A 57,671-nucleotide genomic window follows, 5' to 3' on the forward strand; every position below is an offset into this window, starting at 1 on the left:
ATGTCATCTATATATAATTTTGATGTTATTATAGTTGGTGGAGGACATTCTGGCACAGAAGCAGCTTTAGCTTCTTCTCGAATGGGAAGAAAAACTTTATTGCTGACTCAAAACATAAATACTATTGGCGCTTTATCTTGTAATCCTTCAATTGGAGGAATAGGTAAAAGTCATTTAGTAAAAGAAATTGATGCTTTAGGTGGAGTTATGGCAAAAGCTATTGATAAATCAGGAATTCAGTTTAAAGTACTAAATTCTAGTAAAGGATTTGCTGTACGTTCTACTAGAGCACAAGCAGATAGAAAATTATATAGTCAAATGATAAAAAAAACACTTTTATTACAAAAAAAATTATTAGTTTTACAAGAAGATGTTTGTGATATTATTGTAAAAAAATACAAAGTTATAGGTGTTATAACAAAAAAAAAAATAAATTTTTTTCTAGATCTGTTGTACTAACAGTAGGTACTTTTTTAGATGGCAAAATTTATATAGGAAACAAAATTTTTTCAGGAGGACGTATTGGTGATCATTCTTCTATTAAATTATCAAATCGTCTTAGAGATTTACCGATTAATATTAATAGATTAAAAACTGGAACACCTCCTCGATTAGACAAAAATACTATTGATTTTTCAAAATTAAAAGCTCAGTATAGTGATAATCCTATACCAGTTTTTTCTTTTACGTGTACCCAAAAAGAACATCCCCGACAAATACCGTGTTATATAACTTCAACTAATGAAAAAACACACGAAATTATTTATAAAAATATTAGTAAAAGTCCTATTTATTCGGGTTTAATAAAGGGAATTGGTCCTCGTTATTGTCCATCTATCGAAGATAAAATCATTCGTTTTTCTGATCGTACATCACATCAGGTATTTTTAGAACCGTCTGGGTTATATGATATTGAAATATATCCAAATGGAATTTCAACAAGTTTACCTGAAGATATTCAATTAAAATTTGTTAATTCTATAGAAGGATTAGAAAAAGCTAAAATTATTCAACCTGGTTATGCTGTTGAATATGATTATTGTGATCCTCGTTCTTTAAAACTGACCCTAGAATGTAAATTCATTTCCGGATTATTTTTTGCTGGACAAATTAATGGAACAACAGGTTATGAAGAGGCGGCTGCTCAAGGTATATTAGCAGGTATTAATGCTGCATTATATGCATTTGAGAAAAAAGGTTGGTATCCAAATAGAAATCAAGCTTATTTAGGTGTTTTAATTGATGATTTATGTATTAAAGGAACAAATGAACCTTATCGAATGTTTACAGCTAGGGCAGAGTATCGATTAATATTGCGAGAAGATAATGCAGATTTAAGATTAACAAATATTGCAAAAAATTTTGGTTTGATTGATGATTTAAGATGGAATCGTTACAATCAAAAATTGCTAAATATAAAAAATGAATCTTGTCGTTTAAACAATTTACCAATTAAATCTAAACTATATCAAATCAATACATTGAATAATTTTTTTGGAATTAAAATAAATTCTGAATTTACAGCTAAAAATTTGTTAAAGAGATCGGAAATTAATTATTCTAAACTTGTTTCTTTTGAATATTTTGGTCCAGGAATACAAGATTCAGAGGCTTCTGAACAAATAGAAATTCAAGAAAAATATCATGGCTATATTGTTCGACAAAAAAAAGAAGTGCAACGTCAATTAAATAATGAGCGTACTTTTTTATTAAAGATTAATGATTATAAAAATGTAAAAGGATTATCTAATGAAGTTATTTCAAAATTGAATTTTTATAAACCTCATTCAGTTGGACAAGCATCTCGTATTTCTGGAATTACACCTGCTGCTATTTCTCTTTTGTTAATACATTTAAAGAAAATATCATCTTTGTTGTAATTTTATAAAATATTAAAAATTTTAATTTTTAGATAAATATTAAACATATCATTTATTGTATTTTAATATTATTAATATGTTAATAAAATTAACGTTTAAAGATTTTTTTATGTTTAAAAATTATTTTTTTATTCTTATAAATATGTTTTATAACTTTTTTATTTAACTTTAAATGTTATTTTGTTTCTTTATTTATTACATTTTTAAATGTATTATTTTTTATAATAAATAATTACTATCTAATATTAAAAAGGATAAAATTAAGATGGATTTAAAGAATAACTTTAATTTGCCAAGTTATATTAATCATCACTTGTGTCATTTGAAATTTAATTTGAATAATTTTAGTTTTCTCGATTGTACTGGAAACAATTTTCAAAACTTTTGGATAATTAATTTTGATTCAATGTTTTTTTCATTATTATTAGGAATTGTTTTTTTAACTTTTTTTTTTCAAATATCAAAAAATTTTACTATTTATAAACCTAGTAAAATACAAATTTTTACTGAATTATTAATGAATTTTATTAATCATAATATTAAAGGTATTTACCATGGAAATAATAAGTTAATTGCTCCTTTGTCATTAACTATTTTTTCTTGGATTTTTTTAATGAATTTAATGGATTTGATTCCTATTGATTTTATTCCATTTATTTTGGAATGCTTTTTTGGATCTAAAATTTCAATTCGTGCAGTTCCGACATCTGATATTAATATTACTGCTTCTATGGCTCTAGTTGTATTTATATTAATCATTTTTTATAGTATAAAAATAAACGGTATTAAAGGATTTATAAAGTGTTTTTTTATTTATCCATTTAAACATCCTGTTTTTTTTATTTTAAATTTTATATTAGAAAGTATTAATTTATTGTCGAAACCAATTTCTTTAGGATTAAGATTATTTGGAAATATGTATGCTGGTGAAATGATTTTTATATTAATTGCAGGATTATTACCATGGTGGTTACAATGGATATTGAGTGTGCCATGGGCAATTTTTCATATTTTAGTAATTTCGCTTCAAGCTTTTATTTTTATGGTGTTAACAACTGTATATTTATCTATAGCTTTTGAAAAACACTAATGAAATTAAATAAAAAAAGTTATTTTAATAATTTAAAAAGAGGATAAACATGGATAATGTAAATATAGATATGTTATATATTTCAGTGGCGTTGATTGTAGGTTTAGCAGCTATTGGCGCAGCAATAGGTATTGGTATTTTAGGAAGTAAATTTATGGAAGGTATATCTAGACAACCTGATTTAGTACCTTTATTGAGAACACAATTTTTTGTAATTATGGGTTTAGTTGATGCAATTCCTATGATTGCTGTAGGATTAGGTTTATATATGTTATTTTCAGTTACATAAAATATGTTTATTTTTTTATATTTAAATTTTAAACTAATTATCATTAATATATTTATAAAAAATCTTTACGTTATATCTTGAATAACGTAAAGATATATTACTTTAATTTTTGATATAAGGTAAAATAATATGGATTTTAATGCAACAATTATTGGTCAAGCGTTATCTTTTATTTTATTCATATTTTTTTGTATGAAGTATATTTGGCCTACAATAATTTCTAAAATAGAGATTAGACAGAAAGAAATTCAAGATGAATTATTTTTTGTTCAACAATCAAAAGAAGAGATAAAAAATTATAAAAAAAAAGTAGAATCTGAAATTAAACTTTTGAAGCAAGAAGCTTCTAATATAATTGACTTAGCTGTACAAGAAAAAATAAAAATTTTAGATAAAGCGCGTTTGAATGCAGAAATAGAAAAAAAAATAATTTTAGATCAAGCGTATAAAGATATAGAATTAGAATATCAGAAAGTACGTGATGAATTACGTCAAAGAGTGAGTCAAATAGCTATAGATATTTCAAGAAAAATAATAGATTGTTCTATTCATGAAGTTAAAAAAAATGATACAATTAGTTCGTTGATAGAAAAAATTTAGGAATAATTTAATGTTAAAAACGTATGATATAGCTCAATTATATGCTAAGGCTATTTATAAATGTGCTATAGATAATCTTCATTCGTTAGATTCTTGGAAAACAACATTGCATTTTATGGTAAAAATATTAAATCATAAAAACGTTAGGAATATACTTGCTCAGTTTCATACTTCAAAACAATTCTCATCTTTTTTGATTAGTAGTTTTTATGGTAAAATAAATAAATATGAAAAAAATTTTATTAAAATTATTTCTGAAAACCAACGTTTAATGATATTAGAAATGATATTACAAGAGTTTATAAAACTCTGTCAAGCTCATGAAAAAAAAATTATTGCTAATGTTTTTTCAGCATATTCATTAAATGAGATGCAATCAAATCATATTAAAATAATGTTACAAAAAAAATTTAAACAGAAAAAAATTGATATTAAATATAATATAGAAAAGTCAATGATAGATGGTTTGATTATACGTATTAACGATAAGATAATTAATGCATCAGTTGATTTTAGACTAAGGCAACTTTTAGAATTTTTAAAAAATTAAAAGATAAATATAATATGCAATTAAATTCGAATGAAATTTGTGAACTAATAAGTAAAAGGATTGCTCAGTTTAATATTGTTAGTTCTATGTATAATGAAGGAAAGGTAATTTCGGTTAGTGATGGTATTATACAAATTTATGGATTATCAGATGTTATGCAGGGAGAAATGTTATTGTTATCTAATGGTAAATATGCAATTGCATTAAATTTGGAAAAAAATATAGTTGGAGCAATAGTTATAGGAGAATATCAAGATATTGTTGAAGGTGATTTAGTAAAATGTACAGGTCGTGTTTTTGAAATACCTGTAGGTTCTAAGTTTTTAGGTAGAGTAGTGAATTCGTTGGGTATGCCAATAGATGGAAAAGGACGAATATATGAGGAAAAATATTCACCTATAGAAAGAAACGCACCAGGAGTAATTGATAGGTATGAAATTAATGAGCCATTACAAACTGGATATAAGTCTGTTGATGTCATGGTTCCAATTGGTAAAGGACAACGTGAATTAATTATTGGAGATCGTCAAACAGGAAAAACTTCTTTAGCTATAGATACTATTATTAATCAGAAAAATTCTAATGTAAAATGCATATATGTAGCTATTGGACAAAAACTTTCTACCATAGTCAATTTAGTTAAACAATTAGAAGATAATTATGTATTAAATAATACTATTATAGTTGTAGCTGCAGCTTCTGAGTCTGCATCTTTACAGTATCTAGCTCCATATTCTGGATGTTCTTTAGGAGAATATTTTCGTGATAAAGGAGAAGACGCATTAATAATATATGATGATTTGTCTAAACATGCTATCGCATATAGGCAAATTTCTTTGTTATTAAGGCGTCCGCCGGGTAGGGAAGCATTTCCAGGAGATATTTTTTATTTGCATTCCAGATTACTAGAACGAGCTTGTAAAGTAAATTTTAATTATTTAAAAAATTTTTCTTGTAATGAAAATAAAGATAAAAATATTACTGGTTCTTTAACCGCATTACCTATTATCGAAACACAGAATGGAGATGTATCTTCTTTTATACCGACTAATGTTATTTCTATAACAGATGGTCAAATATTTTTAGAATCTAGTTTATTTAATTCTGGTATTAGACCAGCAATTAATCCAGGTATTTCAGTTTCTCGTGTAGGAGGAGCAGCTCAATGTCAAATTATTCGTAAATTATCTTCTGGTATTAGGACTTCATTAGCACAATATCAAGAGTTAGTTTCTTTTTCTCAGTTTTCTTCAGAATTGGATGTAGTAACTCGTAATCAATTGATTCATGGAAAAAAATTAATTGAAATATTAAAACAAAAACAATATCAACCTATGTCTATATCTGAACAGGTGATTATATTAGTTGCTGCTGAAAATAATTTTTTGATGGATATTCCTATAGAAAAAATTAGTAATTTTGAAAAACTTTTAATAATTTTCTTTAATGAAAATTATAGTGAATTATTTTCTGAAATTAATCATTTTGGAAGATTTGATTCTATAGTTAACCAAAAATTAGTAAGCATTATTAAAGAATTTAAGTTAGTTAAATCTTGGTAATATAAAATATAATAGGCTTTTAGGAGAAGCTTATCTATGACCAGTATTAAAGAAATAAAAAAAAAAATTCATAGTGTTCATAGCACTAAAAAAATAACAAAAGCTATGGAAATGGTCTCAATTGTAAAAATGAAAAAAATGAGAGAACGAATTAATACTAGTCTTTCATATTTTAAGGTAATACAAAATATTATTTCTAATATACAGTTAGGAAGTTTAGAATATAATCATGCTTATTTAAACAGAGAATTTAAAAATAAAGTGGGTTTTATTGTTGTTTCTACCGATAGGGGTTTATGTAGTAATTTAAATACTTTTTTATTTAAGAATGTATTAGAAATGTTAAAAAAAAAAATAATAAAAATATATCTAGTTATTTTTTTATTATAGGTTTAAAAGGATTAATGTTTTTTAAATCTCTTGAATACAATGTATTACATAGTATTATTAATTTAAAAGAGAATTTTGAACTATTAGATTTGGTAGAAATGATTGATGAAGTTTTAGAACAATATTTATCTAAAAAAATAGATAAAGTATTTCTTGTCTATAATAAATTTAATAACACTATTTGTTACACTCCTATAATTACTCAATTGTTACCTATTCATAAATTAGATTTAAATAAAAATAAAAAAAAACAAATATGGGATTATATTTATGAATCTAATTCTAAATTATTGTTGGATACTGTTTTAAATCGTTATATTAAATTTAAAATTTATCAATCTGTTTTAGAAAATTTACTTTGTGAGCAGGCTGCTCGTATGTTGGCAATGAAAAAAGCAACAGATAATAGCACTGATTTAATAAAGGGATTAGAAATGTATTATAATAAAGAACGTCAATCTAGTATTACTCAAGAATTAATTGAAATTGTTTCAGGAGCTTCTGCAGTTTCTTTAAACTAATTCAGTAGCAATTTTCAGAGGTTTTAAATGGTTATTGGGAAAATAGTTCAAATTATTGGAGCTGTAGTTGATGTTGAATTTCCTCAAGAATCAGTTCCTAAAATATTTAGTGCATTAAAGATTGAAAATAAAGGTTCTATTTTAATATTAGAAGTTCAACAGCAATTAGGATCAGGCGTAGTTAGAACTATTGTTATGGGTTCTTCTAATGGATTAAAAAGAGGTATATCTGTTGTAGATTTAGGGCATAAAATAAGAGTTCCAGTAGGAACAGCTACATTAGGAAGAATCATAAATGTATTAGGTCAACCTATAGATATGAAAGGAGAATTGAAAAATAGTGATGGTACTGATCCTGAATATTGGGAAATTCATCGTTCATCACCAAAGTATGATGAGTTAGTAAATTCTTACACGGTATTAGAAACTGGTATTAAAGTTATTGATTTAATTTGTCCATTTTCGAAAGGAGGAAAAATTGGTTTGTTTGGTGGTGCAGGTGTTGGTAAAACAGTTAATATGATGGAATTAATTAGAAATATAGCTGTAGAACATTCGGGATATTCGGTATTTACTGGAGTAGGTGAACGTACTAGAGAAGGTAGTGATTTTTATAATGAAATGCGTGTTTCGTCTGTTTTAGATAAGGTTGCATTGGTTTATGGTCAAATGAATGAACCTCCAGGTAATAGATTACGTGTTGCGTTTACTGGTTTGACGCTTGCTGAAAAATTTCGAGATGAAGGAAAAGATGTTTTATTATTTATTGACAATATATATCGTTATACGTTAGCTGGTACAGAAGTATCTGCATTGTTAGGAAGAATTCCTTCCGCTGTAGGTTATCAACCTACTTTATCTGAAGAAATGGGTATATTGCAAGAACGTATTACATCTACTAAAACAGGTTCAATTACTTCCGTACAAGCTATTTATGTTCCTGCTGACGATTTAACTGATCCTTCTCCTGCTACTACTTTTGTTCATTTAGATTCAACTATTACATTAAGTCGTCAGATTGCTTCATTAGGTATTTATCCTGCTATTGATCCGTTAAATTCTACAAGTCGTCAGCTTGATCCTCGTATTATAGGTCAATTACATTATGATATCGCATCTAAAGTTCGTTCTATTTTACAGAGATATGAGGAATTAAAAGATATTATTGCTATATTAGGTATGGATGAATTGTCTGAAGATGATAAATTATTAGTATCTAGAGCAAGAAAAATACAAAAATTTTTATCTCAACCTTTTTTTGTAGCAGAAATTTTTACTGGATTTTTAGGAAAATATGTAAAACTGTCAGATACTATTGATGGTTTTAAAAAAATTATTGAAGGTGATTTAGATCATATACCAGAACAATTTTTTTATATGACTGGATCTATAAATGAAGTTATTAATAAATCAAAGAAATTATAATATGAATTATGATACAGTATGTTTGTTAGATGTTGTAAGTGTTGAAAAAAATATTTTTTCTGGATTAATAAAAAAAATTCAGGTGTCAGGATCAAAAGGTGAATTGGGAATTTATCCTAAGCATTCTCAATTACTATCTTTACTTAATCCTGGAATGTTATTTATCTTAGATAAGAATGATAATCAACATTTTTTTTATATTTCAGGAGGTATTATAGAAGTACAACCTATAAGAATTAGTATTTTAGCTGATATAGCTATCTTAGGAATAGATTTAAATATTGATGAAATTTTAAAAATGAAAAAAAGTATAGAAAATAAGATCAAAAATAACACTTTTAGCCATCGAAAAACAATAATGAAAGATTTGTCTTGCGAATTGGCTAAACTACGTGTAATTGCTATGATGAATAGTAAAAATAATGTAATTTTAAAAGATAGGTAATAAATAATTTTTTGGGATTTTAAATTGTGTTATATTAGTTTAAAGCGGCAGAGAATAGTCGATATTATTGATATTTCTGTCGCATGCTTTTTTATATAAAAAATTATTATTTTTTATATAATATTATTTTTAGTAATTTTATATATCAATGTTATTAGCTTTGAGTGCATGTAGTTCTATAAATAGTTTTCTTGGTTCAACAGCATCTCCCATAAGTGTATTGAATAGTTTATCAGTCGGGTGAAAATTTTTATCAACTGAAACTTTTAACATTCTTCTAGTTTTTGGATTCATAGTTGTTTTCCATAATTGTTCTGGATTCATTTCACCTAAACCTTTATATCTTTGAATGGATGTGTTTTTTAAAGAATCTTGTATTAGTAGTTTTAAACTATTTTTAAAATTAGTGATAGGGTATGTTTTTTTATTTTTTTCAATATATATTTTTTGTTTGATCATTTTTTGTAGTTTTATACTGAAATCACATATTTTGTGATATTCATTACTATTGATAAAAATAGTTTTAAATTTATATTTATTTTTTTGTCCATTTTTTATCATGATTAATGATGGTTCAAAAATTTTTTTAGTAGAATCACATTCAATATTTGATGAATAGCTATAATTTATATTAGATTTTTTTTGTAATTCTAAAGAGAAGTGATTAATCCAATTTTTCACGTGTTTTTTTTCATTTAAATTACTTAGTTTAGGATGATATAGTAATTCTTGAAGGATTTTTAATGGAAAAATTTTTTTAAGTGATAAAAATATTTTTTGAATAGAATAATATTCTAAAATTATTTTTTTAAGATTATATTGTGAGCTTATTGTTTTGTTAATACTCTTACTTTTTAAATAAACGTTTTTTAATGAAATATTTAATTTATAATTATTTATTGAATTTTCATCTTTAATGTATTTTACTGTTTTTTCTTGTGTGATTTTATATAATGGTGGTTGTGCTATGTATAAATATCCTCTGTTAATAATTTCTGGCATGTATCGATAAAAAAAAGTCAAAAGAAGAGTTCGAATATGTGAACCATCAATGTCAGCATCTGTCATGATAATAATTCTGTGATAACGTAGTTTATCAGGATTATATTCATTTTTTCCTATTCCACATCCGAGCGCTGTAATCAATGCTGTTACTTCTTGTGAAGAAAGCATTTTTTCATATTTTGCTTTTTCTACGTTTAATATTTTTCCTTTTAGAGGTAGAATTGCTTGATTTTTTCGATTTCGTGCTTGTTTTGCTGATCCCCCTGCTGAATCTCCTTCTACTAAATAAATTTCTGATAATTTTGGATCTTTTTCTTGACAATCAGATAGTTTTCCAGGTAGTCCAATTAAATCTAGAGTTCCTTTTTTTCTTATTAATTCTCTTGTTCGTCTAGCAGCCAGCCTTATTTTTGAAGATTCAATGATTTTAGAAACAATGTTTTTTGTTTCTTGTGGATTTTCTAGTAAAAATTCCATTAAAAATTCATGTACTAGTGATTCTATAGTTTGTTTTACGTTTGATGAAATTAATTTGTTTTTAGTTTGAGATGAGAATTTTGGATCTTCTAGTTTTATAGATATAATAGCAGTTAAACCTTCTCTTGTATCATCTCCTATGATATTTATTTTGTTTTTTTTAGTATATCCTTCTTTGTCAAGATAATTATTTATAGTTCTTGTTAATGCTGAACGAAAACCAGATAAATGGGTTCCTCCATCTTGTTGTGGAATATTATTAGTATAACAATGTATGTTTTCTTTAAATCCTTCATTCCATTGCATGGATATTTCTACATCAATGTTGTTTTTTTGAGAACGAAAATAAAATATTTTAGAATGTATATGTTTTTTTTTTTTATTTAAAAATGTAATAAATTCAATTAAACCTCCTTGTTGATAAAAATGTTTTTGAATATTTTTTTTTATGTCGTATAGATGAATAGAAATTTTTGAATTTAGAAAAGATAATTCTTGTAATCGTTTATATAAAACGTCCCAATTAAATTTTGTAATATTAGTAAAAATTTTAAGATTAGGCCAAAGTCTTATTTTTGTTCCTGTAATTTTTGTTTTACCTATAATAGATAGTTTGTTATTAGGTTTTCCATCTTTATAACATTGGTAATATATTTTTTTGTTACGGTATATAAATAACTCTAATTTTTTTGATAACGCATTTACAACTGATATCCCAACCCCATGTAAACCACCTGATACTTTATAAGAAATATTGTCGAATTTTCCGCCTGCATGTAATATTGTCATAATAACTTCCGCAGCTGAAATTCCTTCTTCATCGTGAATATCTGTTGGAATTCCTCTTCCATCATCTTGTATAGAAATCGAGTTATCTTCATATATTACTACTGTAATATTTTTACAAAATCCTGCTAAAGCTTCATCAATAGAATTATCAATTACTTCAAACACCATGTGATGTAAGCCAGTTCCATCATCTGTATTTCCAATGTACATTCCGGGACGTTTTTTTACTGCATCTAAACCTTTTAATATTTTGATACTTGATGAATCATAAGATTGTGGCATATTTTTCCTAGTATGAAATTTAATGTGATGAAAAATATAAATTTATTTTATAGTAATTTTTTTATATTTTTAATTTCGTATATAAATTTTTGTTTTAAAAATATAGAGTAATCTTTACAAATATAGATTTTATAGTTGTAGTGGCATTATAATATAAATTGATTGAGATATAGAATTATTGTTGTTAGTTTGAATTTGTATACTTCCTGTAGATTCATTTATTAATAACAGCACTTCGTTTTCTTTTATAATATTTAAAACATCTATTATATAAAAAGCATTTATTGATATTTTTATTTTTATATCAGCATGGATTGTATTTAGTATTTCAAATGCTTCTTCATCATGCTGGTTTCTTGTTGTAATGATTAATTCATTGTAGTTATTATTATATATATTTACTCCTTTAAATTTTTCGTTGGATAGAATAGCTACTCTGGATAATGCTTCTTTGAACAAAATCGAATTTAAAATTATTTTTTTCTTAGGTTCAGTGAGTATAATTGAAGTGTAATTTGGAAATTTTTCTATAATGATCTTACTGGTAAAAATTAGATTATTTATTTTTAATTGAAAATAGTTATTACTTATTTTTATTATTATGTTTTCGCTAGAATAATTTTTTAATAATTTAATAAGTTCTAACGTTCCTTTTCTAGGTAATATTATTGAAAAAGTATCTTTGTTAATAAATTTTTTTATTGGAGTTTTACATATAGCTATTCTATAACCATCTGTAGCTACAGCATATAAGTTTTGATTTTTTATTTCAAGTAATAATCCATTTAAAAAATATCTTACATCTTGAATAGCCATAGAAAAGTATGTTGAATGTAGAATTTCTTGAAAAATTTTTTGAGGTATTGAAAGAGTTATTTGATGTTCGGATATTTTTAAGTTTGGAAAATTTATTGGTGGTAATGTTGTCAGTATATATCGACTGGTATTTATAAGGATTTGTAATTTTTCATTAATAAGTTCAACGTATAAATTACATTTTTTGGATAAACTTTTACAAATATCTAGTATTTTTTTTCCTGAAATTGTTATATTTCCTGGTGTTAATATAGAGATATTTTTTGAAATGCTGATTTTTATTTCTATTTCTGTATTCGTTGATGTTAAAAATAATGTATTGTGATTTGTTTCTAATAGAACATTTTCAAGTATAGGGTGTGTATTATTTCGAGTTAATAAATTATTAACTCTTTTCAGTGCTTCAATAAAATATTTGTTTAGTATTATAAATTTCATAAATTTATGATAATAACATTTTAAGTGATTTTTAGAAATTATTTTTTGTTATATTTAAAAATTTTTATTTTTTTTTGTATCTTTATATTATGATAATTTAATTTTAATTATTAGATTTATATTTAAAATCGAAAAATTTTTATTAATTGGTTTTTTTAATATTATTGTTTGTATTATTTTATTTTAAACAATTAATTAAAAATAATATTTTTATGGTGGATGTAGTTGATAGAGAAAAATAATATTTAAAGACTTTTTTAAAATTTATATTATTGTAATGGATTTTTTTTGTAAATAAAATAGTTCTTGTAAAGTTTTATATACTGAATGTATATTAAGTTTTTTTAAACAAAAATAACAATACAAAATAGTTTTTAGATTTTTAGCAGTGTTATATGTTTAATTTTGTAGTTAGATTTGTTTAGTTGATATTTATAAATTTTTAATGATTTATGTTTGTTGTTATGTCGGTATTAAGTGTTTTATATATTTTTACTATTTTTTAAAAATTATTTTTGTTTAAAATTATTTTTTAAAAAAAATATGTTAGTATTACTAATGCTTTTTATATTAACAAATATTATTTAGTAATTTACTAAAATTTCAATATAGTTATTTTTATTTAATTTTAGTAAAATTTATTAGGTAAATTTATACTTATTATTTTTTAGAGATTTTTTTAATATTGTTTTTATTGTGTATTAAATCTTTCAATAAATAGTTATTTTTTGATTTGACGTTTTTGTTTACATTATAAATAATATTTTTGATGTTAAATGATGAATAGGATTAACTTATTTAAAAATTTTTTATTCAAATTTTTTAATGAGTTATTTATAAATCATGAAATCGATATTTATTTTATAAATTGGTTTTGTTAGGATAAAATCATTTAACTTAGAACATTTATATATCTTTTGATCAAAAATTTTATTTTTAATTATTTCATATTAAGTTTATTAATTAATATTTTATTTTTAGAGGTTATTAGGATTTAAAAAAATGAAGAGAACTTTTCAACCTTCTATATTAAAAAGAAATAGATCTCATGGATTTAGAGCAAGAATGAGAACAAAGAATGGTCGTCATATTTTATCTCGACGACGTTCTAAATTAAGATTAAAATTAACTGTTTCTTCTGATTAAGAACAAAATTTTGGAATATTAGATGTGTTAAATTTTTGTTTTAAAAAAAAAAGTAGATTACTTACTAATTATGATTTTAAATATGTGTTTAAAAATCCTAATGTAATAAAGTGTAGTGAAATAATTATTTTAGCAAGAATGAATTCGTTGTCATATTCGCGTTTAGGAATAAGTATTTCTAAAAAACAGATTAAATATTCATATCAACGTAATAAGATAAAACGTGTAATTCGAGAAATATTCAGAACTATTCAATATCGGTTGATTAATTCAGACTTTGTAGTTATAACAAAATTTAATTTTTTAAAAATGAATTTTAAGTTGTTAGTAAGAAAATTAGAAAATTTATGGTCTTATTATTATCAATAATTTTGTTTTTAATTTTAATAAAATTTTATTCATTTTGTATTAATATTTTATTTTTCTATTTTCGTTTTATTCTACATATTAATATTATACAATAAATTTTTTATGTTATTTAAAATTGATATAAAAATTATGTTTAATAGTAAACCAGATATTGAAATTTTGTCCTTTTCATTTTTTGATTTGGATAATATATTTAAATGAATTAAAGATATAAGAGAATATTAAATATGTATGTCTGGAGAAATTTTTTTGTTGTTTTATTTTTTTTTATTTCGTTTTTATTATGGGAAACATGGAAACAAAAAGATATTTATTTGCATGTGAATAAAACAGTATCATTTCTTAACAATTCTAATTTAATTAATAATTATAGTTTTAAAAATTCAAAATCAAATATTTTGGTAAAAACTGATGTTTTAAAAATTGAAATTAATTTACATGGAGGTGATATAGAAAAAGCTGAATTATTAAATTTTAAAAGTAAATTAAATTCTTCTGAACCGTTAGTGTTGCTAAATACTAAAAAAGATTTTTTATATCAAGTGCAAAGTGGATTGGTAGGAAAAAACGGATTGGAAAAATTAGATAATAATATTCGGCCATTGTATATTTCTGATAATAAGTATTATGAACTGTCTCATAATAAAAAAGAGATTAAAATTCCATTAACATTTGTTTCTTCTAACGGAGTGATTTATAAAAAAATATTCATATTGAAACCTGGTCAGTATGATATTATAGTAAAGTATGAAATCGATAATATCACGAATAAAAATTTAGAATTATCTATGTATGGAAAATTAAAACAAACATTAAATTATCCTAAAACACCTACAACTTATAAAATTAATTTTTCGTCACAGACTTTTCGGGGAGCAGCATATTCTTCGGATAATAACAAATATGTTAAATGTTCATTCGATTCTATTATTAACAAACCACAAGAAAAAATAGTTGTTACACATAGTGGATGGATAGCTATGTTGCAAAAATATTTTGTTACAGCATGGATTCCTGATAATACTCATTTTAACACTTTATATACAAATAATTTAAACAATGATATAGCTGAAATTGGTTATTATTCGAATTTAATAAATATTTCTCCACATAGTAAAGTTATTCTTAGTTCAAAATTGTGGGTTGGACCTGAAATTCAAGATGTAATGGCTAATATTGCACCGCATTTAGATTTAACTGTTGATTATGGATGGTTATGGTTTTTATCTCAACCTTTATTCAAACTTTTAAAATTTTTATATAGTATTTTTGGTAATTGGGGTATTTCTATAATTTTAATTACGTTCATTATTAGAGGTTTGACTTTTCCTTTAACAAAATTTCAGTTTAAAACTATGATTAAATTACGTGATTTGCAACCTAAAATTAATTTTATTAAAGAGAAATTTAAAAATAATAAGCGAAAATTAAGTGAAGAAATAGTTTTGTTGTATAAGAAAAAAAATGTTAATCCATTAGGAGGTTGTTTACCTTTAATTATACAAATGCCAATTTTTTTAGCATTATATTATATGTTAATTGGTTCTGTAGAGTTGCGTCATTCTCCGTTTATATTTTGGATTAAAGATCTTTCTGATCAAGATCCATATTATATTTTACCCGTATTAATGGGTTTAACCATGTTTTTTATTCAACGTATTACTCCAAATAACATATCTGATCCTCTCCAAAAAAATATTATGAACTATATGCCTATATTTTTTACAGTATTTTTTTTGTGGTTTCCATCTGGATTAGTATTATATTATGTAATTAGTAATTTAATAACAATCATTCAGCAGAAATTAATTATTAGAAACTTAAATAAATTTAAACAATGAATTAATTATAAATAATCTTATTTTTTTTATGTTAAAAGATTTTTTATTTATAGATAATGAATAAATAATAGAGAAAATATTATTACAAAACTGATATCTTATTATTTATATCAAAGTTTAGATAAAAGGTTAATTATTAATATATGAATATTTTTAATGATACAATTGTATCGAGAATTACTCCTGAAGGAAGAAGCAGTGTTGGAATTATAAGAATTTCTGGAAAACTAGTTTATAAAGTTATTTTAATAGTATTAAAAAAAAATAAACTTCCTGTTCGAAAAGCTTGTTATTTATCATTTTTCGATATTTTTGGAAAAATTATAGATCAAGGAATTTCTTTGTGGTTTCCAAAACCTTATTCATTTACAGGTGAAGATGTTTTGGAACTTCAAGGACATGGAAATCCAGTTATTATTGATTTAATTATTTCTACTATATTATCTATATCTGGAATTCGTTTAGCAAATCCAGGTGAATTTTCTGAACGTGCTTTTTTAAACGGAAAAATTGATTTAGTGCAAGCTGAATCTGTATCAGATCTAATTAATGCTACTTCTGAACAAGCTGTTAGAGCTTCATTAAGATCTTTACAAGGTATGTTTTCTGTTTATATTAATGATTTGGTAAAAAAATTTGTTAATCTTCGAACAAAGATAGAAACTCAAATTAATTTTTCAGAAGAAGATATTAATTTTAATTATGAAAAGAATAAGATTGATTATGAAATAAATAAAATTATTAATAATATTAAAGATATACAAAATATTGCTGTAAAAGGTAATGTTATAAGGGAAGGAATAAGAGTAGTCATATCAGGAGATCCAAATTCTGGAAAGTCTAGTTTATTAAATGCATTATCTTTTAATGATCGTGCTATAGTCACTCATGTTCCTGGAACTACACGAGATGTTATTTATGAAAATATAATTATTAATGGTATATTGTTTATTTTAATAGATACTGCCGGTTTGCGTTCCACAAAAGATTTTGTGGAAAAAATAGGAATTGAGCGTGCTTGGAAGGAAATTTATTCGGCTGAACATATATTATTTGTTATTGATGGATCATTAAGTGATTTTGATCAATGTAAAAGTTATAATACTTTTATTAATTCTGTATCTAATATTTCTCATATTACTATTGTTTTTAGTAAATTAGATTTAAATGAATTTAAATCAATTTCTAGTATTAAAAATTCTAAATACAAAATTTTATCTGTATCATCTAAAACAGGATTAGGTATTGAAGAATTACGTCAACATTTATATGTTAGTACAAAAAAACTAAACGATACGGTAGACAGTTCAGAAGGTGTAATATTAGCTCGTCGTCGTCATCTTAATATATTATTTTTAATATTAGATAAAATGATTGAGGGGAAAAAGACTTGGATTGAAATGTGTAATTTTGAGTTATTAGCTGAAGATTTACGTTTGTGTCAGAATTATTTAGGTGAAATTACTGGAAAAAATACTTCAGATCAATTATTATCCGATATATTTTCTAAATTTTGTATAGGAAAATAAGTTATTAATTTTAAAATAAGGATTGGATTAAATTAGTTTTTCAATAAAATGTGTATTTTTTGTGAACAAGATTTGTTAATGCGTGCTAAGGCAATATATAGATATACTATAAAAGAAATTTTTATTGCGTTGGATATGACTGTTTCAAAAAATTTGGTTTATAATAAGGGATTTATTGGAAAATTATTGGAATATATTTTAGGTGTTTCTAGTAAAGTAAGAAATAAAAAATGTATTGATTTTCCAAATTTAGAAATAGAATTAAAATCTATACCGGTAAGTAAATTTAATATTCCTTTAGAATCTACTTTTATTTGTAATGCGCCATTGATGGATAATGGAATAGAATATACGTGGAAAAATTCTTATATTTATAATAAAGTTAAAAAAATATTATGGATTCCTATTTATGGGAGTTTAAAAACTTCATTTTTTAATAAGGTTATTGGAAAAGCTTTTATTTGGACAATGAAAAAATCTCAATTAAGTGTTTTAGAAGAAGATTGGAATTTTTTTATGGATTTAATTTCTGTTGGGAAAATAAATAAAATATCATCACGAGATGGGCAATTTCTTCAAGTTAAAAAAAAGTGCAAAAATAATTTTTATGTTTCAAAATATATAGATCACAGAGGCCAATTAAAGAAGATTAACCCTAGGGCATTTTATTTAAAAAAAACTTTTACACAAAAAATATTGAAGAATTTTTAAATAAAATTTTTTGCCTGAAGGTGGAATTGAACCACCGACACGAGGATTTTCAGTCCTCTGCTCTACCAACTGAGCTATCCAGGCAAAAATGTATTTTCTATTTAATCATTAATAATTAGATGTTGTCAATATTTTTTTATATTTATCAATAGTTTTATTGATGCAAAATAAAATATATATATGAGTTTATTTTTTGATTGATAAAAAATTTTTATTTAAAAGTTATAAAATACTAAAAAAATTTTTTTTTTAGACTTGAAAGTTTTAATAATAATCCCTATATCTTAAAATAGATAGATAAATTAATAATTACAATTTATAGAGTAAAAGTGATTGTTTCACTAGGGGATGTGTAGAATGAAAATTCGTCCATTACATGATCGTGTTATTGTTAAAAGAAAAGAAGTAGAATCAAGATCGGCAGGTGGTATAGTATTAACAGGTTCGGCTGCGGGAAAATCTACTCGTGGTACGGTAACTGCTGTGGGAAACGGTCGTATTTTAGATAATGGTAATATAAAATCATTAGATGTTAAAGTTGGAGACACTGTAATTTTTAATGAAGGTTATGGTGCTAAAATAGAAAAAATAGATAATGAAGAATTATTAATTTTAACTGAAAGTGACATATTAGCAATTGTTGAAGAGTAATTTTATTTACTAAATAAACTATATTTAAGTTTAAGGAAAAAATTCAATGGCAGCTAAAGATGTAAAATTTGGAAATGAAGCTCGTGTTAAAATGCTTCGGGGTGTTAATGTATTAGCCGATGCAGTAAAAGTAACTTTAGGACCAAAAGGTAGAAACGTAGTTTTAGATAAATCTTTTGGTGCTCCTAGTATTACTAAAGATGGAGTTTCTGTTGCACGAGAAATAGAATTAGAAGATAAATTTGAGAATATGGGTGCTCAAATGGTAAAGGAAGTAGCTTCTAAAGCTAATGATGCTGCAGGGGATGGAACTACAACTGCTACTTTGTTAGCTCAAGCTATTGTAAATGAAGGTTTAAAGGCCGTTGCCGCTGGAATGAATCCTATGGATTTAAAAAGAGGTATAGATAAAGCTGTTATTTCAGCAGTAGAAGAATTAAGAGTTATGTCTGTTCCATGTTCTGATTCTAAAGCTATTACACAAGTAGGTACTATTTCTGCTAATGCAGATGAAAAGGTAGGTTCCTTAATAGCTGATGCAATGGAAAAAGTTGGTAAAGATGGGGTAATTACTGTTGAAGAAGGTACTGGTTTACAAGATGAATTAGAAGTAGTAAAAGGAATGCAATTCGATCGTGGCTATTTATCTCCTTATTTTATTAATAAGCCAGAGACAGGTATTGTTGAATTAGAAAATCCTTATATTTTAATGGCAGATAAAAAGATATCAAATGTTAGAGAATTGTTACCTGTTTTAGAAGCAGTTGCAAAGTCTGGCAAACCTTTGTTAATTATTTCTGAAGATTTAGAAGGCGAAGCATTAGCTACTTTAGTAGTTAACTCTATGCGAGGTATAGTTAAAGTTTCTGCAGTTAAAGCTCCTGGTTTTGGTGATCGAAGAAAATCTATGTTACAAGATATTGCTATACTTACTTCTGGAACAGTAATATCTGAAGAGTTAGCAATGGAATTAGAAAAATCAACATTAGAAGATCTAGGTCAAGCGAAAAGGGTAGTGATTAATAAAGATACTACTACTATTATTGGTGGTATTGGAGATAAACATAGTATTAGAAGTAGAATTAATCAAATTCGCCAACAAATTCAAGAAGCAACTTCAGACTATGATAAAGAAAAATTAAATGAACGTTTAGCTAAATTATCTGGTGGAGTTGCTGTTCTAAAAGTTGGTGCAGCTACAGAAGTAGAAATGAAAGAAAAAAAAGCTCGAGTTGAAGATGCTTTGCATGCAACTAGAGCTGCTGTAGAAGAAGGAGTAGTTCCTGGAGGAGGTGTTGCATTAGTGAGAGTGGCTGCTAAAATTTCTGATATAGAAGGTCAAAATGAAGATCAAAATATGGGAATTAGAGTAGCTCTTCGTGCTATGGAAGCACCTTTACGTCAAATTGTTTCGAATTCAGGTGAAGAACCATCTGTAGTTACAAATAATGTTAAAGATGGAAAAGGTAATTATGGATATAATGCTGCTACAGATGAATATGGTGATATGATTAGTTTTGGAATTCTAGATCCAACAAAAGTTACTCGTTCAGCATTACAATATGCATCATCTGTGGCTGGATTGATGATAACAACAGAATGTATGGTGACTGATTTACCTAAGGAAGAAAAATCAGATTTAGGTAGTGGTAACGGTTCACCAGCTGCTGGTGGAATGGGTGGTATGGGTGGAATGATGTAGGTTTTATTTTTTGATAGTTTCTTAATATTTCTCTCCTTAACAATTTGGAGAGAAATATTTTAGTTTGTGGTTATTAAATATTAGAGTATTATTTATATTTTTTTATTTATTTTATTTAAAGTAAATTTTTGATTGTTCTTAACTTTAAATTTTAGTTATATAATTATTATATAAATATTTTAGACTTATTTAGATATGAGTTGATATTTTTTATAATATTTTTATAAATTTTTTATACTTTAAGTATAAAGATAGAACATAATTTTATGATAAATTGTACTAAAATAGGTAAATTAATATGGGAATGTATCATAGTAATCAGTTAAAAATCGGCTTGAAAGTAATTTATAATTTTGAACCTTATATAGTGATTTCTAATGAATTTATTAAACCTGGTAAAGGACAAGAGTTTTTTCGTATAAAATTTAAAAATTTATTAAATCAAAAGTTAATTGAAAAAACATGTAGATCTATGGATGTTTTTAAATCGGCTGATGTGTTGGAAGTTATAGCATCTTATATTTTTACAGATGGATCAAGTTGGGTTTTTATAAATAAGAAGAATTTTGAACAAATTTTTGTAGAAAAAAATGTTATTGTTCATGTTCTTTCTTGGTTATTACCCCAAAATGATTATATAATTACTTTATGGAATAATATTCCAATATCAGTCGTGTATTCTAATAATTTTATTGAAGTAGAAGTTGTTAATACTACTTCTAATTTTAAATATAATACTGTTAATTCAAGTAATAAATTAGCATTGTTAAAAACAGGTATTACTATAAAAGTTCCAACGTTTGTCCGAGTAGGTCAAATTATTAAGGTGGATACTCGTACGAATCAATACGTTTCAAAAATGAAATAAATAAATATTTCAAAATATAAGATTTAAATATTATTTATATGTATTTACGTGTTATATTTTTGTTCTATAACTATTCCAATTAAATGTTAACCATAGGCTTTTTCCTATTTTCATTCTATCCATAACTCGTTCTCCTAATAAAAATTTTAGACTTTTATAATCTAAATTAGATAGCATTCCAGTAGAACGTTTGGAAGATGATCTTCTATCTACAATTTGATTAATGATAACTTTTTCGTATCGAGATTCTATTTGCATACCAATTTCATCAATCATTAATAAATCTACATTACTTAGATTGTTTAGTAGTTTTTCTTCAGTCATATTGCTATTTCCGCTAAATGTTCCTTTTAAGTTTGACATTAAGTCTGCTACTGTAATAATTATAACACTTTTTCCATTCAAAATTAAATAGTTACCTATTGCTGATGCAAGATGATTTTTTCCGGTTCCTGGTTTTCCAGAAAATATAAAACTTGCTAGATTGGTATTGAATTCTTCTGCATATTTTTTTGATGCTATTACTGCTTTTTTATGTCCTTCATGTTCTACGCGATAGTTTTCAAATGAGCAATTTATATATAATTCTCGTATTCCTGATCTACCTAAAATTTTTTGAATTTTTGTTTCTCGATTTTTCTTTAAAATCGCTTGAGATGATAATTTTCCTTGTTCTTGATTCCAGATTAAAAGATCTTTTTCATTACGAAATTTTGGTTTTACATGTTTAGGAATTAAACATTTTAAACGCTTTAAAAATTTTATGTTGTTTATCATATTTTCTCTTAAGAATATTTTTATTTACAAATATTATAATTAGGAATAGATTAGTAATAACATTTAGCATTATTAGTATATATGTTAAATATGCATTCAATTTTTTTAAATTTGTAGAAATTTTTATTTTTTTATTGAGAATGTTTAGTTTTTAAAATATTATAAAAGTTAATATAATTATGACTTATGAATGTTTAAATATAAAAAGTAATTAACATTTTTTTTTTTTTTTTTTTTTTTTATAATACAATTTTTGGGTTATATATAAAATATTAAATATAATTTATTCATAGGATTATAAGTTGAATATGATTAATAATAATCGATTGCGAATTGCAATGCAACGGACTGGAAGATTAAGTGATGATTCGAAAGATTTATTGATGAGTTGTGGTATTAAAATTAATTTAAATTTTTTTTTTTTTTTTTTTTTGAGAATCCAATTATTGGGTATATATAATTTTTTTGATGTTTTTTCACGTTCTATATAGATTAATGCATTTTTTTTAATCCAATGATGTTTTGTTAGAAGAATAATTGTTTTTGAAAGTAATGTTGTATTAAAAGGAGGATCTAAAAATATTAAGTCATAAGATTTTTGTGGTTTTTTTAACCATGTTATAGTATCAGCATGAACAACATTTACGTTATCTATTTTTAGTTTTGTGAGTGTGTTTTTTAACAAATATACGGCTTGTTTGTGTATTTCAATACATGTTGAAGATAATGCATGACGTGAAACAGCTTCTAATCCTAATGCTCCACTACCAGAAAAACAATCTAGACAATGTGAAGTTTTTATTTTTTCTTTGCTAATCCAATTAAAAAGTGTTTCTCGCATATAATTGCTTGTTGGTCGAAGTTCGTGTATGTTCAGCACGGATATTGGAGATTTTTTGTATTTTCCTCCAATTATGCGAATTAAATTTTGTTTTTTATTAGTGAATTTATTATTTTTTTTTATTTTGTATTGCATATTTTACCTAAATTTTATTTATAGTTTTTATTAAGTTTTTAAAACTTAATTATGTTTACTTTTATTAAAATTATTAGTTATATTAATATGAGGATATTTATCAAATGTTTAAGAATAAATTTTTTTCTTGGTTTCATATACATAAAAACAAATCAAATAAAAAAGATAATAACGATGCAATTAAAAACAAGCATAAGATTATATCTGATCACTCGTGTAAATGTAATAAGAAAAAAAATGTATATGTCAAAAATAATGAATCTGATACTAAATGTATTATGGTTTCTCAAAATGATAATATTTATCATAATGCAAAAGAAAATAAAATTATAAATAGTGTATCTAATGTGAGCAAGAATTTAGAATTATTTGATCAAAATAATTTTTTAGAAAATCCAAAAGAAAAAAATAATTCTGATGTTTTGCTAAAAAAAAATAGTTTTTTTTCAATTTTAGCAAAAAAATTAATAAAAACTAAGGTTAGTTTTGGTGTTAAATTAAAAAATTTATTTTTTAAAAAAGAATTAAATAGTTCTCTTTTTAAAGAAATTGAAGAGAAATTGTTAATGTCTGATTTAGGAGTAGAAACTACACAGGAATTAATAGATACTTTATCAAATAACATAACTAGGGAAAAGTTGAAAGATGCTAATTTAGTTTTTCAAATTTTAAAAGATACTATGAGAAATATTTTATATAAAGTAGAACAGCCATTGAATTTTAACCATAAAAAATTATTTATTATTTTTGTTGTAGGTATAAATGGAGTGGGAAAGACTTCTATAATAGGTAAACTGTCTGAACAATATAAAAAGAATGGAAAATCTGTAATGTTAGTGGCAGCTGATACTTTTAGAGCTGCTGCTATTGATCAGTTAAAATTTTTTGGAGATAAAAATTCTATTCCAGTAATATGCAGAGCGCCTGGATCTGATCCAGCTTCAGTAGTTTATGATGCTTTAGTATCTGCTAAATGTAATGAAATTGATATTTTAATGATTGATACAGCAGGTAGAATGCATAATAAATGTAATTTAATGAAAGAATTAAATAAGATAAAATCAGTCATACGTAAAGTAGATTGTTCTCTTCCAAACGAGATTATGTTAGTATTAGATGCTTGTATTGGTCAAAATTCAATAAGACAGGCAGAGATATTTAATGAGGTTTTAAATATTACTGGATTGGTTATTACAAAATTAGATGGAACTGCAAAAGGAGGAATACTATTTTCTATCGCAAAGAAATTATCAATACCTATTAGATATATTAGTTTTGGTGAAAATAGTGATGATATTCAGATTTTTAATAGCGAAAATTTTGTTAATGCTATTTTTGACAATGGTATAGTAAAATAATTTTTTTGATTTTTTTATATTAGTTTTTTATTTTATTTTAAATTGTACAATCATTTATAGATAAATATAGATTGGAATTTTATATTTTTTAAAGTATGATATTGATTTAGAAATAAATTTATTATGAATAAAATTTTGCATTATATTGAGTTTTTAAATGATTAAAGCAATTAAAACTTTACCTGTAGTATCGATAGGTAACTTAGATTCATATATCAGAGTAGCTAATTCTTGGCCTATGTTGTCTCTTAACGAAGAAAAATGTCTTGCTAAAAAATTATATTATCATGGTGATTTACATTCTGCAAAAAAATTGATTTTATCTCATTTAAGATTTGTAATTCATGTTTCTAGAAATTATTCAGGATATGGATTATTACAAGCAGATTTAATTCAAGAAGGAAATATTGGATTGATGAAATCAGTAAGAAGATTTAATCCAAACATGGGAGTTCGTTTGGTTTCATTTGCTGTGCATTGGATAAAGTCTGAAATACATGAATATGTATTACGAAATTGGCGTATTGTTAAGGTTGCAACTACTAAATCTCAGAGAAAATTGTTTTTTAATCTTAGAAAAACCAAAAAAAGATTGGGTTGGTTTAATGATTATGAAGTAGAATTAGTAGCTAGAGAATTAGGTGTGAAAAAAGAAGAAGTGAGAGAAATGGAATCTCGTATGTCTGCTCAGGACATAACAATAAACAATATTCATGAAGAGTATCGTGGAGAAAATAAGTTTATACATCATACTATTTCATATTTAAAAGATGATTTTTCTAATTTTGCAAGCGAATTAGAAGAAGATAATTGGGAAGCGCATGCTACTGATAAATTGACTAACGCTTTATCTAGTTTAGATGAACGTAGTCGTTACATTATTCATGCTAGATGGTTAGATAAAAATAATCATAAGGTAACTTTACGAGAAATTGCAAATAATTATGGTATATCTGCAGAAAGGGTTCGTCAATTAGAAAAAAATGCAATGAAAAAATTAAGAGTAGCTATAGAAACTTAATTTTAAATATTAAGTTGTTTAAGCTATTATAATAATAGCTATTTTATAATTTAATATTTTTAATAAAATTTATATTGTATGTGGTTTATTCCACTGTAACTGATTTTGCTAAATTTTTTGGCTGATCTATGTTTTTTCTTTTCATTACGGCAATATAATATGCTAGCAGTTGTAATGGAATAGAATAAATAATGGGAGAAAATAGCATTTTTTCACACGGTAAGCGTGTAATGTTAGCACAATTATTGTCGAATTTAGCACAATAATCTGAAAAGATATATAATATTCCTTTTCTACTATTTATTTCTGAAATATTTATTTTAACTTTATTTATTAAATGATCATTTGGAGCTATAACAATTACCGGAGTAGAAGAATTAATTAAAGCTAATGGTCCGTGTTTTAATTCTCCAGCTGAATATGCTTCTGCATGAATATATGAAATTTCCTTTAATTTTAATGCTCCTTCCATAGCTAGTGGATAATGGTTTCCTCTACCTATAAAAATTATATTTTTTTTTCGAAATAGCTTAGTAGCTATTTTTTGAATTACATGGTCGCATTTTAATATTTTTGAAATATTCTCTGGAAGTTTAGTAAGTATATTTGATATTTTTGTTTCTAAATTATCATTATTTGTTTTTATACTGCTAATTTTAGCTGTTATCATAAGTAAAATAGTAAGTTGACTAGTAAATGATTTTGTAGAAGCTACGCTAATTTCTATACCAGCATGTGTTAATATAAAAAAATCAGATTCATTGACTAAAGAAGAATTTTCAGAATTACATATTACTAGAGATCCTAAATATTTGTGTTGTTTTGATATTTTTAATGCTGTAATTAAATCTGCTGTTTCTCCTGATTGCGATAGAATTAACAATAAGCTATTTTTTTTTACCACAAATTCTCTATAACAAAATTCAGAAGCTATTTCTACATCACAAGATATTTTAGATAATGATTCAAACCAGTATTTTGATATCATTCCAGCATTGTAAGATGTTCCACAGGCTATTATGTTTATATGTTCGATTTTCGGTAGTAATATATAAAAATCATTTTTTAATTCTTCAAAAATTATTTTTTTGTTTTTAGTTATTCTATTTTGAATAATGTTTTTAATTATAGTAGGTTGTTCATATATTTCTTTTTGCATGTAATGTTGGAAATTTCCTTTTGTTATAGAATTTAGTTTAAGATTAGATGTTATTGTATTTCTTTGTGTTAAACAGTCATTTTTATCAAAAATAGTAACTTTATTGTAAGTTAGTATTGCAATGTCACCTTCATATAAATTAATAAAGTTACTTGTTATAGTAATTAAAGATAGTTGATCAGAAGCTATAAAGTTTTCTTGGTTTCCTAATCCAATGAGTAAAGGACTTCCAGATTTAAGTGCAAATAAGGTATTTGGATTGTGACAATCCATAATTACTATACTATAGTTACCTATTAGAATTTGTTTAATTTTTTTAATAATGTGTAATAAATTTTTTTTATATTTTTTTTGTTTGTAATGAATTAAATGAGCAATTACTTCTGTATCTGTATCTGATGTAAATATGTATCCGAGTTTTTTTAGTTTAGTTTTTATATTTTTATAATTTTCAATTGTTCCATTATGTACAATTGAAATATTTTTAGAAACATGTGGATGTGCATTTTTTTTTGAAGAAATACCGTGTGTTGCCCATCTAGTGTGAGCAATTCCTATTTTTCCTATTAGATTTTTTTTATTTTTTATTAAATAAATTATATTTTTTACTGGTCCTGTGGATCTAAAGCGTATTATTTTATTTTTTTTGTTTAAAATTGCTAATCCAGAAGAATCATATCCTCTATATTCTAATTTTCTCATACCCTTTATAAGAATATTTATGATATTTTTTTGTGAGATTCCAGCAATTATTCCACACATTTTAATGTTAATCTCTTAATTTTAAAGTTAAAATTTTTAAATTTTTTTATTTATTTGTTTTTTTTTATTATAAACTAAACTTGATTCGTTAACACTTTTTAGTACTGTAGTTCCTGCCGCAATAATTGTTTTTTTTTCGATGTTGATAGGTGCAATTAATTGTGTATTAGATCCTATAAATACATCATCACCTATAATAGTATTTAATTTTTCTTTTCCATTATAATTACAAGTTATTGTTCCTGCTCCTATATTTACATTTTTTCCCATGGTTGTGTTTCCAATATAACTAAAATGTTTTGCTTTAGAATTATTTCCTATAATTGTTTGTTTTATTTCTACAAAATTTCCTATATGTGTGTTATTTTTTAATATAGTTCCATTTTGAAGATGAGAAAATGGTCCTGCAATACAATGATTAGAAATGATTGTTTTTTCAATAATTGTATAAGATTTTATATGACAATAATCTCCAATAATACTATTTTTTATAATGCATCCAGATTCAATTTTTACTGAATTTCCTATTTGAACTGTTCCTTCTAAAATTACTTCATTATCGATTTCTATATTAGTTCCGTGTTTCAGAGTACCTCTTAAACTAAAGTTAGATATATTATTAATTTTAACTCCAGAAAGTAATAGTTTTTTGGCTTGTTTTTTTTGATACGTTTTTTCTGCATAGTATAATTGTAAAAGGTTATTTATTCCTTGTATTTCATTGTTATCTATAGGATGGACTGAATTAATTATATAATTTTCTTTGTTGGCTAATTTTATAACATCTGTTATATAAAATTCTTTTTGGTTATTATTAGCATTTATTTTTATTATCCATTTTTTTAAGTTTTCTGAAGAGATGACAAATACTCCTGAATTTATTTCTTTTATGTTAAGTTGATTTTTAGTTGCATCTTTATATTCTATTATTTTTATAATTTTTTTATTTTTTCTGATTATCCTACCATATTCGTTTGGAATTTTTAGTTTTGCAGTTAACAATGTAATACTAGATTGTTTTTTTTTAGTTAACATTTTTTTTATAGATTTTTTTGATATTAATGGAACATCACCGTATAGAATGAGTATATTTTCGTAATCATTATAATTATTAATAACTTGTTTTATAGCATAACCAGTGCCTAGTATTTTTTTTTGTTTTATCCAGATAATATTACTATTTTGTTTAATAATATTAAATTGTTCATATTTTTCATTGTAAATTACAGTAACATTATTTGGATGAAGAGAGTTTGCTAAGTCTATTACGTGTTGAAGAATTGGTTTTCCTCCTAATAAATGTAGTAGTTTTGGATAATTAAAGTTCATTCTTGTTCCTTGTCCAGCTGCTAGAATTATTATATTGAGAATAGTGTCATGATTCATAATTTTAGTTCCTAAAAATTTTTATGTTATTTTTTTTGGACTGTTGTATTATATTTGTGTATATTTTATTAAAGATGATGTAGTTTGTAAAATTTATGTTTTATAAATTATCATTATTTTATATTTTTAATAGACGAATTAGTTATGAATATTAACAAATTGTTTTTTATAAAATATTTTATAATTTAAATTTATTTTTAAAATAATTTTAGTTTATGATAGCAAATATTATTGAAAAAATATTTATGTATTGTATATTATATTTGAGAATTTACTTATGTTTTATATTGTTGTATCGGATTTAGATGGAACACTATTATCACCTGAATTTAATTTAACTGAATATACTAAAAGAATCATTCGTAAATTGGTAAATAAAGGTATTTATTTTGTTATTTCTACAGGTCGTCATTATAAAGAAGCTATTAAAATTAAAAATAATTTAAATATTTCATGTTTTTTGATTACTTCAAATGGAGCTAGAATTTATAATTTAAAAAATAAATTAATATATAGCTGTGATATAGATAGTAAAATAGTTCAAGGTATAATTAATAAATATTTTTTAGATAAAGAAGTTTCTATTCAATTATATACGCATGAAAATTGGTATATCAATAAGGAAAATTATAAAGTACCTTTATCATATTTTTTATCTTCGTTTAGAAGTAAAAAATTAGAGTTAAAACATTTATCTAAAAAAAATGTTAGCAAAATATTTTTTGTATGTAAAAATTTAGATAAATTATTATTTATTAGAAAGGATATTTTAAATAATTGGAATGATTTTTTAAGTTTAAGCTTTTCTTCTCAAGTATGTTTAGAAGTGATGTCAAAATTTGTTTCTAAAGGATATGCATTAAAATATATAACAAACATATTAGGATTGACGTTAAAAGATTGTATTTCATTTGGTGATGGAGAAAATGATAAGGAAATGTTAGAGATTTCTGGAAAGGGTTGTATTGTGTATAACGGATGTGATATTTTAAAAAATTCTCTTCCTAATTTAGAAATAATTGGGAGTAATAAACATGATTCTGTTGCAGAATATTTAAATGATGTTTATAGTTTGAATAAGTGAATTATTTTTAATTAATATTGATTTTGTATATATATTTTTTTACATATAAAAAAATTTAATTTGTTGTTGAATAGGTTAAATTATGTAATTATTGATGTTGAATGATAAATTATTTTATGTAGGATTTATGTCACAATGATTAAAAATCATATATTAGGTTTTCCAAGAATTGGATTATTTAGAGAATTAAAAATAGCTCAGGAAAAATATTGGTCTAAAAAAATTTCTGTAGAAGAGCTGTTATCAGTGGGAACTATGTTGAGAAGAAGACACTGGCAACAACAGGTAGAATCAGGAATTAATTTTGTATCTGTTGGTGATTTTGCATGGTATGATCATGTATTGGGTATGAGTTTAACATTAGGAAATATACCCAAGAGACATAGAAATAGTGATAATTCAGTAACATTAGATACTTTATTTCGTATTGCTCGTGGTTCAGAAATATCTGGAACATCTATATCAGCTTCAGAAATGACTAAGTGGTTTAATACTAATTATCATTATATTGTTCCTGAATTCAGTCTAGATTCTAAATTTTATTTCTTATGGAAACAAATATTGGATGAAGTGGATGAAGCATTATCATTAGGATATATGGTTAAACCAGTGATTTTAGGTCCATTAACTTATTTATGGTTAGGTAAAGTAAAAGGAAAATTATTTGATCGATTAGATTGTTTAAAAGATATAATTCCTATATATCAGAATATTTTATTAGAATTTCATAATAGAAAAATTCCTTGGGTACAAATTGATGAACCTATTTTAACTTTGGATTTGCCAACAAAATGGAAGAATGCTTTTTTCTATGCGTATGATAGTTTATATGGATATAGTAAAATATTATTAACTACATATTTTGGAGATGTACAACATAATTTTTCTGTCATTTTGAATTTACCTATTCAGGGTATACATTTAGATTTGATTTATGGTAATTATGATTTAAATTCTTTGCATTCTATTGTTCCTGAAAAATGGTTAATATCTTTCGGGATAATAAATGGAAGAAATATTTGGAAATCTGATTTAATTTTTTGGTTTAACAAATTAAAATCATTTTCTAAAATTCATAGTTTTTTATGGATTGGAAGTTCTTGTTCTTTATTACATGTTCCTATTGATGTTCAAATTGAAAAAAGTATTTGTTTAGAAATAAAGAATTGGTTATCGTTTGCATTACAAAAATGTCATGAATTGAAATTGTTATGTGATGCATTAAATAGTAATAGTGACATTCCTACAGAAGAAATTAAGTATTGGAGTCAATGTATTTATTCTCGAAAAAAATCTATTTTAGTAAACAATTATAATGTTCAAAAAAATGTTGAATTAATTTCATCTTATGATTTAGAAAGAAAAGAAGTCTTTTCTACGAGAGTAAAAAAACAAAAAAAATGTTTAAATTTACCTATTTTGCCTACTACTACTATTGGTTCATTTCCTCAAACTAAATCAATTAGAACAGTTCGTCGAGATTTTAAAAATAGGATTATAACTAAAAATCAATATGAATTTAAGATTTTAGAATATATAAAAGATGCTATTTCTAGACAAGAAGAGTTAGGAATTGATGTATTAGTACATGGAGAATTTGAACGTAGTGATATGGTTGAATATTTTGGTGAACATTTAGATGGTTTTGCTTTTACCAATAATGGATGGGTTCAAAGTTATGGATCAAGATGTGTAAAGCCTCCAATAATTATTGGTGATATTAGCCGAATTAGGCCTATTAGTGTTTATTGGATTAAATATGCTCAATCTTTAACTGCAAAACCTGTAAAAGGAATGTTAACTGGACCGGTAACAATTTTATTATGGTCTTTTTGTAGAGAAGATTTATCTTATGAAATTATTTCTAAGCAAATAGCATTAGCTTTACGTGAAGAAGTTTTAGATCTAGAAAGATCTGGTATAAAAATTATTCAAATTGACGAACCTGCATTAAGAGAAGGATTACCACTTCGATTACAGTTTTGGAATAAATATTTATCTTGGGCAGTGAATTCATTTAAATTATGTTATTTTGGTATTGATAATTCTACTCAAATTCATACTCATATGTGTTATTGTGAATTTAACGATATTATGGATGCGATTTCATTATTGGATGTTGATGTAATTACTATTGAAACTTCACGTTCTGATATGGAATTATTAGAATTTTTTAAAAAATTCAGATATCCAAATGACATTGGCCCTGGTGTGTATGATATTCATTCTCCTAATATACCTCAAGTTAATTCAATTTTATTTTTATTAAAACAGGCTATGAAGTATATACCTATTGAGCGTCTATGGATCAATCCTGATTGTGGTTTAAAAACAAGAACATGGAAAGAAACTAGTGATTCTTTAAAGAATATGATTGAAGCAGCGAAAATTCTTAGGTATTGTTATAGTAAATCGCAATTTAAAAATAAAATATAATATATAAAAATAATAAAAAACGATGCTTTATATATAAGTATCGTTTTTCTTGTATAATTTTTTTATTTGTTTGTTTTTAAATAAATAAATCTTTTATTTTTATATATTGAAAATAAATTAATTTTTATAAAATATTTTAGTAAAAATATAGAATTTTTGTATTAAGTAAAATATTTATAGATTTTAACATACACTTTAAAAAGATGAAAAAAAATGAGTTTTATATTTTAATGGAGTTAAAAGTATATGTATTATCGTAATATTTTTCGTATTATAGGAATTTTTGTTATTTTATTTTCTATTACTATGATTATTCCTATAATAATTTCTTTAATGTATATTGATAATTCGATACGACCGTTTTTTTTGGCATTTTTGATTATCTTTAGTATTGGTTTTGTATTATGGTTACCAAATAAAAACAAAAAAGTAGAATTGAATAATAGTGCGAATTTATTATTATCAGTATTATTTTGGATAGTTTTAGGAAGTTTAGGAGCTCTTCCATTTTTATTTTCAAAAGTATTAAATTTGTCCATAACTGATGCTTTTTTTGAGTCTTTTTCTGGATTTACTACTACTGGAGCTACTATTCTTGTTGGTTTAGATTATTTACCTAAATCAATTTTATTTTATCGGCAAATGTTACAGTGGTTGGGTGGTATTGGAATTATATCGTTAGCAGTAATTGTTTGTCCTCTTTTAAATTTTAAAGGAGCACAATTATATCGTTTTAAAATGTTACATATTATCCAAAAAAATCAAGTTATATCTATTAAAACTTCAGAAATTTCAAAGAAATTTTTATTCATATATATTTTTTTAACTATTATTTGTACTATATCTTTATGGATATCAGGAATGTCTTTTTTTGATGCTGTTAGTCATAGTTTTTCTACAGTGTCTGTAGGAGGATTTTCTACTCATGATGCTAGTATTAGTTATTTTCATAGTTTGAAAATTAACTTTGTAGTTTATTTTTTTTTATTTTTATCATCTCTTAATTATTCATTACATTTTTTATTTTTAAGTGGAAGAAGTATTTTCATATATTGGAGTGATTTAGAATGTCGAGTTTTTATAATTTTTCAGTTGTTTTTATTATGTTTGTCTATTTTTTTATTATTTAATTCTATGATTGTATCTGAAAATTTTATATTTAATTCTTTTTTTCAACTTTTTTCCTGGTTTACCACTGCTGGTTTTTCTATAATTAGCATATTAAATTGGCCTGAAAATGTTTTTATATTATTATTTTTTTTTGTGTTTATAGGTGGATGTTCTGGTTCCATTAGTGGTGGTTTTAAAATAATTCGTTTTTTATTGTCTTTTAAGAAATCTTCTTATAAGTTAAATTATTTAGTAAATCCATACACTTTATATAATGTTAAAATTAATAATGAAATTATATCTACTCGTTTTTTAGGTTCGGTATTATGTTTTTTTTTTATTTTGTGATATTTTTAGTTAGTACGTTGCTTCTTGTATTATCTGGATGTGACTTATTTTCTTCTTTTTCAGCTGTGTTATCTACATTAAGTAATTTAGGAATTGGTTTTGGTTTAGCTTCAGATAATTATATGTTATCAAATATATTTTCTAAATGGATATTAATTTTTACGATGTTGTTTGGAAGATTAGAACTATTTGCTTTATTAGTTTTATTAATTCCATTTTTTTGGAAAGAATAATTGTTAGATTTATTTATATAATATTTATTTAAAATTGTATTTTTAGGTGTTTTTTTATTAGTGTTTAAAATATCTTGATTTAGTAAATATCATAGAAATTTTATGTTGATTCACGGAGTGTATTATTTTTTTATCCTGAATAGATCCACCAGGTTGAATAATACACGATATTTTTTTGTTAGATATTAATTCGATGCTATCTTTAAAAGGAAAAAAAGCATCTGAAGCTAATATTGTATTTTTTAATGAAAGGCTATTATTAGTTTTATTAATTGCGATTTTTATTGCATCGATTCTACTAGTTTGTCCTGATCCTATAGTAATAGTAGTTTTATTTTTAACAAATACAACAGCATTAGATTTTAAGTGTTTTACTACTTTTAAAGCAAATTTAGCATCGTGAATTTCTTTTAAAGTGGGAATTTTTTTACTAACAATTTTCCATTTTTTTGTCTTTATAGTATTTTGTATATTGTTTTGAATTAAGAAATCTCCATATATGGATTTTATGTCTATGTGATAATATGAGTAATTATAATTTTTTAAGTATTGTATAACTCGTAAATTTGGTTTTTTATTAAGAGCTTTTTTTGCTTCATGTGTAAATTCAGGTGCTAAAATTATTTCTAAAAACTGTTTTTCTAGAATAGTTTGAGTGGTTTTTTCGTCTAATATAGTATTAAATGCAATAGTACCTCCAAAAGCTGAAATTGGATCTGTCTCATAAGCTAATAAATATGCGTTATAGTTATTTGAGGATGTTGAAATACCACATGGATTTCCATGTTTTAATATAACGCAAGTGAATTCTTTAAATTCTTGAATACATGACAGTGATGAATAAATATCTAATAAATTATTGTATGATAAAGTTTTTCCTTGTAGTTGTTGAATATTTAATTTTCCATAATTTTTATTTTGATCTGTAGTATACCATGCAGCTTGTTCTAATTTATTTTCTCCGTAATATAGGTCTTGTTTTTTTATAAGTTGAAGGGTTAAGTGAGTTGGAAGTGTTTTTTGAAATGGATTTATCGAAGTTGTATTGTTTTTTTTTTTGAAGTAGTGATAAATTTTTTCATCATAATGCATGACGTATTTTAGCGCTATAGTTGCAAAGTTTAGTTTAGTTTTATTGGTAATAATGTTATTATTTTTTGTCATCTCTTGTACAATAAATGAATATAATTTTGGTTTAACTATTACAAGTACGTTTTTATAATTTTTTGCAGCCGCTCTTACCATTGAAGGTCCTCCAATATCAATGTTTTCCATAGCGTTTTTAAAAATTAAATTTTTATTTTGTAAGTTGGTGCTAAATGGATAGAAATTCACTATTATCATATCCATTAAGATGATATTATTTTTTTTTATTATTTTTTTATCTTTTTCTGGTTGTGCTAATATACTAGCGTATATTTTATGATGTAAGGTTTTAATTCTACTATTCATGATTTCTGGACATTGAGTATAATGAGCAATTTTTATAACATTAATATTATTTTTTTTTAGTAATTTTGCTGTTCCAGAAGTAGCAAACAATTTTATATTTTTAGAAACTAGAGATTTAGCAAAATCTATTATTCCTGTAGTATTAGAAATACTGATTAGTGCATTTTTAATTTGTTTTGTATTTTGTATCATATTTTTATTTATATGGAATTATATGAAGTATAAAGTATAAAGTGTAAAGTATATTATGTGATTTATATTAAAATAAAATAATATAAGAAGTATTTTTTGTACTTCCTATATGTATGAGTATTCATGATTTAAACTTTTTTAATTGCAGTTTTTAAAGTTTTTCCTGAAATAAACACTGGTGTTTTTGTAGCTGATATGTGAATAGTTTGTCCAGTTTGTGGATTTCTTCCGATTCTAGCAGCTCTTTTGTTTACTTTAAAAGTACCAAAACCAACTAGTTGTACAGGATTTCCATTTTTTAGAGAGAATATAATTTCTTTTAGTATAGTTTCTAGTATGTTTTTGGTTTTAACTTTAGATAAGTTACTTTTTTCAGAAATTATGTTAATTAACTCTGATTTATTCATATTTTCCCCGTTTTTTAAATTGTATCCTTTTCATATAAAATTAATATTATATGAAAATACTAATTTTTTATTTTTGCTTATGTATAAATATATATCATATATTTTTATTGTAAAATTTTATACTTTATTTTTTAAATTTTTGAAAAATATATGTATCTAGTTATTAAAATAGTTCATGTAAATTTTTAATTTTGAGTAAATGTATTGATATATTTTTTTTAAATAATTGTATTATAAATATTTTCTTTGATATTAGTAAATTTGTTTTTTATAAATAATATGAAATTAAAATATCTATTTTGTTCAATATTTTTTTTGTGTGATGTGTTATATTTCAAATACAAATAAACATTTGTTAACAAATAGCAAATGTTTATTTGTAATTTTTATTATAATGTTGAATTTAATAATTCTGATAAATTTGCTGACGCTTCTTCAGCACTAATGGAAGCATGAGTGTTTTTTTCTTGTTTATTGTTTAGTTTTTTGTTTTTTAATCTTTTATTGTGATAAGTATATCCTGTACCGGCTGGAATTAAACGACCTACAATTACATTTTCTTTTAAACCTCTTAGTTCATCTTTTTTACCAGCAACTGATGATTCAGTTAATACTCTAGTAGTTTCTTGGAAAGATGCTGCAGAAATAAATGATTCTGTCGCTAGTGATGCTTTTGTAATTCCTAATAAGTTTCGAGAAAAAGTTGCTAGTTCTTTTCCGTTATTTTTAAGATTGTGATTAGATATTTTTATTCTAGAATATTCGACTTGTTCTCCTTCTAAAAATTCTGATTGTCCTGATTTAGTGATTGTAGCTTTTCTTAACATTTGTCTGACTATAATTTCGATGTGTTTATCATTAATTTTAACTCCTTGTAAGCGATAAACTTCTTGCACTTCATTGATGATATATTTAGTAACTGCTTGAACACCTCTTAATCTTAAGATATCGTGTGGAGATTCTGGACCGTCAGAGATTACGTCTCCTTTTTCTACTCGTTCTCCTTCAAAGACATTTAATTGTCTCCATTTAGGAATCATTTCTTCATATGGAGGATGGTTTTTACTGTATGAATTAATGATTAATCTTCGTTTTCCTTTGGTTTCTTTACCAAAAGAGATAAATCCACTAATTTCTGCTAAAATAGCCAATTCTTTAGGTTTTCTTGCTTCAAATAAATCGGCTACTCTTGGTAATCCACCTGTAATATCTTTTGTTCCTCCGGATTCTTGAGGTATTCTAGCTAATGTATCTCCGGAACGTATTTTACTAGTATTATTGACTTGAACAATAGACTTTCCAGGTAAAAAATATTGAGCTGGCATATCAGTTCCTGAAATTAATACTTTGTTGCCATTTTTATCAATAATTTTTAATGCTGGTCTCAGATCTTTTCCTAAAATAGTTCTTTCTGATGTATCTAAAACAACTATAGAAGTTAATCCTGTTAGTTCATCTGTTTGTTTTGTTATACTTTGTCCATCAATCATGTCAACAAATTTGATATATCCTGTTACCTCTGAAATAACTGGTATAGTATGTGGATCCCATTTTGCTATTATGTCTCCTGAGTGTACTGTTTCTTTATCTTGTTTTGCTATTATAGCTCCGTATGGTATTTTGTAACTTTCTTTAGTTCGATTAAATTCATCAAGAATTTTTAGTTCTACATTTCGTGATGTTATTACTATTTTTCCATCAGAATTGATTACAGATTTTTCGTTTTGTAGTTTAATTATTCCAGAGTTTTTGACTTGTATATTAGATTCTGCTGCTGCTCGGGAAGCTGCTCCTCCTATGTGAAATGTTCTCATAGTTAGTTGTGTTCCTGGTTCTCCTATAGATTGTGCTGCTATTACTCCAATAGCTTCTCCTTTACTTACTAGTTTGCCTCTTGCAAGATCTCTTCCGTAGCAATTAGCACATACACCAAAATGAGTATTACAATTGACTACAGATCTTACTTTTATATTGTCTATGGAATTTTTTTCTAGAATTTTACACCATTGTTCGTTTAATAGTGTATTTCTGGGTATTAATATATTTTTAGAATGGGGTTGTATAATATTTTCTGCTGTTACTCTTCCAAGAACTTTTTCTCGCAGCGGTTCTTTTATATCTCCTCCTTCTATTACAGATGTCATAATTATGCCTTCTTGGGTAAGACAATCATGTTCTGTTACTACTAAATCTTGTGCAACGTCTACTAATCTACGTGTTAAATATCCAGAGTTAGCAGTTTTTAATGCTGTATCTGCTAATCCTTTTCTAGCACCGTGTGTAGAAATAAAGTATTGTAGTATATTTAAACCTTCTCTAAAGTTTGCAGTAATGGGAGTTTCTATAATTGATCCGTCTGGTTTAGCCATTAAACCTCTCATTCCAGCTAATTGTCTAATTTGTGCTGCTGATCCTCTGGCACCTGAATCAGCCATCATGAATATGCTATTAAAAGAAATTTGTTTTTCTTGATTACCATGTTTATTTTTTATAAGTTCTGTAGAGAGATTTTTCATCATAGATGTTGAAATTCTTTCGTTAGCTGCAGCCCAAATATCAATAACTTTGTTGTATCTTTCTCCTGATGTTACGAGTCCAGATTGAAATTGTTCTTGTATTTCTGATACTTCTATTTCAGTTTCAGTAATAATTTCTGATTTTTCTTTGGGTATTTCCATATCATCAATACCTACAGATGAACCTGACTGTGCAGCATAAGCAAAACCGGTATACATAATTTGATCCGCTAAGTACACTGTAGATTTTAATCCTAATATTCTGTAACAAGTATTAAGAAGTTCTGAAATGGATTTTTTTCTTAATATTTGATTAACCATCGAAAAAGGCAATCCTTTTGGAACGATCATCCATAGTATTGCTCTACCTATGGTAGTATTTTCTATTTTAGTAAATTTTTGAAATTTTTTTTCATCAATTTTAATGTATTGGGTAATTTTTATTTTTACTGAGGCATGTAATTCGGCAAATCCCATATTGTAAATTTTTTCAGCTTCCTTTGGATTAGTCAAAATCATTCCTTCACCCTTAGCATTTATTTTTTTTCTGGTCATATAATATAAACCTAATACTACATCTTGCGAAGGAACAATAATAGGTTCTCCGTTAGCAGGAGATAAAATATTATTTGTTGACATCATAAGTGATTTTGCTTCATTTTGAGCTTCTTTAGTTAGTGGAACATGTACAGCCATTTGATCACCGTCAAAATCTGCATTGTATGCGGCACAAACTAGAGGATGTAATTGAATAGCTTTTCCTTCAATTAAAATGGGTTGAAATGCTTGAATACCTAATCGATGTAAAGTAGGAGCTCGATTTAGCAATACAGGATGTTTTTGAATTACTTCATCTAGAATATCCCATACAATAGGTTCTTCTCTTTCTACCATTTTTTTAGCAGATTTTATGGTAGTTGCTAGTCCTTTTTTTTCTAATTTTCCATAAATAAATGGTTTAAATAGTTCTAGAGCCATTTTTTTTGGAAGCCCACATTGATGTAATTGTAAATATGGACCAACTGTAATAACTGATCTTCCAGAATAATCTACTCTTTTACCTAATAAATTTTGTCTAAATCGACCTTGTTTTCCTTTTATCATATCAGCTAAAGATTTTAAAGGTCTTTTATTTGAACCGGTTATGGCTCTTCCTCGTCTTCCATTATCTAAAAGAGCATCTATTGCTTCTTGTAGCATTCTTTTTTCGTTTCTTACAATAATATCAGGTGCTGATAATTCTAAAAGTCTTTTTAATCTATTATTTCTGTTAATTACGCGTCGATATAGATCATTAAGATCAGATGTAGCAAAACGCCCTCCATCTAAAGGAACTAATGGTCTTAAATCTGGAGGTAAAATAGGAAGTACTGTTAAAATCATCCATTCTGGTTTGTTTCCTGAATTAATAAAAGATTCTAACAATTTAATGCGTTTTGTAAATTTTTTTCTTTTAGTTTCTGAATTATTTTTTTTAAGTAATTTTTTTAATTGATTGCATTCCTGTAATAAGTTCATATTACTTAGTAATGATTGTATGGCTTCTGCACCCATTTGAGCATTGAATTCATCTCCAAACTTTTCTATCAAGTCTAAATATTGTTCTTCGCTAAGTACTTGATTTTTTTCTAAATTTGTAAGTCCTGGATTAGTTATTACATAGGATTCAAAATATAACACTCTTTCTATATCTCTTAATGGCATGTCCAATAATAATCCAATTCTTGATGGTAATGATTTTAAAAACCATATGTGTGCAATAGGTGTTGCTAATTCAATATGTCCCATTCTTTCTCTACGAACTTTACTTTGTGTGACTTCTACACCGCATTTTTCACAAATTACTCCACGATGTTTGAGACGTTTATATTTTCCACATAGACATTCATAATCTTTTATTGGTCCAAATATACGTGCACAAAATAATCCATCTCGTTCTGGTTTAAACGTACGATAATTTATAGTTTCTGGTTTTTTAACTTCTCCAAAAGACCATGATCGGATCATGTCAGGTGAAGCTAGTGCAATTTTTATTGCTTCAAATTCATCATTTTTGGTTTGTAATTTAAAATTTTTTAATAAATCTTTCACGAATCTATGACCTGCTAGATTGAATATTTAAAAATAAGGCAAAGTTAGTAAATATAAAATTTTTAATAAGTTTTTGAGTTTTATTAGTTTTCGTTTTCCAATTCTATATTAATAGCTAGTGATCTAATTTCTTTTAGTAATACATTAAATGATTCTGGCATTCCTGGTTCCATCTTATAATTCCCGTCAACTATATTTTTGTACATCTTAGTTCTTCCATTTACATCATCTGATTTTACTGTCAACATTTCTTGTAAGGTATGTGCTGCTCCATACGCTTCTAACGCCCACACTTCCATTTCTCCAAAACGTTGTCCTCCAAATTGTGCTTTACCTCCTAATGGTTGTTGTGTGACTAAACTATATGATCCTGTAGACCTAGCATGCATTTTATCGTCTACTAAATGATTTAATTTAAGCATATACATATAACCTACAGTTACTGGTCTTTCGAATTTTTCTCCAGTTCTGCCATCAAACAGATTTATTTGTCCAGACGAAGGTAAATTTGCTAATTTTAATAATTCTTTGATTTCATTTTCTTTAACTCCATCAAAAACAGGTGTAGCAATTGGTAGTCCATTTTTTAAGTTTTTAGCTAAACAAAGTATTTCTTCGTTAGAAAAAGTATCTAGGTTTATTTTTTGAGTTATATTATCTCCTGTATCAAAAACTTTTTGTATAAAGTTTCGGATTTTTGAAATGGATTTTTGCTCTATTAACATATTATTAATCATATTTCCTATTTCTTTGGATGCTAAACCAAGATGAGTTTCTAAAATTTGTCCAATATTCATTCTAGAAGGTACTCCTAATGGATTTAGAACAATATCTACAGGAAGTCCATTTTGATCATAAGGCATGTCTTCTATTGGATTAATCTTTGAGATAACTCCTTTGTTGCCATGTCTTCCAGCCATTTTGTCACCTGGTTGAATTTGTCTTTTTACTGCTAAGTGGACTTTAACAATTTTTAATATTCCTGGTGCTAAGTCATCGCCCTGAGTAATTTTTTTGTGTTTTATTGCTAGCTTTTTCTTGAATTTTTTTTGTAAATTTTCGTGTTGTAAAAATAGTTGTTTGAGTTGTTTTTGATGATTTTTATTTTTAATATTAATTTTAAGTAGTTTTAATTCTGATATGGTATTTAAGTTTTTGACATTTATTCCTAAATGGATTAGTATAGATTTTGCTTGAAGAAATAAATTTTGTTCAAAGATTTTTTGTTCTTCGGTGAAATCTTTTTTTACTGTTTGTAGTTGCATTTCTTCAATTTCTAGAGCTCTTTTATCTTTTTTCACTCCATCTCTGGTAAATATTTGTACATCAATTACTGTTCCTAACACTCCATTTGGTACTCTTAATGAAGAATCTTTGACATCGGACGCTTTTTCTCCAAAAATAGCTCTGAGTAATTTTTCTTCTGGAGTAAGTTGCGTTTCTCCTTTAGGAGTCACTTTACCAACCAAAATGTCTCCTCCATTAACTTCAGCTCCTATGTAAACAATCCCTGATTCGTCTAATTTAGATAATGCTGCTTCTCCTACATTAGGAATATCTGAAGTAATTTCTTCAGCTCCTAGTTTAGTATCTCTAGAAATACATGATAGTTCTTGAATATGAATTGTTGTAAAATGATCTTTTTGTACAATTTTTTCAGATATCAAAATAGAATCTTCAAAATTATATCCATGCCATGGCATGAAGGCTACTCTCATATTTTGTCCTAATGCTAGTTCTCCTAAGTCTGTTGATGGTCCATCAGCTAGTACATCTCCTTTTTTTACTATTTCTCCTAAAGAAATACATGGAATTTGATTAATACATGTATTTTGATTTGATCTTTTATATTTTGTTAAATTATAAATATCAATTTCGCTTTCTTCATGATTTATTTTATTTCTATCTGATTTTATAATAATTCTAGAAGCATCTACGTATTGAACTATTCCGCTTCTTTTTGCAATGACAGTAACTCCGGAATCTACTGCTACAGCTCGTTCCATTCCTGTTCCTACTAATGGTTTATCAGCACGTAAGGTTGGTACGGCTTGTCTTTGCATATTAGCTCCCATTAAAGCTCTATTAGCATCATCGTGTTCTAAAAAAGGAATTAAAGATGCTCCTACTGATACTATTTGTTGTGTAGATACATCCATATAATTTATTTGAATATTTTTAAATAGACTAGATTCTCCTTTATTTCTACAGACAATCAAATCGTCAATAAACGCTCCTGTATTGTCTAGATTTGTATTTGCTTGTGCAATAACGAAATTACCTTCTTCAATAGCAGATAGATATTCAATTTCTTGAGTGACTATTCCATTTTTTACTTTTCGATATGGTGTTTCTAAAAACCCGTATGAGTTTGTTCGTGCATATACTGACAGAGAATTTATTAATCCAATATTAGGACCTTCGGGAGTTTCTATAGGGCAGACTCTTCCGTAGTGTGTAGGATGTACATCACGCACTTCGAATCCAGCTCTTTCTCTAGTAAGGCCTCCTAACCCGAGTGCAGAAATACGACGTTTATGTGTAATTTCTGATAAAGGATTATTTTGATCCATAAATTGAGATAGTTGACTTGATCCAAAGAATTCTTTTATAGCAGCAGAAATAGGTTTTGCGTTTATCATATCTTGTGGTGTAAGCATGTCTAAATCACCTAAAGATAATCTATCTTTAACGGCACGTTCTACTCTTATAAGTCCTATTCTAAATTGATTTTCTGTCATTTCTCCTACGGATCGTATACGACGATTACCTAAGTGATCTATATCATCTATTTCTCCATAACCATTTCTTATGTCAATTAGTTTTTTAATTACATCAATTATATCTAATTTATTTAATGTACCAGGTCCTAAAATGTTATTTCTTCTTAGTGAACGATTAAATTTCATACGTCCTACAGACGAGAGATCATATCTTTCTTCAATAAAAAATAAGTTTTCAAACAAATTTTCTGCTGCTTCGCGTGTTGGTGGTTCACCCGGTCTCATCATGCGATAGATTTCTACTAATGCACTTAATTTATCGTGACTTGGATCGATATTGAGCGTATCAGAAATATATGGTCCGTGATCTAAATCATTTGTAAAGATTGTTTCTATTTCTTGATATTGATTGTTTTTTAATTTTAATAGAATATTGATACTTAATTTTGCATTAGCTGCTACAATAATTTCTTGAGTATTTTTATCTATATAATTTTTAGCTGATATTTTTCCTACTAGATATTCTAGTGGGACTTTAATAGTATTAATGTTTTTTTCTTTTAGTGCATTTATATGTCTTGCTGTGATTCGTTGTCCTTTTTTTATGTATGTTACATTATTTATACGTATATCGAAGGACGCAGTTTCACCTCTTAATCTATTGGGTATTAGTTTCATTAAAACTTCGTTTTTTAAAAATACAAAAACATTTTTTTTAAAAAATATATCTAAAATTTCTTCTGTATTATAATTTAAAGCTTTTAAAATAATACTTATGGGTAGTTTTCTTCGTCTATCAATTCGAAAGAATAAATTATCTTTTGGATCGAATTCGAAATCTAACCATGATCCTCTGTATGGAATAATTCTAGCATTGTATAAAATTTTTCCAGAAGAATGATTTTTTCCTTTATCACTATCGAAGAAAACTCCAGGACTTCTGTGTAACTGTGAAACAACTACTCTTTCTGTACCATTAATTATAAAAGTTCCATTAGCAGTCATTAAAGGAATTTCTCCCATATATACTTCTTGTTCTTTTATGTCTTTAATAGTAATTTCCGATGTGTCTTTGGCATAAATTATTAAGCGTAATTTTACTCGTAATGGAGAAGAATAAGTAATTCCTCGAGTTTGACATTCTTGTACATCAAAAACAGTATTTCCTAAATTATAACGGATATATTGTAGTTCTGAATTTCCATTGTAACTTCTAATTGGAAAGATAGATCTAAATGCTGCTTCTAATCCTATTTTTCCATTTGGATCATATTTAATAAATTTTTTAAATGAGTCAAGTTGAATAGCAAGAAGATAAGGTATGTCTAATATTTTTGGACGTTTTCCAAAATTTTTTCGAATTCTTTTTTTTTCGGTATAAGAGTAAATCATAAGACTCTCGATTTAGTTAATTAATAAAATTTTATTTATTTTTTTAACTATGAATAGTATAAAAAATTGTAATTTTTAAAATAGTTTAGATTGGTTTAGAGTTTGTTTTACTAATTGAAATAATTAATGTAGTGCTATATACATTGTGAAAATTCAAAATTGAAAAGGCTGGTGACTTATTACGATCACCAGCAAACTAAAATATATATTTCATTTTATGATTATTAAATAATTTTCATTTTAGTTATTTAATTTCTGCTTCTGCACCGGCTTCGTTTAATATTTTTTGTAAAGATTCAGCTGCTTCTTTAGTAATTCCATCTTTTATCGTAGTAGGAGCTGATTCTACTAAATCTTTTGATTCTTTTAGTCCTAAATTTGTTGCACTACGTACAGCCTTTATTACTGATACCTTGTTTTTTCCAATGGATTTTAGGATAACAGAAAATTCTGTTTGTTCTTCAATTTTTTCAGTTTTAGAAGTAGAAATTGGATTTATAGGTATTTGTGATGATACATTAAATTTTTTTTCCATATCTGAAATTAAATCCATGACATTCACAATAGACATTTTGGATATTGCATCTAAAATTTGTTCTTTAGTTATAGACATGATAATTGTTCCTAATAACGCTTAAGAAATTAAGAAGTAATGTTTATATATATAGAATATAAAATTTTGATAGAATTAGAAGTTTTGTTTTATATTTTTAATAGATATTAGTGTACGTAATAATTTTCTTACAGAAATTTCTTTTACGAAAATTATAAAACGATATATTGCTTCTTCAAATGTTGGCATATCAGCGAGTATATTAATATTTTGTTTTAAGATTATTTTTCCTTCAAAACCTGCTCCTAAAATTTTTAGGTTAGTGTGAGTATTGTTTTGTGATGCAGAGAAATTTTTTAGTAATTTAGCAGCACTTCCAGGATGTGTTAAAGAATATGCTATTAATGTAGGGCCTACAATTATATTTTTTAAATATTCAAATGGTGTTTTTTGTATTCCTAGATGTAATAAAGTATTTTTAAATACTCCTAATTTTACATTTTGTTTTCGGGCTATTTTTCTAAGACGTGTGATATCGTGTGATTTTATTCCTGTGGGATTTATAACAACTATAGAGAGTGATTTTTTAGTAATATAGTGAATTTTAGTGACAATTTCTTTTTTTTTCTGAATGTTTAATGCCATTTTTTTTGTTCTCCTTTATTTATTTAAATGCCACTAGAATTTTTGTTGTTTTTAAGATAGAATATAGTGAATTGTATTTTTATAAATTTTTGTTTTTTAAGTTGTAAGTTTAATTAAATTTATTTAAATTTTAAAAATTAAATATAGAATTTTAAATAAAATATTTTTTTATATAATATTTTTATATCGAATTTAGCACAAATAAGATTTTATTATAAAGAGTTTTTTACTTATCGTAAAGTATAAATCTATTGTTCTTATACATTGTTTATAGTGCTTAAATCTATTTTGATTCCTGGACTCATTGTAGTAGAAATTACTATTTTTTGAATATATGTTCCTTTGGATTGTTTCGGTTTAGATTTTTTTAGAGAAGTAAGTAAAGCATGTAAGTTTTCTTGTATTTTTTTTTCTGAAAAATTTATTTTGCCAATAGTAGCATGGATAATTCCGTTTTTATCATTTTTATAAAATATTTGTCCTGATTTGGCGTTTTGTATTGCATATTTCAGTTTATTAGTAATTGTTCCTAATTTAGGATTAGGCATTAGACCTCTTGGACCTAATATAGATCCAATTTTACCAACTGATGACATTACATCAGGTGTTGCTATGGCAATGTCAAAATAAATTTTTTTATTCTTAATTTGTTCTATTAAATCTTCTAGTCCAACTATGTCAGCTCCATAGTTTTTTGCAAGTTTTTCGTTTTCACCTTGAGTAAATACTGCTACTTTTTTTATTTTTCCAGTTCCATGAGGTAATAGGGTGGTATTTCTTATATTTTGATCAGATTTTTTTGGATTAATTCCTAAATTTATAGATACATCTAAACTTTCGATGAATTTTTTAGTAGTTGTTTTCTTTAATAAAATAATACTTTCTTGAATACTATAAATGTGATTTTTTTTAATTAGGGTAGTTAAAATTTTTCTTTTTTTTGTTAATTTTTTCATTTATTCTTCCTTTATAATTAGGCCAATAGAACGAGCTGTTCCTATAATTGAATTTTTAGAGTTTTCTGTATTTGCTCCTGTCATATCTAGTTTTTTTATTTTTACAATTTCTAAAATCTTTGTCATAGTAATTGATCCTATTTTTTCTTTATTAGGTTTAGGAGATCCTTTTTCAATTCCAGCGAATTTTTTTAATAGAATAGATGCTGGAGGTGATTTTGTAATAAAGGTGAATGATTTATCTGCATAAACGGTTATAACAGTAGGAATTGGTAATCCTTTTTCTAAGTTTTTTGTATATTCATTAAAAGCTTTACAAAATTCCATAATGTTAACTCCTTTTTGTCCTAGAGCTGGGCCAATTGGAGGACTAGGATTAGCCATTCCAGAAGCAACTTGTAATTTTATATATCCTTGTATTTTTTTTGACATGATTTTATATCTCTTTAATTATTATAAAAAAATTTTAATATATTATTTTAAAATGATAAAATTATTTATTAAAATTACACATCATATTGGTTTTGTAATATTAATAAATGGAATTCATGCAATATAAAAAAGTATTATTTAATTTTTTTTTACTTGGTTGAAATCTAATTCTATAGGGGTAGATCTTCCAAAAATTGATACTGAAACTTTTAGTCTATTTTTTTCGTAATCAACTTCTTCTACAATTCCGTTAAAATCTAAAAATGGTCCGTCATTAACTCTTATAGTTTCTCCTGGTTCAAATAATGTTTTGGGTCTTGGTTTGTTTTCGACTTGTTTTAGTTTATTTAGTATGGCTTGTACTTCTTTATCTGTAATAGGTGATGGTCGGTCAGAGGTTCCGCCTATAAATCCTAGTACTTTAGGTATACTGCGTACTAAATGCCAACTTCTTTCATTCATGACCATGTGAATTAATACGTATCCTGGAAAGAATTTATATTCACTTTTTTTTCTTTGTCCAGCTTTAATTTCAATTACTTCTTCTGTAGGAACCATAACTTCTCCAAATAAAGATCCCATTTTTTTTAGTTTTATGTGCTCTCGTATTGATTGTGCAATCCGTCCTTCAAAACCAGAGAATGCTTGTAGAACGTACCAACGTTTTTTTTGATGGTTATACATTTTTTTATAGCCTTATACTAGTAATAAACGATATTAATATAACTGAAATATTATCAAGTCCCCATAGAATTAGTGATAATAAAATAGTCACTATGATGACAGTTAAAGTAATATTAAATGTTTCTTTTAAATTAGGCCATGTAATTGATTTAATTTCATGTATTGATTCTTTAGCTAAATTTATAAAAAATTTTCCGGTTTGAGTAGATAAAAATATTCCTATTATTAATAAAATTGAGCTAGTTAGAATTATGTTATAATAATAATTAGAATATTTGAAATAAAATATGTATTTTAAAATAAGTATTATTACTAGTATACTTAAAATTGACCATTTTATTATTTCTAATTTTTTATTTTTTTTTTTTAATTTTTTTTTTTTAATCATATATTATCCAAAAAATATTAATTAAAATAGATTATTTAACATAGTAAGATTTTTAATGGTTTTAATATTTACATTTAATATAATATTTATACGTATAAACGATTAAATATTATATTTTTTTACATGAAAAAATTTTAAATCATGTTTTTTAATAAGTTAAATAAAATTTAAATAAAATAAGTTAGTAGATTGTATTTTAAATGAGTAAATATTATTTATTTTGTTAGTTATTTTAGATTGGTTATAGTTTTATATTATATATTAATATGATATAAGACTGAAAGTATATTTATTTTAGATGAATTAAAGTAATTTGATGTAGATTTTTAAATAAATTGTTTGTAGTTTTTTTAGAATTACATTTTTCTTGTTAAATTTTCAATTTTATGCTGACACCCAGAGTTGAACTGAGAACCTCACCCATACCAAGGGTGTGCTCTACCCAGTTGAGCTATATCAGCTAAATTTTATTAAAGCGAACAGCGGGAATTGAACCCGCATCATCAGCTTGGAAGGCTGAGGTAATATCCATTATACGATGCTCGCGATTTTTGAAACATTTAGTTATTTTTAATTTAGGTATTATTAATCATTTTTTGTTGGTGGGAGAAGGATTCGAACCTTCGAAGTCTATAGACGGCAGATTTACAGTCTGCTCCCTTTAACCACTCGGGAATCCCACCTTTGTATTATTTATATAGACAGAAATTAAATATTTGCATGCCGGCTACCGGAATCGAACTGGTGACCTACTGATTACAAGTCAGTTGCTCTACCTGCTGAGCTAAGCCGGCTTATTTAAATAGTATATTACGGATAGATTATGATTTATGCAATAAAAATTTATTAATTATTAATAATATTTTAATAAAAGCATAAAAAAATATATTATAAATTTTATTTGTAATGTATTAAATGGGTATTATATAAAATATTTTAAATTAATAACATTTTTAAATATATTAGTTTTAATTCCAATATTGTGTTAAATAATAGTATTTTATTGTTGTGTGTATTATTTAAATAAAAAATTATAATTTTTAGAATGTTATCACAAAATAGATTTAAGTTATAACATATTTGTATATTATTTTGTCTTTTGAAATTATAGATGATTTGGAAGTAATGTTTATTATAAGATTTATTCAGTTATTAAATATGTTTTTTAGTTAAATGTCTACTTTATTATATTTACTTCTGGTTTTAGAATAATATCAAATTTTTTTTTTACATAATATACAATTATGTTAGCTAATGTTATTATTTCATTTGCTGTTGCTAAGTTGTTTTTATTAATGAGAACTAAAGAATTTTTTTTATATATTCTAGCATATCCAATTGATAATTTTTTTAATCGGCATTGGTTAATTAACCATCCTGCAGATAATTTTATAGTTCCATTTTTTTGAGGATAATAAGGAAGATTATGATATTGTTGAATAAGTTTTTTTGCGTATTTTGAATTAACTATAGGATTTTTAAAGAAGCTTCCCGCATTTCCTATTTTATTTGGATTAGGTAATTTTTTTTTTCTTATTTTGCAAATTTGATAAAAAATTTTTTGCGGAGTAATATTGTTTTTATAGTGTGGTAAATTGAATTTTAAATATGATAGATTTGGAATCCAATTTTTTGATAATTTTATTCCTACAGAATAAATAATATGATTATGGTTGTATTTTTTTGTAAAGATACTATTTCTGTAATTAAAACAACATTTGTTTTTGTAGACACGAATGATCTTAGAATTATTTAAAGATAACAGATCTACGTAATCACATATATCTTTAAATTCTATTCCATATGCGCCTATATTTTGAATGGGCGCTGATCCTACAGATCCTGGTATTAAGGCTAAATTTTCTAACCCATAAATTTTTTTTTGCATGGTGTATTTTATTAATGAGTGCCATTTCACTCCTCCCTTTACATTTAAAAGCCAATGTTTTTTTTGTTCTTCAATAGTAATTCCAGTAATTTTATTAATAGCTACTATTCCATTATAGTTTTTTAGGAATAAAACATTACTCCCTTCTCCTAACAATATAAATTTTATGTTACGTTTTTTGCATGTTTTCCATATTTTTATGAGTGATGTTTTATTTTTAACAATGATTATTTTTTTTGCAAATAAGTTTATTTTAAATGTATGAAAGAATTTTAAGGATTGATTATAGGGTTTCATGTATGTAGAAATGTATTGTTTTTATTTATATCATGAAAATTTTAATTTTTTTTATTTTGCATGGTTATGTATTTACAATTAATATTGTTAATATATATACTATCATGTATTTTAAAAAGATAAATTTTAAATTTATTAATTATTCTAAATTATTCGTTGTATACCAATTTAAGGATAATACTATGAAATTAGTATATACGGATTATCATGAAACATTAAACCAATATTTAATGAATATTCGTGAAACAGTAAGTGTTTCTTTTGAATTTTTTCCTCCCAATAAAAAAGTTTGGGAAGTTAATTTATGGAATTCTATTGATCAATTAAAGTTATTTAGTCCTAAATTTTTTTCGGTCACTTGTGGAACTAGTCATTCAGAAGTGCAGATGGATACGTATAATACAGTAAAGAAAGTTAAAGAATATACAGGTATTGATACTGTGCCTCATTTAACGTGTGCTAATTATACTCTAGATCAGTTAAAGTACATAGCTAAAAAGTATTGGAATAGTGGAATTCGTAGTATTTTAGCATTACGTGGAGATGTTATAGATTCAAAGTTACAGAAGAATAAAATGTATGCAGTAGATTTAGTGAACTTATTAAAATCGGTAGCTGATTTTAAAATTTTTGTAGCAGCATATCCAGAAACTCATCCAGAATCAACGCATTTTAAAAATGATATAAAAAATTTAAAAAAGAAAATGGATGCAGGTGCATCTTGTGCTATAACTCAGTTTTTTTTTAACATTAATCATTTTTTGAAATTTAGAGATTTGTGTGCAAAAAATAATATTGTTATGGATATAATTCCTGGTATATTTCCTATAGTTAATTTTAAGCAATTACTTAAGTTTTCTAGTATGAGTAATGTAAACATTCCTAATTGGTTAAATTATCTTTTTGACGAAGTTAAGAGTGATTTTAGTATGAGTAAAATTATTGGTGCTAGTATAGCAATGGATATGGTTAAAGTGTTATATAGTGAGGGAATAAGAAATTTTCATTTTTATACTTTGAATCGCGCAGACATTTCTTGTGCTTTATGTCATGTTTTAGGTATAAAATCCATTAAGGTTTAGCATTAATGTTTAAAAATTTTTTTATGACATTTTTTAGATAGTTGTCTAAATATTTATATTGTATAATTATATAAATGTTAATATTAGTTGATATTTAAAATCTATTATTTAATATATTATTTTAACATTAATGTAGTTAAAAGCATGGAATATTATTAATTATGTATAATAAAGTTATTAAAAAAGTGGTGTTAGCTTATTCAGGAGGATTAGATACATCAGTTATCATTCCTTGGATAAAAGAAAATTACAAAGCAGAAGTAATAGCTTTTGTAGCCGATATTGGACAAAACAAAAATGATCTAGAAAACATTAAAGAAAAAGCATTAAATTCTGGTGCATCAAAATGTGTAATTCAAGATTTAAGAGAGGACTTTGTAAGAGATTATGTGTATCCTATTTTAAAATCTGGTGCGGTATATGAAGGGCAGTATCTTTTAGGTACTGCTTTAGCACGGCCTATCATTGCTAAATCTCAAGTTAAACTAGCTCTTAAATTAAATGCTGATGCTGTTTGTCACGGTGCGACTGGAAAGGGTAATGATCAGATTAGATTTGAAATGGTTTATGCAGCATTAGCTCCACAATTAAAAGTTATTGCTCCTTGGAGAGAATGGAAATTTCGTTCTCGAAAAGAATTATTTATTTATTTAAGAAAAAAAAATATTAGTACTACAGCATCTTTGGATAAAATTTATAGTAGAGATGAAAATGTATGGCATATTTCGACTGAAGGGGGAATATTAGAAGATTTATGGAATAAACCAACAAAAGATTGCTGGACGTGGACTGTAGATCCTAAACAAGCATCTGATGTCTCTGAAATAGTTTCTATAAAAATTAAAGATGGTTGTGCTATATCGGTAAATAATAAGGTTATGACGCCTTTAAAGTGTTTAGAAAAATTAAATATATTAGGAAAGAAACATGGTATAGGTCGTTTAGACATTGTTGAGAACAGATTAGTTGGTATAAAATCAAGAGGATGTTATGAAACTCCTGGAGGAACTATTTTGACAAAAGCTTTGCGTGCTATTGAACAATTAGTATTAGATAGAGATAGTTTTAAGTGGAGACAACAGATTGCATTAGAAATGTCGTATGTTGTTTATAATGGAAATTGGTTTAGTCCTATTAGAAAATCTTTGCAAGCTGCTTGTGAAGAATTAGTAAAAGGAATGAATGGTACTATTGTTTTAGAATTATATAAAGGGACTGTTACTGCTATTCAAAAGTTTTCTCCAAATTCTTTATATTCTAAAGAATTTGCTACATTTAATGAAGATAATATTTATAATCAATCAGATGCTGGTGGTTTTATTAAGTTATATTCTTTATCTTCTAAAATTAGATCAATAAAAAAATGTAAGAATATTAATTAATAATGATATTTTATATTTAATTATGGTTTTGTGAGTATTTTAAAAAATACAAGTAGAAAATATATATTTTGTTTTAAAGTAATAACTTTGGAGAATTTTATGAAATTATGGGGAGGTAGATTTATTTCTGATTCTAATCCATTTTTTAAAAAATTCAATAGTTCAATTAATATTGATTTTAGATTAGCAGAACAAGACATTTTAGGATCAATATCTTGGTCAGGTGCTTTATTTAAGTCAGGGATACTGAATTATGATGAGTATAAAAAAATAAAGGATGCACTGTGTGTTTTATTGTGTAATGTTAAACAGGATCCTGAATTAGTTTTAAAAAGTAATTCAGAAGATATTCATAGTTGGGTAGAAGAACAATTAATTAATATGTTAGGAGATTTAGGTAAAAAATTACATACAGGTAGAAGTAGAAATGATCAAGTATCTACAGATTTAAAATTATGGTGTAAACAGAAATTAAAATGTTTATTTAAAAATATTTTTGATTTTAAAGTTGAGTTAATTAAACTTTCAGAAAGAACTCAACACATAATTATGCCTGGATACACTCATTTGCAGTGCGCACAACCTATTACTTTTTCTTTTTGGTGTTTAGCATATTTAGAAATGATAAAAAGAGATGAATGTCGTTTAAATGATGCGTTAAAAAGATTAGATAGTTGTCCTTTAGGATCTGGAGCATTATCTGGAAATGCTTGGAATATTAACAGAGAAGATTTGGCAAAAGATATGGGGTTTAGATCTTCTACCAATAATAGTTTAGATAGTGTTTCGGATAGAGATTATGTAGTGGAATTAGTTTCTGTTGCATCAATTAGTATGATGCATTTATCACGGTTTTCTGAAGATTTAATTTTTTTTAATTCATCGGAATTAAAATTTATAGAATTATCAGATTGTGTTACTTCTGGTTCTTCTTTGATGCCACAAAAGAAAAATCCTGATTCATTGGAATTAATTAGGTCTAAATCGGGACTAGTATTTGGATGTTTGATTAGAATTTTAGTAATTTTAAAGGGATTACCATTATCATATAATAAAGATATGCAAGAAGATAAAGAGGGTTTATTTGATACTCTTGATACTTGGGAAGAATGTTTGTGTATGGCATCTTTAATTTTAAAAGATCTGTGTGTCAATTATTCTAATTGTTGGTATTCTTTAAAAACGAGTTATTCTAACGCTACTGAATTAGCTGATTATTTAGTGAAGAAAGGAATTAATTTTAGAGATTCTCATTATATTACAGGAAAAATAGTATTAGAAGCGTTAACACTAAAATTGCCGTTAGAAAAATTAAATTTATCTGTATTCAAAAAATATAGCAAACATATTGATATGGATGTATACGATGCATTGGATGTAATATCTTTACTTAAAAAAAGGATATCTAAAGGGGGTGTTGCTCCGAGGGTAGTTTCTCAGGCTATAATTGATGAAAAAATGAGTTTAAATATATAAGTATTTGTTTTTAATGAGTTTTTGAAGAATATATGGTATGTTTTTGTTTATAATTAATTTTATTATAAATTATATTTTTGTATTTTTGTATTTGAGTTAATTTAACATGATTTTAAGTTTTTATCATTATATTTATATAGGAAATTATTATTTTGTTGGATATTATTTTAAAATTTTTTTATGATCATATGTTTTTAAGTGTTTCATGGTGCATATCTTTGTTATTAATGCTATTTTTTGTGGTTAAAGATATGTTTTTTAATGTCAAGTTTATTACCGCATTAGAATTGATAAGTTTTATTAATACAAAAAAAACTATTTTGATTATAGATGCACGTGATTCTAAAAAATTTTCTTCTGGTAGAATTATTAATTCTATTAATATATCTTATGATCATGTAAAATCAGATTTTTATGTAAAAAAATTAAAAGAATATATAAATTTTCCAGTGATTTTAGTTTTTGAAAATAATAGTGAAATAAATAAAAATTATGTTTATTTTATAAGATCTATTGGATGTCAGGATATTTATGTATTAAAACATGGTATGGTGGGTTGGTTATCTAATGATAATCCAGTAGTGTTATCTACAGATGATTAACATTTTTAGTAATAATTTTAATTATTACAGTAATTTTTTTAAACGAATAAAATAAATAATTTAGTTAAAATTTAATAAAATTTTTGAATTTGTATATATTTTTATATTATTAGATTTACATTAGATTATATAAACAGAATTAATTTTTTGTTATAAATAGTTTATTTTTTGGGGATAATAATGTTATCTGAAGAAATCGAGATAATATGGAATCAAATTATTTCTGAAGTTGAAATATTAGTTAATAAAGATACTGAATTAACTGGATTTTATCATGCTTATATATTACAACATAAAACTTTTGATATGGCATTAAGTTATATTTTATCAAGTAAATTATCGAATAAATATATATCTCAAGTGACTATTAGAGATATTTTTAATGAAATATATTCTGTTTGTAATGATATTTTATTTTTTGCAATAAAAGATATTCAAGCAGTCTGTAATAAAAATTCAGAAATCAAATACTATTTTGTACCACTGTTATATTTAAAAAGTTTTCATGCATTACAGATATATAGAATTAGTAATTTTCTTTGGTATAACGGGAAAAAATCATTAGCATTATATTTTCAAAATGCAATTTCATCTCTTTTTTCTGTAAATATTCATCCTGCTGCTAAAATTGGACATGGAATAGTTTTAGAGTATGGAACTAATATATGTATTGGAAGTACGTCTATTATAGAAAATAATGTGTTTATTGCTCAGTGTGTAACTCTAGGAAGGACAGAAAAAGATAGTAGAGGTGTTGTTCAGCATCCTAAAGTGTGTGAAGGAGTTATAATAGGTGCTAATTCTATGATTTTAGGAAATATTACTATCGGTACGAAAACAAATATTCAAGCTGGATCTTTGATATTGACATCCGTTCCTGATAATTCAGTAGTTTGCGGAATTCCAGCAACGATAATTAGTAAAAAACATGAAAAAAATTAATTATGGTTGATAATATTTTTTTTAAATAAACGTAGTTTTCAGAGTATTAGTATTAATATTCTAAATAGTTGTTAATATAATAAGAATATATAATTTTTTATGTTTGTTTGATTTCTAAATTCGTATTATAAAATTTTAAGTAAAAGCTTCCTTTTTTTATAGGAAGCTTCTTATTAATAATAAATATTTTTTTAATTTAAATTTTATATTAAATTATTAATCATCTAGAAAACTACGTAATATTTCTGAACGACTAGGATGTCTTAGTTTTCGTAAGGCTTTAGCTTCTATTTGACGTATTCTTTCTCGAGTTACATCAAATTGTTTTCCTACTTCTTCAAGAGTATGATCAGTATTCATATCAATTCCGAATCTCATACGAAGTACTTTTGCTTCTCGTGTAGTTAATCCAGATAATACGTTATTGGTGGCTGATCGGAGACTTTCAGAAGTAGCTGAATCAAGAGGTAATTCAATGTTTTTGTCTTCTAAAAAATCTCCTAAATGTGAATCATCATCTTCTCCAATAGGTGTTTCCATAGAAATAGGTTCTTTTGCTATTTTTAGTACTTTTCTAATTTTATCTTCTGGGATTAGCATTCTTTCTGATAGTTCTTCTGGCGTTGGTTCTCTTCCAATTTCTTGTAATATTTGTCTTGAAATTCTGTTAAGTTTATTTATGGTTTCAATCATATGTACTGGTATTCTTATTGTTCTTGCTTGATCTGCAATAGATCTAGTAATAGCTTGTCTAATCCACCAAGTAGCGTAAGTAGAAAATTTGTATCCTCTACGATATTCAAATTTATCTACAGCTTTCATGAGTCCAATATTGCCTTCTTGAATTAAGTCTAAAAATTGTAGTCCTCGATTAGTGTATTTTTTTGCAATTGAGATTACTAGTCTTAAATTTGCTTCTACCATTTCCTTTTTAGCCCTTTTTGCTTTAGCTTCTCCCAGTGACATTCTTTTATTAATGTTTTTTACTTGATGGATTGTTAATCCAGTTTTTAGTTCTACTTTTTTTAATTTTTTTAAAGTTTTTTGTATATCTAATTTTATTTCACTAAATTTTTCAACCCAAGGTTTTTTTATATTTTTTATTATTTTATTCCAAATAAAATTTATATTTGTTGTTAAAAAAAAATTTAAAAATGTTTTTTTAGGAATTGAATAATGTTCTATACATAGTTTCATAATATGTTGTTCTTGTATTCTGACTGTTTTTATCATGTTTCTCATATTATTAACTAAATAATCAAATTGTTTAGGTACTAGTCTAAATTGTTTAAAAATATCTGATAAGTTTTTTATTTCATTTATAGTATCTTGATGATTTCTATGTTTAGTTTTGATAGTATTACTGGTTATATAGTATTGTTTTTTTAGTTCAAAAAATTTTTCTTTTGCAAGTTCAGGATCTATAAGAGAATCTTCTCCGTTGTTTTCTTCTAAATCTTCGTCATGATGATTTTCTGATAATTCTGAACCTATATGATGTGATATAGGTGTGTATATTTCTTCTGAATTAGGATCTATAAAGCC

General features: G+C 25.1%; 42 protein-coding genes, 5 tRNA genes and 5 pseudogenes (1 of these 52 running past the window's edge). 29 read left to right on the top strand and 23 right to left on the bottom strand.

Features of this window, described 5'->3' with window-relative positions; all coding sequences use genetic code 11:
* The 10 genes and pseudogenes from mnmG to atpC all read left to right on the top strand — a co-directional run bounded on the left by mnmG (position 1) and on the right by atpC (position 8,752).
* Positions 1 to 1,880, top strand: a pseudogene (mnmG, locus tag UAR70_00005) (tRNA uridine-5-carboxymethylaminomethyl(34) synthesis enzyme MnmG).
* 265 nt (positions 1,881 to 2,145) lie between these two features.
* Positions 2,146 to 2,970, top strand: coding sequence for a F0F1 ATP synthase subunit A (atpB, locus tag UAR70_00010; GenBank protein ID XBC39748.1), 825 nt, complete (start codon positions 2,146 to 2,148; stop codon positions 2,968 to 2,970).
* Positions 2,971 to 3,019: 49 nt separating this feature from the next.
* Positions 3,020 to 3,259: a F0F1 ATP synthase subunit C gene (gene atpE / locus UAR70_00015; GenBank protein ID XBC39749.1), complete on the top strand. Its 240-nt coding sequence runs from the start codon at positions 3,020 to 3,022 to the stop codon at positions 3,257 to 3,259.
* A 129-nt stretch (positions 3,260 to 3,388) separates the two neighbouring features.
* Positions 3,389 to 3,859: a F0F1 ATP synthase subunit B gene (gene atpF, locus UAR70_00020; protein XBC39750.1), complete on the top strand. Its 471-nt coding sequence runs from the start codon at positions 3,389 to 3,391 to the stop codon at positions 3,857 to 3,859.
* A 10-nt stretch (positions 3,860 to 3,869) separates the two neighbouring features.
* On the top strand, positions 3,870 to 4,409 hold the full coding sequence (locus tag UAR70_00025; GenBank protein XBC39751.1) for a F0F1 ATP synthase subunit delta: 540 nt from the start codon (positions 3,870 to 3,872) through the stop codon (positions 4,407 to 4,409).
* 14 nt (positions 4,410 to 4,423) lie between these two features.
* Positions 4,424 to 5,971 carry a F0F1 ATP synthase subunit alpha gene (atpA, locus tag UAR70_00030; GenBank protein XBC39752.1) on the top strand — a complete coding sequence of 516 codons (1,548 nt, stop codon included), beginning with the start codon at positions 4,424 to 4,426 and terminating at the stop codon, positions 5,969 to 5,971.
* 36 nt (positions 5,972 to 6,007) lie between these two features.
* Positions 6,008 to 6,361 (top strand): FoF1 ATP synthase subunit gamma, encoded by a 354-nt coding sequence (locus UAR70_00035; GenBank protein ID XBC39753.1) that lies wholly within the window; start codon positions 6,008 to 6,010, stop codon positions 6,359 to 6,361.
* On the top strand, positions 6,358 to 6,882 hold the full coding sequence (locus tag UAR70_00040; protein XBC40007.1) for a F0F1 ATP synthase subunit gamma: 525 nt from the start codon (positions 6,358 to 6,360) through the stop codon (positions 6,880 to 6,882). Before UAR70_00035 ends, UAR70_00040 begins: the two co-directional genes overlap by 4 nt.
* Positions 6,883 to 6,909: 27 nt before the next feature.
* Entirely contained in the window at positions 6,910 to 8,307 is a 1,398-nt protein-coding gene (gene atpD / locus UAR70_00045; GenBank protein ID XBC39754.1) for a F0F1 ATP synthase subunit beta, read from the top strand.
* 1 nt (position 8,308) lies between these two features.
* Entirely contained in the window at positions 8,309 to 8,752 is a 444-nt protein-coding gene (gene atpC / locus UAR70_00050) for an ATP synthase F1 subunit epsilon (GenBank protein ID XBC39755.1), read from the top strand.
* A gap of 138 nt (positions 8,753 to 8,890) precedes the next feature.
* On the opposite strand, the gene gyrB is transcribed toward atpC, so the two are convergent.
* Both gyrB and dnaN read right to left on the bottom strand, forming a co-directional pair.
* A complete protein-coding gene (gyrB, locus tag UAR70_00055; GenBank protein ID XBC39756.1) occupies positions 8,891 to 11,305 on the bottom strand; it encodes a DNA topoisomerase (ATP-hydrolyzing) subunit B in 2,415 nt (804 codons plus the stop codon).
* Between the two features lie 129 nt (positions 11,306 to 11,434).
* Positions 11,435 to 12,559, bottom strand: a complete 1,125-nt coding sequence (gene dnaN, locus UAR70_00060) for a DNA polymerase III subunit beta (GenBank protein XBC39757.1) — start codon at positions 12,557 to 12,559, stop codon at positions 11,435 to 11,437.
* Positions 12,560 to 13,561: 1,002 nt separating this feature from the next.
* Here dnaN and rpmH point away from each other — a divergent pair.
* From rpmH to mutH, 5 genes are all read left to right on the top strand, one after another.
* On the top strand, positions 13,562 to 13,705 hold the full coding sequence (rpmH, locus tag UAR70_00065; GenBank protein XBC39758.1) for a 50S ribosomal protein L34: 144 nt from the start codon (positions 13,562 to 13,564) through the stop codon (positions 13,703 to 13,705).
* A gap of 24 nt (positions 13,706 to 13,729) precedes the next feature.
* Positions 13,730 to 14,074, top strand: a complete 345-nt coding sequence (gene rnpA / locus UAR70_00070) for a ribonuclease P protein component (GenBank protein XBC39759.1) — start codon at positions 13,730 to 13,732, stop codon at positions 14,072 to 14,074.
* Between the two features lie 227 nt (positions 14,075 to 14,301).
* On the top strand, positions 14,302 to 15,915 hold the full coding sequence (yidC, locus tag UAR70_00075) for a membrane protein insertase YidC (protein XBC39760.1): 1,614 nt from the start codon (positions 14,302 to 14,304) through the stop codon (positions 15,913 to 15,915).
* Positions 15,916 to 16,058: 143 nt separating this feature from the next.
* On the top strand, positions 16,059 to 17,444 hold the full coding sequence (gene mnmE, locus UAR70_00080) for a tRNA uridine-5-carboxymethylaminomethyl(34) synthesis GTPase MnmE (protein XBC39761.1): 1,386 nt from the start codon (positions 16,059 to 16,061) through the stop codon (positions 17,442 to 17,444).
* A 48-nt stretch (positions 17,445 to 17,492) separates the two neighbouring features.
* A complete protein-coding gene (mutH, locus tag UAR70_00085; protein ID XBC39762.1) occupies positions 17,493 to 18,155 on the top strand; it encodes a DNA mismatch repair endonuclease MutH in 663 nt (220 codons plus the stop codon).
* Between the two features lie 11 nt (positions 18,156 to 18,166).
* Here the strand turns inward: mutH and UAR70_00090 are convergent.
* Positions 18,167 to 18,239 (bottom strand) — tRNA-Phe (locus UAR70_00090).
* Between the two features lie 273 nt (positions 18,240 to 18,512).
* Here UAR70_00090 and UAR70_00095 point away from each other — a divergent pair.
* From UAR70_00095 to UAR70_00105, 3 genes are all read left to right on the top strand, one after another.
* Entirely contained in the window at positions 18,513 to 18,806 is a 294-nt protein-coding gene (locus UAR70_00095) for a co-chaperone GroES (protein XBC39763.1), read from the top strand.
* Between the two features lie 46 nt (positions 18,807 to 18,852).
* Entirely contained in the window at positions 18,853 to 20,508 is a 1,656-nt protein-coding gene (gene groL, locus UAR70_00100) for a chaperonin GroEL (protein XBC39764.1), read from the top strand.
* A 298-nt stretch (positions 20,509 to 20,806) separates the two neighbouring features.
* On the top strand, positions 20,807 to 21,376 hold the full coding sequence (locus UAR70_00105) for an elongation factor P (protein ID XBC39765.1): 570 nt from the start codon (positions 20,807 to 20,809) through the stop codon (positions 21,374 to 21,376).
* A gap of 51 nt (positions 21,377 to 21,427) precedes the next feature.
* Here the strand turns inward: UAR70_00105 and dnaC are convergent, their stop codons facing one another.
* Entirely contained in the window at positions 21,428 to 22,153 is a 726-nt protein-coding gene (dnaC, locus tag UAR70_00110; protein XBC39766.1) for a DNA replication protein DnaC, read from the bottom strand.
* A gap of 308 nt (positions 22,154 to 22,461) precedes the next feature.
* Between dnaC and hisG the strand changes: the two are divergent.
* A pseudogene (gene hisG / locus UAR70_00115) lies at positions 22,462 to 22,566 on the top strand (ATP phosphoribosyltransferase).
* 8 nt (positions 22,567 to 22,574) lie between these two features.
* Here the strand turns inward: hisG and rsmD are convergent.
* A pseudogene (gene rsmD / locus UAR70_00120) lies at positions 22,575 to 23,129 on the bottom strand (16S rRNA (guanine(966)-N(2))-methyltransferase RsmD).
* A 104-nt stretch (positions 23,130 to 23,233) separates the two neighbouring features.
* On the opposite strand from rsmD, the gene ftsY reads away from it, so the two are divergent.
* Entirely contained in the window at positions 23,234 to 24,487 is a 1,254-nt protein-coding gene (gene ftsY / locus UAR70_00125; protein ID XBC39767.1) for a signal recognition particle-docking protein FtsY, read from the top strand.
* A gap of 157 nt (positions 24,488 to 24,644) precedes the next feature.
* Positions 24,645 to 25,508, top strand: coding sequence for an RNA polymerase sigma factor RpoH (gene rpoH, locus UAR70_00130; GenBank protein XBC39768.1), 864 nt, complete (start codon positions 24,645 to 24,647; stop codon positions 25,506 to 25,508).
* A gap of 85 nt (positions 25,509 to 25,593) precedes the next feature.
* Here rpoH and glmS read toward each other — a convergent pair whose 3' ends face one another.
* Together glmS and glmU are read right to left on the bottom strand one after the other, a co-directional pair.
* The gene (glmS, locus tag UAR70_00135) at positions 25,594 to 27,429 is read right to left on the bottom strand and encodes a glutamine--fructose-6-phosphate transaminase (isomerizing) (protein ID XBC39769.1); all 1,836 of its coding nucleotides are present in this window, start codon (positions 27,427 to 27,429) and stop codon (positions 25,594 to 25,596) included.
* A gap of 36 nt (positions 27,430 to 27,465) precedes the next feature.
* Positions 27,466 to 28,815, bottom strand: a complete 1,350-nt coding sequence (gene glmU / locus UAR70_00140; protein ID XBC39770.1) for a bifunctional UDP-N-acetylglucosamine diphosphorylase/glucosamine-1-phosphate N-acetyltransferase GlmU — start codon at positions 28,813 to 28,815, stop codon at positions 27,466 to 27,468.
* A gap of 277 nt (positions 28,816 to 29,092) precedes the next feature.
* Between glmU and UAR70_00145 the strand changes: the two genes are divergently transcribed.
* The 3 genes and pseudogenes from UAR70_00145 to UAR70_00155 all read left to right on the top strand — a co-directional run bounded on the left by UAR70_00145 (position 29,093) and on the right by UAR70_00155 (position 34,026).
* A complete protein-coding gene (locus tag UAR70_00145; protein ID XBC39771.1) occupies positions 29,093 to 29,899 on the top strand; it encodes a Cof-type HAD-IIB family hydrolase in 807 nt (268 codons plus the stop codon).
* Positions 29,900 to 30,034: 135 nt separating this feature from the next.
* The gene (gene metE, locus UAR70_00150; protein XBC39772.1) at positions 30,035 to 32,335 is read left to right on the top strand and encodes a 5-methyltetrahydropteroyltriglutamate--homocysteine S-methyltransferase; all 2,301 of its coding nucleotides are present in this window, start codon (positions 30,035 to 30,037) and stop codon (positions 32,333 to 32,335) included.
* Between the two features lie 246 nt (positions 32,336 to 32,581).
* Positions 32,582 to 34,026: pseudogene (locus UAR70_00155) on the top strand (potassium transporter TrkG).
* A 57-nt stretch (positions 34,027 to 34,083) separates the two neighbouring features.
* Here UAR70_00155 and purH read toward each other — a convergent pair.
* The 15 genes and pseudogenes from purH to murB form a co-directional block, all read right to left on the bottom strand.
* A complete protein-coding gene (gene purH / locus UAR70_00160) occupies positions 34,084 to 35,670 on the bottom strand; it encodes a bifunctional phosphoribosylaminoimidazolecarboxamide formyltransferase/IMP cyclohydrolase (GenBank protein ID XBC39773.1) in 1,587 nt (528 codons plus the stop codon).
* A gap of 128 nt (positions 35,671 to 35,798) precedes the next feature.
* Positions 35,799 to 36,080: pseudogene (locus tag UAR70_00165) on the bottom strand (HU family DNA-binding protein).
* Between the two features lie 386 nt (positions 36,081 to 36,466).
* Positions 36,467 to 40,684 carry a DNA-directed RNA polymerase subunit beta' gene (rpoC, locus tag UAR70_00170; GenBank protein XBC39774.1) on the bottom strand — a complete coding sequence of 1,406 codons (4,218 nt, stop codon included), beginning with the start codon at positions 40,682 to 40,684 and terminating at the stop codon, positions 36,467 to 36,469.
* Positions 40,685 to 40,767: 83 nt separating this feature from the next.
* A complete protein-coding gene (rpoB, locus tag UAR70_00175) occupies positions 40,768 to 44,799 on the bottom strand; it encodes a DNA-directed RNA polymerase subunit beta (protein ID XBC39775.1) in 4,032 nt (1,343 codons plus the stop codon).
* A gap of 244 nt (positions 44,800 to 45,043) precedes the next feature.
* Positions 45,044 to 45,412 (bottom strand): 50S ribosomal protein L7/L12, encoded by a 369-nt coding sequence (rplL, locus tag UAR70_00180; GenBank protein ID XBC39776.1) that lies wholly within the window; start codon positions 45,410 to 45,412, stop codon positions 45,044 to 45,046.
* Positions 45,413 to 45,487: 75 nt separating this feature from the next.
* Complete coding sequence (gene rplJ / locus UAR70_00185; GenBank protein XBC39777.1) at positions 45,488 to 45,997, bottom strand: 50S ribosomal protein L10; 510 nt, start codon at positions 45,995 to 45,997, stop codon at positions 45,488 to 45,490.
* A 257-nt stretch (positions 45,998 to 46,254) separates the two neighbouring features.
* On the bottom strand, positions 46,255 to 46,953 hold the full coding sequence (gene rplA, locus UAR70_00190; protein ID XBC39778.1) for a 50S ribosomal protein L1: 699 nt from the start codon (positions 46,951 to 46,953) through the stop codon (positions 46,255 to 46,257).
* The gene (gene rplK / locus UAR70_00195) at positions 46,954 to 47,385 is read right to left on the bottom strand and encodes a 50S ribosomal protein L11 (GenBank protein XBC39779.1); all 432 of its coding nucleotides are present in this window, start codon (positions 47,383 to 47,385) and stop codon (positions 46,954 to 46,956) included.
* Positions 47,386 to 47,523: 138 nt separating this feature from the next.
* Entirely contained in the window at positions 47,524 to 48,069 is a 546-nt protein-coding gene (gene nusG / locus UAR70_00200) for a transcription termination/antitermination protein NusG (GenBank protein XBC39780.1), read from the bottom strand.
* Between the two features lie 4 nt (positions 48,070 to 48,073).
* Positions 48,074 to 48,457: a preprotein translocase subunit SecE gene (gene secE / locus UAR70_00205; GenBank protein ID XBC39781.1), complete on the bottom strand. Its 384-nt coding sequence runs from the start codon at positions 48,455 to 48,457 to the stop codon at positions 48,074 to 48,076.
* Positions 48,458 to 48,844: 387 nt separating this feature from the next.
* A tRNA-Thr gene (locus tag UAR70_00210) sits at positions 48,845 to 48,918 on the bottom strand.
* A 13-nt stretch (positions 48,919 to 48,931) separates the two neighbouring features.
* Positions 48,932 to 49,003 (bottom strand) — tRNA-Gly (locus UAR70_00215).
* Positions 49,004 to 49,057: 54 nt separating this feature from the next.
* Positions 49,058 to 49,140: transfer RNA gene (locus UAR70_00220), tRNA-Tyr, on the bottom strand.
* A gap of 38 nt (positions 49,141 to 49,178) precedes the next feature.
* A tRNA-Thr gene (locus tag UAR70_00225) sits at positions 49,179 to 49,251 on the bottom strand.
* A 383-nt stretch (positions 49,252 to 49,634) separates the two neighbouring features.
* Positions 49,635 to 50,642, bottom strand: a complete 1,008-nt coding sequence (gene murB, locus UAR70_00230) for a UDP-N-acetylmuramate dehydrogenase (protein XBC39782.1) — start codon at positions 50,640 to 50,642, stop codon at positions 49,635 to 49,637.
* Positions 50,643 to 50,824: 182 nt separating this feature from the next.
* Between murB and metF the strand changes: the two genes are divergently transcribed.
* The 5 genes from metF (at position 50,825) to cysE (ending at position 56,126) form a co-directional block, all read left to right on the top strand.
* Complete coding sequence (gene metF / locus UAR70_00235; GenBank protein ID XBC39783.1) at positions 50,825 to 51,724, top strand: methylenetetrahydrofolate reductase; 900 nt, start codon at positions 50,825 to 50,827, stop codon at positions 51,722 to 51,724.
* Positions 51,725 to 51,885: 161 nt separating this feature from the next.
* The gene (locus UAR70_00240) at positions 51,886 to 53,106 is read left to right on the top strand and encodes an argininosuccinate synthase (protein ID XBC39784.1); all 1,221 of its coding nucleotides are present in this window, start codon (positions 51,886 to 51,888) and stop codon (positions 53,104 to 53,106) included.
* Between the two features lie 99 nt (positions 53,107 to 53,205).
* Positions 53,206 to 54,582 carry an argininosuccinate lyase gene (gene argH, locus UAR70_00245; GenBank protein XBC39785.1) on the top strand — a complete coding sequence of 459 codons (1,377 nt, stop codon included), beginning with the start codon at positions 53,206 to 53,208 and terminating at the stop codon, positions 54,580 to 54,582.
* Positions 54,583 to 54,734: 152 nt separating this feature from the next.
* Positions 54,735 to 55,184: a rhodanese-like domain-containing protein gene (locus tag UAR70_00250; GenBank protein ID XBC39786.1), complete on the top strand. Its 450-nt coding sequence runs from the start codon at positions 54,735 to 54,737 to the stop codon at positions 55,182 to 55,184.
* Positions 55,185 to 55,364: 180 nt separating this feature from the next.
* Positions 55,365 to 56,126, top strand: coding sequence for a serine O-acetyltransferase (gene cysE / locus UAR70_00255; protein ID XBC39787.1), 762 nt, complete (start codon positions 55,365 to 55,367; stop codon positions 56,124 to 56,126).
* A 216-nt stretch (positions 56,127 to 56,342) separates the two neighbouring features.
* Here cysE and rpoD read toward each other — a convergent pair whose 3' ends face one another.
* Positions 56,343 to 57,671, bottom strand: the 3' portion of a protein-coding gene (rpoD, locus tag UAR70_00260) for an RNA polymerase sigma factor RpoD (protein ID XBC39788.1). 498 nt of this gene lie beyond the right edge of the window; the window shows 1,329 of its 1,827 coding nt (coding positions 499-1,827); its start codon lies beyond the right edge, outside the window — the gene reads right to left on this strand; it ends in the stop codon at positions 56,343 to 56,345.

The organism is Buchnera aphidicola (Chaetogeoica yunlongensis) (assembly GCA_039829965.1).
GTDB lineage: Bacteria > Pseudomonadota > Gammaproteobacteria > Enterobacterales > Enterobacteriaceae > Buchnera_B > Buchnera_B aphidicola_BA.

Excerpts from the sequence above, each read along its gene's own strand:
- atpB (XBC39748.1), top strand. The coding sequence starts at position 2,146 with ATGGATTTAAAGAATAACTTTAATTTGCCAAGTTATATTAATCATCAC.
- atpE (XBC39749.1), top strand. The coding sequence starts at position 3,020 with ATGGATAATGTAAATATAGATATGTTATATATTTCAGTGGCGTTGATT.
- atpF (XBC39750.1), top strand. The coding sequence starts at position 3,389 with ATGGATTTTAATGCAACAATTATTGGTCAAGCGTTATCTTTTATTTTA.
- UAR70_00025 (XBC39751.1), top strand. The coding sequence starts at position 3,870 with ATGTTAAAAACGTATGATATAGCTCAATTATATGCTAAGGCTATTTAT.
- atpA (XBC39752.1), top strand. The coding sequence starts at position 4,424 with ATGCAATTAAATTCGAATGAAATTTGTGAACTAATAAGTAAAAGGATT.
- UAR70_00035 (XBC39753.1), top strand. The coding sequence starts at position 6,008 with ATGACCAGTATTAAAGAAATAAAAAAAAAAATTCATAGTGTTCATAGC.
- atpD (XBC39754.1), top strand. The coding sequence starts at position 6,910 with ATGGTTATTGGGAAAATAGTTCAAATTATTGGAGCTGTAGTTGATGTT.
- atpC (XBC39755.1), top strand. The coding sequence starts at position 8,309 with ATGAATTATGATACAGTATGTTTGTTAGATGTTGTAAGTGTTGAAAAA.
- gyrB (XBC39756.1), bottom strand. The coding sequence starts at position 11,305 with ATGCCACAATCTTATGATTCATCAAGTATCAAAATATTAAAAGGTTTA.
- dnaN (XBC39757.1), bottom strand. The coding sequence starts at position 12,559 with ATGAAATTTATAATACTAAACAAATATTTTATTGAAGCACTGAAAAGA.
- rpmH (XBC39758.1), top strand. The coding sequence starts at position 13,562 with ATGAAGAGAACTTTTCAACCTTCTATATTAAAAAGAAATAGATCTCAT.
- yidC (XBC39760.1), top strand. The coding sequence starts at position 14,302 with ATGTATGTCTGGAGAAATTTTTTTGTTGTTTTATTTTTTTTTATTTCG.
- mnmE (XBC39761.1), top strand. The coding sequence starts at position 16,059 with ATGAATATTTTTAATGATACAATTGTATCGAGAATTACTCCTGAAGGA.
- mutH (XBC39762.1), top strand. The coding sequence starts at position 17,493 with ATGTGTATTTTTTGTGAACAAGATTTGTTAATGCGTGCTAAGGCAATA.
- UAR70_00095 (XBC39763.1), top strand. The coding sequence starts at position 18,513 with ATGAAAATTCGTCCATTACATGATCGTGTTATTGTTAAAAGAAAAGAA.
- groL (XBC39764.1), top strand. The coding sequence starts at position 18,853 with ATGGCAGCTAAAGATGTAAAATTTGGAAATGAAGCTCGTGTTAAAATG.
- UAR70_00105 (XBC39765.1), top strand. The coding sequence starts at position 20,807 with ATGGGAATGTATCATAGTAATCAGTTAAAAATCGGCTTGAAAGTAATT.
- dnaC (XBC39766.1), bottom strand. The coding sequence starts at position 22,153 with ATGATAAACAACATAAAATTTTTAAAGCGTTTAAAATGTTTAATTCCT.
- ftsY (XBC39767.1), top strand. The coding sequence starts at position 23,234 with ATGTTTAAGAATAAATTTTTTTCTTGGTTTCATATACATAAAAACAAA.
- rpoH (XBC39768.1), top strand. The coding sequence starts at position 24,645 with ATGATTAAAGCAATTAAAACTTTACCTGTAGTATCGATAGGTAACTTA.
- glmS (XBC39769.1), bottom strand. The coding sequence starts at position 27,429 with ATGTGTGGAATAATTGCTGGAATCTCACAAAAAAATATCATAAATATT.
- glmU (XBC39770.1), bottom strand. The coding sequence starts at position 28,815 with ATGAATCATGACACTATTCTCAATATAATAATTCTAGCAGCTGGACAA.
- UAR70_00145 (XBC39771.1), top strand. The coding sequence starts at position 29,093 with ATGTTTTATATTGTTGTATCGGATTTAGATGGAACACTATTATCACCT.
- metE (XBC39772.1), top strand. The coding sequence starts at position 30,035 with ATGATTAAAAATCATATATTAGGTTTTCCAAGAATTGGATTATTTAGA.
- purH (XBC39773.1), bottom strand. The coding sequence starts at position 35,670 with ATGATACAAAATACAAAACAAATTAAAAATGCACTAATCAGTATTTCT.
- rpoB (XBC39775.1), bottom strand. The coding sequence starts at position 44,799 with ATGATTTACTCTTATACCGAAAAAAAAAGAATTCGAAAAAATTTTGGA.
- rplL (XBC39776.1), bottom strand. The coding sequence starts at position 45,412 with ATGTCTATAACTAAAGAACAAATTTTAGATGCAATATCCAAAATGTCT.
- rplJ (XBC39777.1), bottom strand. The coding sequence starts at position 45,997 with ATGGCATTAAACATTCAGAAAAAAAAAGAAATTGTCACTAAAATTCAC.
- rplA (XBC39778.1), bottom strand. The coding sequence starts at position 46,953 with ATGAAAAAATTAACAAAAAAAAGAAAAATTTTAACTACCCTAATTAAA.
- rplK (XBC39779.1), bottom strand. The coding sequence starts at position 47,385 with ATGTCAAAAAAAATACAAGGATATATAAAATTACAAGTTGCTTCTGGA.
- nusG (XBC39780.1), bottom strand. The coding sequence starts at position 48,069 with ATGTATAACCATCAAAAAAAACGTTGGTACGTTCTACAAGCATTCTCT.
- secE (XBC39781.1), bottom strand. The coding sequence starts at position 48,457 with ATGATTAAAAAAAAAAAATTAAAAAAAAAAAATAAAAAATTAGAAATA.
- murB (XBC39782.1), bottom strand. The coding sequence starts at position 50,642 with ATGAAACCCTATAATCAATCCTTAAAATTCTTTCATACATTTAAAATA.
- metF (XBC39783.1), top strand. The coding sequence starts at position 50,825 with ATGAAATTAGTATATACGGATTATCATGAAACATTAAACCAATATTTA.
- UAR70_00240 (XBC39784.1), top strand. The coding sequence starts at position 51,886 with ATGTATAATAAAGTTATTAAAAAAGTGGTGTTAGCTTATTCAGGAGGA.
- argH (XBC39785.1), top strand. The coding sequence starts at position 53,206 with ATGAAATTATGGGGAGGTAGATTTATTTCTGATTCTAATCCATTTTTT.
- cysE (XBC39787.1), top strand. The coding sequence starts at position 55,365 with ATGTTATCTGAAGAAATCGAGATAATATGGAATCAAATTATTTCTGAA.